This window comes from Lysinibacillus sphaericus, from assembly GCF_006864135.1.
Classification (GTDB): Bacteria; Bacillota; Bacilli; order Bacillales_A; family Planococcaceae; genus Lysinibacillus.
The window spans coordinates 230,685-288,355 of sequence record NZ_SADV01000001.1; the positions used below are offsets into that span (position 1 = coordinate 230,685).

A 57,671-nucleotide genomic window follows, 5' to 3' on the forward strand; every position below is an offset into this window, starting at 1 on the left:
ATCATGCTCTTCTACTTCATCTTCAGCAAGGGTTTCCCACTTTGCATGAAGATAAGAAATATGTTGCCTATCCTCCAGACAATTTTCTAAATAGCTAAGGATACTTTCTGAGCTATCTACACAAGTTAGCTGTCGCACATGATTAGCTAGCGGAAACGTATAATTGCCCCAGCCTGGACCAATTTCCAATACAGAGTGCTCCGGTTGAATACTTTTTTTAATTTCTTGAAAAATTTTTGCGGCGTAAGGATCTGTTTGTCCAGTCTTTTTACGTGCGATTGACTGCGCCCAAAACTGCTCCTCTAATTGATCATTGACCATTCTTTCAGGCATTTGACCATGCCAATCTTTCATACCTTCCTGCCATAATGCCTCATAATCAATGGCTAACGGTCCTTTTCTTGTCATACAGGTACCTCTATATTCGTGATTTCGTATACTTTTTTCATATTGAGATTCGCACGCACATGTTTTGCAAGCATATTGTACGCATCCTCTCTACGTTCTGCATCACTTTTCACATCACTTGATAACGCAGCGAGCCCTTTTTTCACGCGAATGTCATTAACAAGCTGTCTTGTAAAGATGCGATTATGGAATAAACCGTGGAAATATGTTCCGATCACTTGTTCATCAGCACTTACTGCACCATCTTCTCGCCCATCTGCAAGCTGTAAAAATGGGGATACTTCATCACGCAAAATTTTTGTACGTCCTAGATGAATTTCATAGCCAGTAAACGTATCCTGGCCTCTTGTTCCTGCCATTTGCACTGTTTTTTTATCACCAACAAAAACCGTTTCCATCGGTAATAATCCTAGACCTTGCGCTGAATCCCCATTACCTTCTACTGCATCTGGGTCCAGTAATGTTTCACCCAGCATTTGGAAGCCACCGCAAATGCCAATAATCTTTGTCCCTCGTGCGCGTAAATTTGCTATCGCATGATCGAAGCCTTGTTCCTTTAGCCACGCTAAATCATCGATTGTACTTTTTGTTCCAGGTAGTATAAGTAAGTCGGGCGTACCAAGCTCATTGACATTGCCAATTAAACGCACACCAACCTCTGGCTCATCAAAAAATGGATCAACATCCGTAAAATTTGAAATGCGCGGCAGCCGAATCATTGCCACATCCACGCCAAACTCCCCTTGCTTTGGCTTTTTAAAGCGCAATGAAGATAATGCGAGCGAGTCTTCAGCCTCAATATTGACATCTACATATGGTATAACTCCAAGGACAGGAATCCCCGTTTCACGTTCTACCCATTCAATGCCATCATCGAGTAATTCTCGCAGCCCTCTGAATTTATTTATAATCAGCCCTTTTACACGTGCACGTTCTGCATCGTCAAGTAATGCGAGTGTGCCAATTATCGATGCAAATACTCCACCCCGATCGATATCAGCCACTAGCACAACCGCTGCATCTGCTAGATGAGCCATGCGCATATTTGCTATATCACGGTCTTTCAAATTAATTTCTGCAGGGCTACCCGCACCTTCAAGGACAATGACATCATATGTATTTTGTAAAGTTCGTACTGATTTTTCAACGATCGGCATCGCTTCTTGTACGAATTGATTGCGATAGCTTTTGGCGTCCATATTTAAAAAATGCTTGCCATGAACAATTACTTCTGATAGCATATCCTGCTTTGGTTTTAGCAATATAGGATTCATATCCGTAGTTGCGACAACTCGTGCTGCCTCTGCTTGTACACCCTGTGCCCGGCCAATTTCTCCGCCGTCTTGAGTTACGAACGAATTAAGGGCCATATTTTGTGATTTAAACGGTACTACCTTTAGCCCATCATCAGAGAAAATACGGCACAGCGCAGTACAAATCATACTTTTCCCTACATCAGATGCCGTTCCTTGAACCATGATAGATTTTGCTGGCATAGTCTTTTCCCTCCTTTTTTATAGTTGAAGCGGGGGTGCAAGTCCAGGTCCTTGTGCGGGTGTTCTTCTTGCTTTCGCGTATATTCCCTCCAAAGCGGGAATATTCTGATACGTTCCGCGAGTATTTTCACAAACATGCGAAGTTCACCTTGATACACGAGGTTCAGCTTGCTTCCGGTATTCTCCCCCGTTCCGTGGGTATTTCCTCCGAAGCGCGAGTATTGCCACGTTCCACAGGTATTCTCACAAAAGTGAGAATCTCGAATTAGAATTCTAGACCTTTTACCGCTGGAATGCCTTCATCATAATAATGCTTTGTCGCATCGATTGTTGATACTAAATCGGCCATTGCAATTAGCGCTGGATTCGCGCTACGTCCTGTTACGACTAAATGCATTGTAGATGGACGCTGCTGAATGGCTTCAATGACTTCGGCTAATGGGAGCACATCATCGATTGGAAATTTTGTAATAGCCAGCGCATTGTTGAGCTCGTCTAATACGAGTACATCAATACTGTCGTCTTGCAAGGCAGCCTTTGTTTTTTCCCATGCTTTTGCTAATGCAGCACGATGCTCGTCTGGTGTTTTTGTCCAAGTGAAGCCAATTCCCATTTGCTCCATTTCTACGCCAAGCTTACGAAGAGCAATTTGCTCTCCGTATGTACGCTCTGGTGATTTAATAAATTGCATATAGCGTACATTCAGGCCTCGACCAACTGCTCGCAATGTGACACCAAGAGAAGCAGTTGTTTTGCCTTTCCCTTCACCCGTGTACACTAAAAATAAGCCTTTTCTAGCCATTCTTCATGCCTCCCTTAAAGCCATGTTGTTTTTTCTTCAAATGAGGTACGTTTCTTGTCTTTAAGCTCCTGTTCCTCTGGGTAGCCAATAAAGATCGTTCCTACTACCTTTTGTGATTCACTTGCGCCAATGAATGCATGCATACGTGGATCATGAACAAGCCCTACACCACGTGTACGCCATACAAAACCAAGCCCAAGCTCTTCTGCAGCAAGCCACATAGACATAATAGCACTACATACGGCAAAAACATTATCTGCTGTCGCATCAGCATCGTCTTCTACACTATCTGCTGTCACAACAATGGCCACAGGCGTTGTTTGAACAACTTTTAACGAGCTTTCCACTAAATTTGGTTTTGTTGGGAATCGCTCTTGCAAATAGGCATTCGCCATTTCCTCGTAGCGTTTCATCGCATCGTCCTGAATAACATAAAAATGCCAAGGCTCACGCATACGGTCATTTGGAGCATAAGTTGCGGCTTGTAAAATTTGCTCAATCTTCTCTTTTTCAACAGGCTGTGTCGTGTAATTACGAATCGCTCGACGATTTTTTAAAGCCTCGATTACTGTCATGATGTGTTTCCTCCTTATGCTCAAGTAAGTTTTTTATGAGAAAGCAAGCCCTTGCTCCTCAAACCATTGAATTTTCTCGCGTACATTGACGACTTCGCCAACGACAATCATGGAAGGATTATGATAGCCTTCTCGTTCAATAATGCTAGCAATTTCATCAAGCTGACCTGTGATGGTACGTTGTTGCTCTGTTGTTCCCCATTCAATAACGGCAACTGGAGTAGATGCCTTGCGACCATTTTCGATGAGCTTTCTAGAAATATAAGCAATATTACCAACACTCATATAAAAGGCAACTGTATCGATGCCTGTTGCAAGTGCGGGCCAATTTAAAAAGTCCTGTCCTTTTTCCTCACGACCATGACCTGTTACAAGCGCAAAACTTGTCGCAAAATCTCGGTGTGTTACAGGGATGCCCGCATATGCTGGGGCAGCAATTCCAGCTGTAATACCTGGTACGATTTCATAAGCAATACCATGATCTTTTAAAATTTCCGCTTCTTCTGCACCACGACCAAAAACAAATGGATCGCCACCTTTTAAACGTGTGACAATCTTGCCTTCATGCGCTTTTTCAACAAGTAATGTATGAATCTCATCTTGAATGAAGTGATGCTTCCCAGGTAATTTACCACAGTACACAAGCTCTGCATCTTTTTTGGCAAACTCTAGTAATTTCGGGTTCACAAGACGGTCATATGCAATGACATCAGCCTTTTGAATACACTCGAGCCCGTACACTGTAATGAGCTTTGGATCTCCTGGTCCAGCTCCAACTAAATACACTATTCCGTCTTTCATTGCGCTTCTCCCATCAGTATTTGTTGTAAAAATGCTTCACGTCTCTCAATCTCTCCATTACGTGTCCATTCTAGTAGGCTCGGTTCAAGTAATGCTTGTAAGGCGTTGCGCCTTTGTGGGCCCTTGTCAAACTGAGCCGCAATCATTAAACGTGCCTGCTGTAAGAAGCATACATAGTCGTCATAAACCTCATCAAATTGCTCTTCGAGGTCAGCTTTTATTTTACGCGCTAATGCAGGACTGGCACCTGACGTTGAAACTGTTAACACTAAAGGACCCCGGCGCACTGTTGCTGGCGTTATAAAGTCGCTTTCAGCCTGTGCATCTGTGCGGTTGATGAGCTGCCAATGTTGTGCTGCTTCTTGTACAGCCTCATTTACTGACGTATCATTTGTAGCCGCAATGATGAGTGATGCATCATCTAAATCACGCGCTTCAAATTCTTTTTCACGCCACGTAATTTGTCCTAACTCGGCAAGAGGCAGTAATGATTCATCTAGAGTTGGACTAACAACGACAATATTAGCTTTAGCTGGAAGCAGTGAAGCTATCTTCTGTGTTGCTACGTGTCCCCCTCCAACAATTACTACAGTTTTATATTCAATATTGATGTGAATAGGAAAATAATTAGTCACGATTTTTCACCTTCTTACAAGCTGTTAACCAATTGTCAACAAGCTTTGGGTTCGATACGAAATGAAAATGCGTATAGCCAGCTACTAAATTTTCAGCTTGGTAGCCCTCTTGTTTGTTACCAAAACGCCCCTTCGTTTCATAGGCCGGCGTATTATGCGAGCCGCTATATTTTGAATAGTGGAATTCATGCCCCTTTGCTTCTTCATCCGTACCAATTAAAAAATTATTTGGTGTGCCAAAAATTTCACGGTAGCCGAGAGCCGCTAGCTTCGCTTGCATCGCTACTTCTCCTGGAATAACACCAACCATGTCATAACGGTCACCATTGCTATTCGTAATAGCCTCCGTCAAATACATAAAGCCACCACACTCAGCTAATGTTGGTAGACCTTTGGCAACTGCTTCACGAATAGACTTTTTGGCAACCGAATTGTCCGCCAAAATATTTGCAAATTCCTCTGGGAAGCCCCCACCAATATACAATCCGTCTGCTTCAGCTGGAACAGGCTCATTTGCAAGTGGTGAGAAAAATTGCAGCTCAGCTCCTTTTGCACGTAGCAGATCCAAATTCTCTTTATAATAGAAGTTAAAAGCTGCATCCTTTGCTACGGCAATGCAAATATTTTGCGATGGTTGTTCATCAAAAAGTTGCCCTGATTCTTGTAGAACAGGAGCCTTTGTTAATGCAAGCAATTGATCTAAATCAATGGTCTCTGCCATTAGAGCGCCTAGCTTATCAAAAAATGTATCTAGTTCCCCTCGTTCGATGGCAGGGACTAGTCCTAAATGACGACTAGGAATAGCAATCCCTTCCTCACGCTTTAAATAGCCGATGACAGGAATACCACATTCCTGCTCAATAGCAGCCTTCGCTATTTCATAATGACCGACACTTCCGACTTGGTTAGCAATGACACCAACGATATTCGGTTGATCAGACAACAATTGAAATCCTTTCACAACTGCCGCTACACTTCGTGCCATACTTGCACAATTGACAATTAAAATAACGGGGCTCTCTGTGACAACACTAATGTCTGCTGCAGAGCCAGCATTCGATAGCGGACTTTTGCCATCATAAAAGCCCATAACTCCTTCAATAATGGAAACATCAGCATCTTTACTTGCGCGTGCGACAATATCTCGCACTGCTTCATGTGAAAACATCCAACTATCGATATTACGTGATACACGTCCTGTAACAGCGGTATGATAAGTAGGGTCAATATAATCGGGACCACATTTAAAGCCTTGCACAATTTTGCCCTTTTCTTGTAACGCTTTCATTAGTCCAATGGTAAAGGTTGTTTTACCAACTCCACTACCAGTACCAGCAAGTACAAAGCGATTCGTTTGCATAGGCTTCCTCCTTAAAATGTTAATCTAGCAACAGAGATTGTAGCATTGCCCGATTTTTTCTTTTCTAGTACAAGTGACTCCACCTGCGCATAACGCATTGCTGCAGGCTCACTCACCCCGTATGCTCCTGTATAGTTAAAAACGGTTTCCGAAGGTGAAGGGAAATTAATTTCATTTAATTCCGCCGGTGAATATGTTACAAATTCCCAATCGTATTTCTTTGTTATTTCTAAGAAACATTGCTCGTCCTTCTTTAAATCAATCGTGCATAGCGCTTTCACACTTTTTTTCGAAAGCTTCAGCTCTGCAAGGGTTTCATCAATGACTTGCTCAATTTCTTCCACAGCTGTCCCACGATTACAGCCCATGCCAAGCACAACCGATTTTGGTCGATAAATAACACCATTTTCTAGAAGCACTTCTTCTTTTGGGTCAATGATGCGGTCTGTAATGAGTAATGTCGCATGTGGTTTCGCTTCAATCGCATCATATGTTGACGGATAAATTTTAATTTGCTCTGGCATCGTTGTGTCACGCATCCACCAGTCACGTTCCCCCGTTTCCTGAACGATTGCAACGTGCTCCTCATTGACAACAGAGGCACTGACAGGTGTTAGTTTATCGGCACTATCCCATACCCAGCCAAAACGGGCACCAAATAAATCAACCGGAATGGTCTTTTGCACATCTGAGGCTGTTGTAATAATAGGATTTGCTCCAAGTGCTGCAGCTACTTCATGTGTCAGCTCATTGGCGCCACCTAAATGCCCCGATAACACGCTAATCACGTTTTCACCACGGTCGTCAATGACTACAACACCTGGATCAGTCTTTTTATCCTTTAAAATCGGTGCTATCATGCGTACAACTGCACCGAGTGAAATGATTAAAATTAAGCCTTTATATCGCTTAAAAAGAGTTGGCAGCAGTAAACGCACAGTACCTGTAAACATCTGAATATGCTTTTTTGCTTCATCACCTTGCTCGAATTTACTCATGTAATATAAGTCGCTTGCTGCAAAGGTTTGCTGCAAGCGACGTCCGATTTGAACACCGTGCTTTGTAATGGCTACAACTGCATAAGGATTTCGTTGGTCAACTTCTGGCAATACGCCCTCTTGTAACTCAATCACTTGTTTTCACACCTTTTCTAAAGCCATGTGTAAAGGAAGCATCATATAATTTGGAACGATATTGATCTTTATCATGAATATTCGGGTCTAAAGCCCAGCCAGCTAAAATCATCGCATGTTTACGAATCCCATTGACACGCATTGCTTCATCCAGTTCAATTAATGTTGTACGTACGATTTTTTGATCTGGCCAAGAAGCTCGTTGAATAACAGCTACTGGTGTATCATCGGCCCATCCAGCATTTTGTAATTCTTTTACTATTTTCTTTGTTAGCGTTGCGCTCAGGAATAAGGCAATTGTACAGTGGTGACTCGCTAAATCACGTAGCTTCTCAAATTCTGGAACAGGTGTACGTCCTTCGGCACGCGTTAAAATAAGTGTTTGTGTTAAATCAGGAATTGTTAATTCTGCCCCTATTGCCGCTGCTGAAGCGAAGACAGAGCTAACACCAGGAATAACCTCGTAGCCAATGCCTTCTTTTTTTAATAGAGCTACTTGTTCCATGATTGCTCCGTACATCGCAGGGTCTCCTGTATGCATACGAGCTACTACTTTACCTGCCTTGACGCGATCTACCATGACCGCTACCATTTCCTCTAAATGCATACCTGCTGTACGAATAACCTCTGCATCTGGTCTTGCCTTTGCAATAAGGTCCTCATTCACTAATGAATCTGTATACATCACAACGTCTGCTGTTTGTAGCATATGTAGACCTTTTACTGTAATTAAATCTGGATCACCAGGACCAGCGCCGACAATATATATTTTCTTCATTATTTACGCACCACCATTAACGTTAAATATTCTAAATCGACACCGTCTAGCTCCCGTACATCCCAAATGATTTCCTCGTCAGATGTTACTTTTGTTACGACCGATGCCTTATCAAGTAAATCTAAATCGCGTAGCACCTCAAGCATTAAATCAATAACTTTCGCTACTTTTATAAACACTACTGCATCGTGACTTTCAATCGCTTCACGCATAGCATCATAGTCATCATGGGCAGGGACAATGGCAACACGGTCATCGCCATCTGCTAGCGCAATCCCAAGTCGGGATGCTGAACCATTGAACGAAGAAATTCCAGGAACCGTTCGGATTTCAACATTAGGGTGCATGTCCTGCATAAGCTTCATCATATGGATGAACGTACTATATAATAATGGGTCACCTTCTGTTACGAATGCGACGTCCTTACCTTCTTTTAATTTCTCATAGACAAGTTCCACTGATTTCGTCCATTCGCGTTCTAATACAGCCTCATCCTTTGTCATTGGAAATACTAGGCCAAGCATATCTTTTTCTTCTGGGTTAATGTAGACATCTACGATACGATGTGCATAGCTTTTACTGCCCTTTAGTTTTTTCGGATAGGCAATAACAGGAGATTCTTGAATAACACGGAATGCCTTAACTGTAATTAACTCTGGATCGCCAGGACCTACGCCCAAGCCATATAAAATACCAAGATTACTCATGATTTTCTTCCTTTCGATATGCAGAAATAATGTAAATAGGATTTAATGGGACAAAACGTGTCATATCTAATATTGGTTTACTGCGCGCAAGCTGTGCCTGCAATATGTCTACAGCAAAGCCACAAGACTTAAACGCTTCGACTGCTTTATATAAATTTTCAATTGTTGCAGCATTCAAGACAATACGACCATTTGGCTTTAAGCGTGTACAACACAATTGTAATAACTCCACCATTTCTCCTCCAGTGCCGCCGATAAAAATCGCATCCGGATCAGGGAAGTTTTCAAGTCCTGCTGGCGCTTTACTATGAATAGCTGTAATATCTACACGGAACTTTTGCTGATTTTGCAGACAATTTTCTAAATCGGGAGCATTTTTCTCCACGGCAAATATTTGACCTTCTGGCGCAAGCTTGCCGGCCTCAATGGCCATCGAACCCGTACATGTGCCAACGTCCCAAATGATGCTATCAAATTGTAGCTGCATTGCTTGTAAACTTAAAACACGAATTTCTTTTTTTGTAATCAGCCCTTTATCTGGCTTACGCTGTGAGAATTCTTCATCAGCGATACCGAGTGCATAGCGTTTTGGTACTGAAGTTTGCTGTAAAATAACAACATTTAACGGAGAAAAATCAGCCCTTTCTAATTCATCAAGTGAATACCAGCCGAATTTTTCATTTGTGCCCTGTAAATTTTCTGCGACAAATGCACGGTATTCTGTCATGCCAAAATGCTTTAAATAACGTGCCAACTCATTCGGATTATTCTCTGCATCTGTTAGCAATGCCACTTTCTTTTTACCATCAATACGTTGTGCTAAGCCTTTCATGGAGCGCCCATGAATACTTGTAACATAAGCATCCTGCCAGCTTTCCCCCATCTTTGAAAAAGCAAGCTGCACAGAGCTCATATATGGATACACGTCAATGTCTAGCTTTTTCGTTAAATAACCACCGATTCCGTAAAATAATGGATCACCTGACGCTAAAATAACTGTAGTTCTAGTTTCTGCAGATAATCTTTCGACAAGCGCTGAAAGACCACCTTTAATTAACATTTTTTCACCCGTGAAATTCGGGAAAAATTCTAGGACACGCTCCCCTCCAACAAGTACCTCACAGTCTTCAATCCACTGTACATATTGCGGTAGTAAGCTTTCTTGTCCGTTATCCCCGATCCCAATCAATTTCATCGATCGATGCAATGTCATCAGCCCTTCCTAATAATTGTCCCTGCATCGAATAGATCGATGTGGAAAGCGTTAAACCGCCCCTAATGTGATGTATTGATGAATAGCAGCACGCCTCACATAAATGGTTGAAGAATGCATCATAACCTTTTTCCGCCATAATTTCACCGACTTGTGATGCAGTGTTTGCCTGTCGTACATCGGCTACGGTTTCTTCATCTGCACCAGTATTCATTGCTAATTGTGCTAAAAAGTTAAAATCAATAGGAGCACTTTTCGAGTGCACCATCATGACACCTTGTGCCACCTTTGAAAATTTCCCCATCATCCCAACAAGTGATACTTGCTCCATACCAAGTCGTTTACAATGCTTTAATGTAAAGCCTACAAAATCGCCCATCTCTATGAACGCTTCCTCTGGTAAATGAGGGTACTGTGCCATCGCGTACTTTTCACTACGACCACCTGTAGTGACAACTAAATGCTTACAACCAGCCTCTTTTGCAACACTAATTGCTTGGACGATACTGGCCATATAGGCGGAACTCGAAAAAGGCACGACGGTTCCCCTTGTGCCTAAAATGGAGATGCCTCCTATAATACCAAGGCGCCCATTTAACGTTTTTTTAGCAATTTCCTCACCCTCAGGGACTGAAATAACAACGTTAACACCTCGTTTAATTTGAAATTCATCTAGCACACCTTGAACAGTACTATGAATCATCTTCCGTGGTACAGGATTGATAGCTGCTTCTCCGACAGGTACTGGTAAGCCGGGCTTTGTTACGCGCCCGACACCAACTCCACCGTCCAGATGAATACCTGGAGTATCCGCCCAACTTACCGTGCCAACAATAAGTGCTTTATGTGTTGCATCCGGGTCATCACCAGCATCTTTAATCGTTTCACAGCTTACAGCATCATGCTGAAATGTACATTTTTCTATCGTAAAGGTTGCATCTCGCCCAATTGGCAAATGAATCGTACTTGTTTCTTGCTCTTCATTTGTAATTAAGGCAAGTAATGCAGCCTTTGTAACTGCAGTCGCACAGGATCCCGTTGTATAACCGTGACGCATGTCTTTTGGATCCTTTTTAGGCTTCCGCTCCATTATTTTTTCGCCTGTTCATCCGCTAAAAGTGAGACAGCATTCAATGCGGCAACCGTCACTGTACTACCGCCTTTACGACCAACGTTTGTAATGTACGGAATGCCTTCTAGTTTTAATAGCTCTTCCTTCGATTCAGCCGCTGATACGAAGCCAACTGGCATACCGATAATTAAATCTGGTTTCGCTATGCCTTCTTTAATTAAACGAATTAATTCAAGCAATGCTGTCGGTGCATTCCCAATTGCATAAATGCCACCTTCGTGTAATCTAGTAGCCTTTTGCATAGAGATAATCGCACGTGTTGTGTTTTGTTTTTTTGCTTCAACTGAAACATCTTCATCTGCAATATAGCAGTGTAAATCGCCACCATGTTTTTGGAAGCGTTTTTTCCCTGAACCACTTTCAATCATTTGCACATCTGCAATGACATGGCGACCAGCAAGGATTGATTTAATACCGGCCTCAAGTGCTCCCGGTGTAATAATAACACTACGCCCTAATTCAAAGTCAGCAGAAGCGTGAATGATACGACGTACAACTTTCCACTCATCCTCTGAGAAATTATGCACGCCCATTTCCTCTGCAATAATAGAGAAACTGTAATCATAAATTTTATCTGGGTCTACTGTTAATGGTTTGAAATCTGTTTTAAAGTCCATTGGATAGCCTCCTAAAGTGTGTTTTGTACAGCTTGAAGTACATCTTCAAATGTAGAATATTGCTGTCCATATTTTATATTTGGTCTGGCAATTAAAATCGTTTCGATGCCACATGCAAGGGCAGCCTCTAGCTTTTCATCCACCGAGCCGACCTTGCCGCTTTCTTTCGTAATCATCAATGTCACATCATATTGACGAAAAAGTGCTTCATTTAATTCCTTTGAAAAAGGGCCCTGTATGGCAACAATATCTCTTTGTGCCACACCAAGTGCTTCGCATTTTTCCATATTATCGAGTCGAGGAAGCATACGCGCAATTACTCGTGTATTTTCTAAACCATGTAATACCTTTGTAAAGGTTGCTAGCGTTTTACTGCCCGTCGTTAGCATAATGACACCACGTTTTTCTGCTGCTAAATGGGCAGCCTCGTCGTAATCTTTCACAATCGTAATTAGTGGATCTGCATAATGCTCATGAGCACGTTCATAGCGAATATATGGAACATTTGCTTGCTCAGCTGCCACCATAGCATTTTTTGAAGCTTCTTCAGCAAATGGATGAGAGGCATCTACAACTAAACGATACCCTCGCTCTGTAATAATCGTCGCCATTTCAGCCGCAGTTAAACGACCAATTAAATGAGGAAGACCGACTTCAGCAAGGCTAGAAGCAGCTGATTCAGTAACGACTGTTGCTGTCACAGCATAACCCGCTGACTGGATTTCAAGTGCTAGATTTCTAGCATCGCTCGTCCCTGCTAACATGAAAATCATTTCACTGGCTCCTCTTCATGGTGGTGATGATGGTCATGGTCGTGATCGTGATGATCATGTCCATGATCGTGGTCATGGTGGTGATGATGATGCGCATGTCCATGTACTGCCGCATAAGCACGATAATTTTCTAAATCTTGCATACCTGTTGATGTCCCATTTACAGCTTGCTCAATACGCTCTAATAGCACATTTTGCAAACGCTCATGATAGCCAAAATAATTGGCAATTTGAATATCACAGCCAGCATATTTTTCGTTAAATTGCTTACACATATCGTTCATACGTTCCATTAAGATACCAGTGAATAAAAAGTACGGTAGCATAATGATTTTTTTAGCACCGAGCTTCACACAGCGCTCAATTCCTTCTTCAACACGCGGATCTGTGACACCCATAAAGGCGCTTTCGACATACTGAACCGGGAGTTTTTCCCATAGCAAACGTGTAATTTTATAAAAATCACCATTTGCAGCAGGATCACTGCCACCACGTGCAATTAATAAAATGGCAGTATCTTCATGTTCTTCTTCAGCATTAAAGCCGATTTCAACTAAACGGTCTTCTAAAATAGCGAATATTTCTTCATGGATACCGATTGTTTGACCATATGTGAACGTTATATTTGGATAATGCTCGCGTGCATGTTCGATTTCTGCTGGAATATGTAGTTTTGAATGTCCAGCATGAAGCAAGATAATCGGAATAACATGCACCTCTGTAGCACCCTTCTTCACACAGTTCGTAATACCTTCTTCAATGTTTGGCGAGGCAAACTCTAAAAAACATGTTTCTACTAAAAAACTTTCATCAATGCGAGGTGTCATTTGCTTGATAAACGTGCGTACCTCTTCATTTCCTGCTTCTAAACGGCTCCCGTGGCCGACAAATAAAATTGCTTTCATCTCATTACTCCTCACTAGTCGCCGCATGGAGCGGGCTCTACTTTTATTTTTGAAGACATATCCTGATACGTAAAATGTAGGATCTTTTTCACACGCTTGAAGTATTTAAACAAACGTTCATTTGGATGTGCATTTGCTTTATATTCTTCGATAATGTCGGTGATAAGTGGTATAAGTTGTTCAGGCTCTAATCCCTCAACAACAGGCTGGGCCGCATGTGCTGTACGACCAACAGGTTTAGCACCAATAAAAACATCAAATTTACTTTTACGATAAACGATGCCAATATCATCAAATACTGCTCGATAACACGCCATACCGCAGCCGTTAAAGCCAATATTTAATGTTTTCGGTAACGCCATACCCCCAAGCTTTTCTTGAATCTCTTCTGCATATGGAATCGAATCGACCTTTTCTCCGTAACAGAAGTCACAAGCCTTTAACGAAAGTACGTCACCAAGTGGTGCAAGTAAAAAGCCAACTTCACGGAGCTTTGCTGTAATTTCTTCAGGCTCAGACGTTGGAATTTTCAAATGAATTTGATGGTCTGGTGTATACTCCATCGTTCCTTCTTCTCCAACTACTTCAGCTAATGTCATCATTTGTTGAGGCGTAAAGAACTTATTGGCTACCCCAGGACTAACCGCTAATTCAAAAACAGATTCGATTTTTTGTTGAACGAGCTTGGGAGTTACTTTCATAGCGCTCGTACCCTTCACCAAAGCAAGAGCTGCTGTTGCCATTTCAAGTGACGATTTTTTAGGCTTTGGTTGTGGTTTAATGGCTAAACTGGGCTTAATACGATTTGCATTAGGATCTGTCGCAAAATCATTACGCGCTGCTCCTGTTTCTTGATTCATCGCCCATGGTTCGTTTTCTTCCTTGAGTCGTTGATGTGGTCGTAACGGTTGTTTTTCATCACCAAGTGTATATTTACGCTGATAACCACGTGGCGTAATCATCTTATTGTCGTAGAAGAATGTTGTTGAATTCCCAATAATAACTGTCGTTAACATGCCGATATCATGTTCAAGCATTTCTGCTAAAGTCGTCATCGTAATTTCTTGACGGTCACGATATGCGCTTTTCACAAGTCCAACCGGTGTATCTGGCGATCGATATTCCAATAAAATTCGTTGCGCCTCTACGATTTGTCTCGTACGACGTCCACTTTTTGGGTTATAAAGAGCAATAACAAAATCCGCCATTGCTGCCGCTTCTACTCTTTTTGCAATTAAATTCCAAGGTGTTAAGTGGTCACTTAAACTAATGGTACAGGCGTCATGCATAATTGGAGCACCTAGTAAACTTGCACACGAATTAATAGCTGAAATACCTGGAACAATTTCTACCTCGATGCCAGTTGCCTCTGTCCAGCCTAGCTCGATTAATACCTCATACACTAATCCTGCCATTCCATAAACCCCGGCATCTCCACTAGAAATGACCGAGACGATACTTCCAGCCTCTGCTTGACGTACCGCTTCCTGTGCACGTGAAACTTCCTCCGTCATACCAGTACTAATAATCGACTTTGCACTAACTAAATCCTGAATAAGCTCAACATACGTTTTATAGCCTATAACCATATCACTTTGTTGTAGTGCCTCCACAGCACGAGTCGTAATATGTTTAAAGTCTCCAGGACCAAAGCCAACTACGAAAATCTTACCTTTTTGTGCCATGTCGTTACCCCTCTTTCACCTTTTCAATGCCTTTAATGGCTGTTGTTTGTGCTGTACGCTGTAACGAACCTTCCCGCAATGTAAAGACATGCTCATTATGTAACGACTCATGATTTAAATCTTGTACGAGTGCTCTCGCATGCTCCGTTGTTGGCACACGGTACCAATTTCCCTGAGGATATGCAATGACAACACAAGCATCTTTACATCTGCCATTACAACGAGTTCTCGTCGTATGTATTTCCTTATCAAGCGCCAGCAACTGTATTTCATCACGGATCGCCTGTGTAATGTCCTCAGCATCTTTTTTCATACAGCTACTACCATTACAAATAAAAAGATGTGTTTTCATTCCCTCTAAATTCCAAGTTGTCATAGTCGTTCTCCCCTCATTTGCTTTTAGGAAAAAGAAAAACCTTTACTCTAGACGAAGAGTAAAGGTTTAGTAGAAGCCAAATAAAAACGAATATATACAGGTACTCGCTCTTGCTTCAACTTCTCCCTCCGAAAAGTTTGCATGCATCATCCCATAAGCAGGTTTCCTGACTTAAGCTTCCTTTTACTTTCGCGCCTTCCTAATTTTCACTAGTGGCATCCACGATTTCATCAGCTATTACAGTAGCGGGGGCTGTATCGGATTTTCACCGAATTCCCTATTATCTTGAAAATATTCAAGCACTTATGGATGTTTTATATGAATTTTTAAGTTTTTTGTAATAGAAAACTGTTTCTATCATAGCTTATTTTTTTAAAATTTCAATATTTCTTTCTTAAATTGTGACATTTTTATTAATTTTTTTTAGAAGAATACGACATTTATTTTAGATTTATCCGAATTTTCGACATAGAGACTCAATTAAAAATTTTTTCACAAAAAGGATGGCGTATTTATGGAAAATCATGTTACACTTTGTCGTGAAATCTCACAACTTCATCTTTTTTCGGTGCGAATTGTTCTGCATTTCGCTTAAAAGGGAAGCCGGTTCAAGACCGGCGCGGTCCCGCCACTGTACTAGGGAGTTTTATAGAGAATGTCACTATCCAAAGGATGGGAAGGCCTATAAAACGTTGAACTAAAGCCAGGAGACCTGCCGAAAAATATGTGATCGTTTCAACCTACGAGGATGGGTGTGCGGCTTAGCAGATTAGAATTTTATTTGCTTTTTTAGCTATGCACTTTTCCATTATCGGAGAAGTGCTTTTTTTCATTCAGCAGAGACTCCATCTCAAGGTGGTAGATGCGTACAGAAATGGTTCCAACCAGGCCAAAACACCTACTGAATGAAGAAAAAGCCTCTGGCGGACTTTGAAAGGAATGCACAATTCAAAATCCGGACAAATTGTTTATCTGTAGCGAAAGCGAAGCGACAGCTACAATTACGCCATGGCACATTGGATCGATTGCATACTAATTCGAAAAATTTTAAAGCTAGGAGGAGAGATTCTTGAAATTTTCAGGTTGGAAGCTTAGTTATTTCTTATTGGCATTTTTATTCGTGCCAAATCGCGCATTTGCGATGCATATTATGGAGGGCTTTTTGCCAATCGAATGGGCAATTTTTTGGTGGGTCTTATCGATTCCATTTATTATTTTAGGATTACGTTCTATTCGAAAAACCATTGAAGAAAATCCTGAAACAAAAATGATATTAGGGCTATCGGGTGCCTTTGCCTTTGTACTATCTGCCTTAAAAATCCCTTCTGTAACAGGGAGTTGTTCGCATCCAACTGGAGTTGGGCTTGGGACAGTTCTTTTTGGACCATTAGCAATGAGTGTTATCGGAACAATCGTATTATTATTCCAATCTTTACTGTTAGCACACGGTGGGCTTACAACATTAGGGGCAAATACCTTTTCCATGGCAATTATGGGCCCTATTATCGCTTACTATGTATTTAAGGGCTCACAAAAAATGGGATTATCATTTTCAGTAGCCGTCTTTTTAGCAGCAATGCTTGGTGATTTAGGTACATATGTTGTCACTTCAGTGCAACTAGCTCTTGCCTTCCCTTCTGAAGTCGGAGGCTTTATGGCTTCATTCACAAAATTTGCTGGTATTTTTGCATTAACGCAAATTCCTCTTGCTGTTAGTGAAGGAATTTTAACAGTAATTGTTATGAACTTCCTGAAAAAATACAATGTGAGTGAATTAAAAGCTCTACGTGTGTTCTCTGCAAAGGAGGTACACTAAAATGAAAAAAAACTTACTGCTCTTAGCCATTGTTGTGTTATTAGCAATCGTTCCTCTATTTATTCAAAAAGGTGCAGAATTCGAGGGGGCTGATGGCGAAGCGGAGGCAGCTATTAGTGAAATAGATGCTAGCTACGAGCCATGGTTTGAAAGCTTATGGGAGCCACCAAGTGGTGAAATTGAAAGCTTATTATTCGCACTACAAGCTGCTATTGGCGCTGGATTTATCGGCTATTTCATTGGCTTAATGCGTGGCAAACATAAAGAGGGTTAAGCGATGTTACTCATTGATAAGTATGCATATTTGAATAAATTAGCGTCTGTTCATCCGCTAGAAAAAATGACGTTATCCCTTGGACTACTTATATTGTCGCTTATCATGAGAGATGAACGAATGTCACTCATTACATTTATTGTGATGAGTGCTTTTATCATTTTAGGCGCAAAAATCCCTGCTAAATATTATGCTAAATTACTATTGCTACCTGGATTTTTTTTACTATCAAGTTTAGTGTCAATTTTAATTTCTATAGCGCCAACAACTAGCACGTTACCAACGCATATTTGGTCATTTTCATTTAATAGTTGGACGATTTTTATCGGCAGAGCGAGCCTCGTGACAGCGCAACAGCTTTTTTTCATCGTCCTTGGCAGCATTAGCTGTTTGTATTTTTTAATTCTCACAACATCAGTCCAATCTATTTGTTACGTGCTAAGACAATGGCGACTCCCAACTCTATTTGTAGAGCTAGTGGAGCTAACGTATCGTTTTATTTTTATCTTTTTAGATAGTATGCAAAAAATTCATCTTGCCCAGCAGGCTCGTCTAGGATACAGCTCCCCTATGCAGTGGCTTCGTTCGGTATCAATGTTAATTGCAGCTTTATTTATCGAGATGTTCCAACGAAGTCGTGAGCTAAACAATGCGATGGAAGCGCGTGGTGGCGAAACTGTTTATTGGCAAGACGATGTTACCTATAACACGAAAAATTGGGTAGGTATTGCTACTATTTTTATACTCCTCATCATTTATGGAGGTTTTTACTGATGACAGATTTATACTTTGATTTAACACATTTATCCTACGCTTATGCAGATGGGACTCATGCCCTAACAGATATTTCACTTCAAATTCCAAAGGGTAAAAAAATCGCTTTACTCGGTCATAATGGAGCTGGAAAATCAACGTTATTTCAGCATTTAAATGGTATTTTGAAGCCTACCGCTGGAAGTATATCCTTTTGTGGCAATGATCTAAACTATAATAGAAAAGCATTAAAAAAATTACGCCAACAGGTTGGTATTGTTTTTCAGGATGCCGACAATCAGCTTTTTTCTGGCACAGTTAAGCAAGATATTGCATTTGGTCCTTTGAATCTTGGCTGGACAACCGAAAAAATTGAAGAGAAAATTGCGTGGGCTGTCGCTCAAACCGAAGTCGAAGCATTGCTAGATAAACCGATCCATTTCTTAAGTGTTGGACAGAAAAAACGTGTCGCAATGGCAGGAGTACTTGCAATGGAACCTTCCGTTTTATTATTAGATGAACCGACAGCTGGACTAGATAATTATTATAGTGCACAAGTTTTACAGTATTTGGCAACGTTAGAGAACGGTGAACGAACAATTTTACTGTCTACGCATGATATTCCATTAGCCTATGAATGGGCAGATCAAATAATCGTGATGGAAGCTGGGACAATTATTTATAATGGAGATCCAGTTGCAATGTTCTTCCAAGAGGATTTGCTTGAAAGAGCCCATCTTGAACGCCCCTGGGTCTTTGAAATGGCCGTTGCCTTGCAAAAGAAACAGTTATTTAAAAAAAACATTAAAATGCCTCGTTCGAAGGAAGATTTGCACAGACTTCTTGAGCAACTTTAAGATAATTTGTTCATAGTTAATTGAATCTGTGCTCCTACTCCCATCTCACAAATCGAGTAGAATGTTTCGACCACTCTTCTCATATTTTTATAACGGGATAAATATGGTAAAATATAGAATGGTGATTTTGGAAAAATATATACTTATTACGAAACTTTTCTATCAGTCATCCGTATTAGTATAGATGTCACAAATATTTGGCACACTCAAGGAGGGAAAACAGTTGAAAAACTGGAAGAAAAAGTCAGTTGCTTTAGTAGCATCTGCAGCACTAATGGTTCCTGCTACTTCTGCCTTTGCTGAAGCGCCACAAAAAACAGCAAAGAACCAAGAGTTAGTGAAAGTAGCTAGCAATAAGGATCAAACATCTAAGAATCAAAAAGAATGGATTAGTCAGGATACGATTATCGTCAAACATTCCGGTCTTGATAAGAATGTGCACAAAAAAATTGGCGCAAAAGTGATCCGCTCTATTCCTTCATTAGGATACGATGTTATCCAACTGAACAAAGGAACAGATTTAGAAAAAGCAGTTTCATACTATGTGAAACAAAAAGGGGTTAAAAAAGTATCTCCAAGCTACGTGTATCATTCCTTTGGCACAGAAGTGGATCCAAAGAAACAGGATATGTACCATTTGAGTCTACTTCAAATTGATAAAGCACTAGAATTAGCAGGTAACAATGATGTAAAAGTAGCTGTTATCGATGGTGGTGTGGATTTTAAACATCCAGATTTAAAATCTCAAGTACTACCACCATATAATGCAGCAGCACCTGCCAATACATCTTATCCTAATGAGCATGGAACACATGTAGCAGGAATTGTTGGCGCGGCAAAAGATAATGGTATTGGAGGACATGGGATTAATCCAAATGCCAAGCTTCTTCCAATTGATGTATTCAACGGAAAAGATGGCGCTAGTGATTTCGTTATTGCACAAGGAATCCTTTACGCCATTGAGCAAGGCGCAGATGTTATCAATATGAGCCTTGGCGGTTATGGTGATTCTCCATTAGTGGAGGAGGCCGTTCAGAAAGCCATTGATAAAGGAGTTACCGTTGTAGCAGCTGCTGGAAATGAATCGACAGACAATTACTCCTTCCCTGCTTCTTACGAAGGCGTTATTAGTGTAGGCTCTACAAATGATCGAAACAAGCTATCAGGCTATTCAAACTATGGCCCATCGGTTGATCTTGTAGCTCCAGGTGAAGACATTTACAGTACAGTTCATGATGAGAAAAAAGGATCATCCTTTGTAAAATTTAGTGGAACATCGATGGCATCTCCTGTTGTTGCAGGTGTGGCATCCCTACTAAAATCAAAATATCCAGATTTAAAGCCTTATGAAATAGAAGCTATTCTCGAAATGACCGCAAAGGATTTAGGTGACAAGGGCTATGATCTTACATATGGACATGGCCTTGTAGATCCTGTGAAAGCATTACAGTTTAATATTAATAATCTACCAAAACAGTATTCTGAAACTAAAGAAGAGCGCTTGAAAAACGCAAAAGTCCTTAAAAAAGATATAGTAAATACTGAAAAAGGTGAATTTAAGTTACCAGACGAAAAGAAATGGTACAAGGTGGATCTAGACGCAAATGAGTATGCTCAACTGACATTAAAAGGTGCAGACAAATATGATTATGCATTTGATTTATACTTCTACCCTGAAGGTAATAAAAAAGAAGTAGAACCAATTAAAGTCAATGATGTACGTGTAGGCAAGCAAGAAGGATACCTCTATAAAGCAGATCAAAAAGGAACCCTTCTTATTGGCGTTAAAGATCATAATGGCAGCTATAGCTCGAAAGGTGATTCAAACTACGTATTCACGGCCCAAACAACTAAAAAATTACCAATTGATGCATTAGATATGGAACATATGGCGAAGATTGAAAAATTCCCATTCAGTACAGCCGGGAAAAACTATACCCTACTTTCTGAAGATCATCTAGGTGATAAAGATTATTTTACATTTTCAGTGAATGAACCAACGACACTGAAATTTGATTTAGCTGGGATTCCAGGTGTTTCTGCTTCTATGGAGCTTTATCTAAAAGAAGATTTAGTTAATGTTCCATCAGAGGAGGAAGATGCTGAAGGATTAAATGAGGCCTACCCAATCCGAGCATCTTACGGCACGGATAAAGGCGATGGCGTCAACTTAGTTGTCGATGCTGTACCTGAGGAAGAGTATGTAATAAGCGTTTCTAATGAAAACGGTATGAATTTTTCACTTGATATGTTCTTTGGCGGCGGTATTGAAACTGAGCAAACTGTTAGTGAATCCATCATTCCTTACACATTAAAAGGGGAAGTCGTTACCCTTCCTAAGGATGAAGACGGACTTTCATCAAATGGCGGAATGCAAGAAGACAACGTACAAAAGGAAATTTTACCTTTAACGGAGTATAAAGCAAAGAAACGTAATCAACTAAATGATTTTATGAATATATTCATGAATCTAGATGCTATGGGACAACCGGAAAACGTTGACCAAATCATGAACCAAGCAATTCGTTTTGATATTGGTAAAGATCAAAAAGCATACTTCCAAACAGAAGATGATGAAGATTACTTCGCATTTACAGCTAAAGAAGATGCCGTATATGGTTTCCAAATTCAAAAAGGGTTAAACCAATCTCCAGCCGGTAATGTATTCGAATATGATGAGGAAACAAATGAATTAATCCCAGTTTCTTCATTATCGAATGATATGGGGTTACTCAGTCTACTTTTTGGATCAACAAGTGATCCAAACGATGCTAAGGCAATTGCATTGAAAAAGGACAAAACATATGTTGTAAAAGTGATGAATCTTGGTGATCGTTCTGCTGAACCATATACACTTAAAACAAGTAAAATGGCAGCTATTCCAGAAGACGATAATAGAAATAATAACACACCAACTACTGCAAAAACGATTAAATCTGGTATTACTTATAAAGACCATCTCATTTATCAAGATGATACTGATTTCTACTACTATAAACAACAGGGTAAAGATGAAGTCATGAGTCTTCTTATTTCTTCTGTACCATATACTAAAGAACAGCTAGCTCAATTACCTAAAGAACTTCAAAATGACTTGAAATTTTCAGGCTCCATTATAGAAGATACAAATGGTAATATGGAAATCGATCCACAAGAAATGGCGACTGAAATTCCATTTGGACAAGGTGAAGACCTCCTTCAAATACTACTCGGTCTTGGAGGAACAACAGATGTAAATACTTCTTTTAAAGCAAAAAAAGACCACGGTTATTTTATTGTTCTTAACGGAAGCAATGTTGGACAAGTATCAATCCAGCCATATACTTTAACTTTATTTGATCATAAAAAACTAGATGAAGATGCAGATTCTAAGATAGTTAATGGTATACCGACAAAACCAACTGTACTTACGAAAAAAGATGATAAATGGGTAGCTACTCAATATCTAAATGCTGGTGTTCCATTTGGTGATAAGGACTATTTTGAATTTAAAAACGACAGCAAACGCAATGTGTCCTTCTCTCTTCAAACAGAAAAAGCACTAGATGGCGTCATCCGTATTATTGATGCAAAAGGAAAAACAGTAGAAACTTTAGATCTTTACGGAGCTGGAGATGCTGAAGTAGGTACAGTCGAACTGGATAAAGGCACTTACTATATTGAAGTAAGTGAATATTACGGCAAAGCTAGTACTCAACCATATACACTTGAAATAAAATAAGATATACCCTTGGGCTGAAAAACGAACTTTAAAGAACAATAGACTTTTCAGTTGAAGGTAGTGTAATAGCTGCAAGATTTAAGTTTTCAAAAAAATGAAGGTTTATCCCCTAGATGATGAAAAATCTAGGGGATTTTTTTATACATTTATGTTTTATTAAGGATCATCACCAAAACGTGTGGTTGATTTCCGTTCCGACTGGGCGCTTTGTTGCTGACGCTTCGCTTTCGCTACAGAAAACATCCGCTACGCTGCAGGGTCTCGGGCCAACATGATGTTGGTCACGAAGGCGTTATCACAGGATGTGATGCTTTTAGCCTTCGTTCCTCTATCGCTGATCCCTGAGGAGTCGCCCAGTCTCCACTCCAATCAATTATTTACATAGTAGAAGTTTTAATAAAAGTCATCCACAACTTTTGGTGATGAACCTTTATTCACCATAACGAGGATTTTATTTCCATACTCGTTCCCCTACTAGCTCTCTAATCTTCAAAGAGTCGCTTTGTCTTCATGCCAATAATGGCATGTTAGATGATCTACCCTTCCCCTAATTCGATCTAATTTAACTTGGCTTTTCCCCTAAATATTTTGCTACTTTTTGCACAATATGCTTCCAATTTAATTCCGCCCTTGCGAATGCTTGGAGGTGTTCACACGTATCCCCCAATAAAGCTTCCTGTTTCGTTACTTGCTGCAATGTCCGCCCAACACTTTGCCAATCATGTGTCGGATGAATTGTTCCATAGCGTTGATTATGAGTAATATCCATAGCCCCATCTACATCAGTCGAAACAATGTAACAACCATTCTTTGCAGCCTCAGCAAATACATGAGCATAGCATTCTACTAAAGAGGTAAGGCAAAAAATTTTAGCCTTTCTATACTCCTCCTCCAATTGCTCCTTATCATAAATCGGTCCCAAAATAGTGACCTGTGCCGCAAATGGATTTCCATCAAGCACGTTCAATAGCTCCTGTCTAAACGCCTCTGACATTGGACCTACTAACCGAAATTCCCAATCTGAAAGTTGTGCAGCTAAAAATGCTTTGACTGCTAAAAGAATTTGTTTTTCAGGAGCATCTAAACGGCCAACCGTTAGTATTCTATTTTCTTTCTCTTTAAATGAAACCGGCTCTGTTTGAAATAGCTCATAAAAACCATTAGGAATACGTTTAATATCTAAATTTAAAAATTCATGAATAGCGTTTTGAATGGATTCAGATTCAGAGGAAAGTACATCACAAAGCTGGAGTAACTCTGAAAAATAAGGATAGGTTTTTAATCGGTTTAACCAAAAACGATTAACATCTAGTTTCATATAAATTTTTCCGTTCGGATTAAATTTTTTATAGGTTTTTAATATCGACAAATATGAAGGATACGGTCCTATTACAAATGCAATATCGATGTCCTTTGCATGCTCTATTAAATAAGTATTCATATTAGCAACATAGTCATCCTCAAACGGAATATGTTGAAAAGTAACAGCAGGAAAATTTTGTTTCAATAACTCCTCATTCATTTCCGTCGTCAAAATACTAACATCATAACCTAAATATTCACCTAACAAAATCGGGACAAGGCATAAATCTTTGAAAATATGTGCGTCGGAGAGCTTATACGATTCCACACTACATATGAAGGCTATTTTTTTTGACATAACATCCCCCTTTTTAAAGTCTGTACTTTCATTAAAATATGATTTCTCGTTGAATAATGTGAAAAGATAGTATAAGTACCGTGAATACACTAGTAAAATCACCTTACTTTTAAAGTGTTTTCTCTTTTAAATAACTAACGATTGTAAGCAATTGCCTACAGAACAACTCTTGCAACGCATATTGTAGTAAAGAATCCTTTATGTCAATGAAAGTAAACAGTATAGACTTTATAAAACTTCTACTTACGCCTATTGAACATTTCTACTAACAATAAAAGAATCGAGGTGTTACATGAAAATTAGCTTTTTATCACCTGCCTACAATAGTGAAGAGTGGATATTGACATTGTTAGAAAGTATTCCTAAAGAATACGCCTATGAAATTATCGTTTGCGATGATGGCTCTACAGACAATACTGTAGCCCTATTAAAGGACTATCAAAAAAACTGCCCTGCCTTAAAAATAATTAATCATCCAACTAATTTGGGTGCTAGTGTAGCCTATAATCGTTGTATCGCCGAAGCTACAGGTGATTATATAGCTATCATTGATAGTGATGATCATTATTTACCCGCTATTCGAAACGTCTTAGCCCAAGTAGATGGTCAATTTGATATTTACTACTACAACATGCTAACAAAGGCAGGCTATGCATTTATAAAAGATGACTCTAACCGATACACATTACCTGGACAATTTAAAATTATTCGAAGAAGTTTTATAGGTGATGCAACCTTTACTATAAGAAAAGATATTGCTGGGGATTGGGATTTTAATTGTGCCTTAATGGATAAAAACCCGACAAGTAAATATACAAATGAATTGGCTTACTGGTATAACTTCCCACGGGAAAATTCTGAATATGATTTACATCGTAGAGGATTAAAATGAATCATTACTCCGTACATGCAGAGGTGTAACAATGTTTAAAGATAAAGTTCTTCTCATTACTGGCGGCACCGGCTCTTTTGGTAATGCAGTATTAAAGAAATTTTTGAATACCGATATTAAAGAAATACGTATCTTTTCTAGAGATGAGAAAAAGCAAGATGATATGCGTAAACTCTATCAACATCCGAAAATTAAATTTTTCATAGGCGATGTACGTGACATCCAAAGTATTCACAATGCAATGTATGATGTCGATTTTGTTTTTCATGCTGCCGCTCTTAAGCAAGTCCCCTCTTGTGAATTTTTCCCACTGGAAGCAGTTAAGACGAACATCCTTGGCACTGATCATGTTTTAACGGCTGCTATTCAAGCAGGTGTGAAAAAAATTATTTGCCTTTCCACTGATAAGGCCGCTTATCCAGTAAATGCAATGGGAATTTCAAAGGCCATGATGGAAAAAACGTTTATTGCTAAATCAAGAATGGTTCATCCAGATAAAACATTGATTTGCGGGACACGATATGGAAATGTCATGGCTTCAAGGGGCTCAGTAATCCCTTTATTTATTGAACAAATTAAAGCTGGCAAGCCTTTAACGATTACAGATCCAAAAATGACACGCTTTATGATGAGTCTTGATGAGGCAGTTGAATTAGTTTTATACGCCTTCTCACACGCTGATAATGGGGACATAATGGTACAAAAATCACCAGCTGCTTATATTGAGGATTTAGCACTGGCTTTACTAGAAATTTTCCAAGCTCAAAATAAAATACAAGTTATCGGAACACGGCATGGCGAAAAAATTTACGAAGTGTTACTAACAAAGGAAGAAGCTGCAAAGGCCATTGATATGGGGAATTTTTATAGAATCCCTGCGGATAATCGAGATTTAAATTACGGAAAATATCTTGATGAGGGCTCTCCTAAAATTACGTTAACGGATGAATACAACTCTACTAATACGAAAATACTGTCCGTCACTGAAATAAAAGAAAAATTATTAAAGCTTCCTCTCATTCAAGAAGAATTACAAAATTGGACGGGAGGAAAACCTTGAAATTTTTAGTACTTGGGGCCACTGGAATGGCTGGCCACACAATTTCACTCTATTTGTACGCCCAAGGGCATGATGTAACAACTTATTCACGAACATCCTTTTCTTGTGGCAATAATATTACAGGAGATATTACAGATACAAATTTTTTAAGGTCACTTTTATTAGATCACGCCTATGATGTTGTGGTCAATTGTATCGGTGTTTTAAATGACGCCTGTGAAACGGACCGCGAGAAAAGTGTATATCTCAATAGTTATTTGCCTCATGCCATTGAATCTTTATTAAAAAACAGTAATACTAAGCTTATTCATTTAAGTACAGATTGTGTATTCTCAGGAAAAACAGCTCCCTATTATGAAAAAAGCCTTCGCGACGGGGAAACCTTTTACGATCGTACGAAGGGACTAGGCGAAATTGAAAGCACTCAACACCTAACGTTTCGTAACTCTATCATCGGTCCTGATTTGAAGGAAGACGGCATTGGTCTCTTCAATTGGTTTATGAAGCAGCATGATACTATTCGCGGCTATACTGGTGCAATATGGACCGGAGTTACTACCCTAACGTTAGCAAAAGCAATTGAACGTGCAGCAATTGAAGGGACAACAGGCCTCTACCACCTAGTCAACAATAGCAGTATTTCAAAATTTGAGCTACTGCAATTATTCAATATGCACTTCAAGGAAAATAAAGTCACGATCCAGCCATATCCCCTCGTAAACATCGATAAAACACTAGTCAACACACGAAAAGATTTTTCATTTATTGTTCCTAGCTATGAAGACATGATCGTTGAGATGAAACACTGGATATGGCGGCATAAAGATTTGTATCCTCATTATTTTAAATAAGTTTGGAGGTTCAGTATGCTAAAAAGAAAGTTCGGTGACCGTTCAGAATGGCCACGAGTTATCGAAAGAAAGTATAGTCAGTCATACCTTGACATTAGAGAAATCAAAGGTTTTATTACATTATTAAAAACACTCCAGGTTACTGAACCTTTAACCGTGAATTATGGAGAAAAAACTATGTATTGTTGATATCGGCTATATATGGTTGCAACAATTCCCCCTAAAAAAACCATTCTGTAACAACTATGTTTAATGCTACCGGAGAAATAATTCAATGGTATATCGGTATATGCCATAAAAACCTAATAGAAGATAATTTTCCCCGTATAGGATAATACTAAATAAAAAAATACTGTTTTTTTCTGATATTCACGAATATTCTGAAAGCAGATTAATCCAATCTGCTTTTGAAATAGGAATTGTAACAGGAAACAAGGATGGAACATTTAGACCTGATGGAACACTCACATAAGAAGACTTAGCAACGTTTATGTATAGAACTGTAAATAGGTTAAGGTTGGAAACGAATTAAACAATAACCAAAATAGTATCTACAATGATTCTGATATTAAGCATGGTATGTCTTACGATTCTGTGTATAAGATTGTGAAGAACAATGTTACTTAATTATAGATTATATAATTGAGATATAAACATAGAAGATAGAGTAGATTTTGATATGCTCCCTATTAGGTAGACAGATTAAAAAATAAAATCTGTTTATCTAAGGGGAGTATTTTTTAGGGCGAAGCAAACATCCACTCGAGTTAAAACTACATATCCTTCAATTGTTTGAAGAAGGTCAATATTCTATAAGCGAATTGTGAGAAAGGTTTTTAGTGGTTCATATACAATTAACTTTCAATGAAAATATTTTAAATTGGTTATATGGACTTAAGTTGAAAGTCTCTTAGTTTGCAATCATTGAGAACACCACCTGCATTTAGTCTCTCAATTATAAATTAAAAAGGCGAGGTATTCGACGATTGAATCGTCGAATACCTCGTTAAGTGGAACCAATTGAAGTTTTTCAGTGCGCTCTTAGAATTCAGGACTCAAGCCGCTTAGTACAATTTTATTATTTTCACCGTCTACTTGACGGGGTGTAGTTCAAAAAATTGCACGTTTTTCTGTATTTTTAATCCACGCATAATATCCACTTCGACTTACGCCTGTTATTTCGCAAAGATAGCGTGTCATATTTTTTAATTGATATTTACGAATCACTTCATTGATTACCTAATATTTTTCATGCGGTGCTAGAATTTTTTCCTTGCCTGCCTCTCGAGTTCGTCTAGCTTTTTTAGAAGCTCTAATTCCGCCTCTAAATATTTGATACGTGCTTCTTCCTTTTCTAGTTTTTTATTAACTGAAAGAGAGTTAGAAGTGGAACGACCTGTACTCCCTTTCCCCGACGTTCTTCTAAAAAAACTTGTTCTCCATAAATTTTATATGTGTTTTTCCAACGCATTAAAGATGATTTCGCTTTTCCTTTTCCAATCATCTCTAAATCAAAGCCATTTTCCGTAAAAATTTGTGCAGGCCCTTTACCAGCTAAATTTTCTTTGACCGCTTTGATTTTAAATGATGGTTGATATTGAATGGAACGATCTGAAACAGATGCCACATTTGGATTCTCCTCGTTTTCTTTGATGTTCATTAAACCCCGTTCTTAATTCGTAAAGTTTAGTATAACGGGATTTTCAGTTTTAAAAAACACAAAAACCCCGAACAGAGACACTTTTTTTAAAGTGTCCACTATTCAGAGTTCAGTTCAGTACCCACCAGAGCGTCCTTTTTATTTTTGCATAATTTATTATAATAACTCCAATCAAGCGACAGATTCGCAATGCAATGAGTGCCCAGAGTGGACAAATAGAAAAAGATGCAGTGATAATAAATAAATTTTCAGCAGGTTGCTATTGAACGAGAGCCATGCAAATCTCATGATTATCGACTGTTAATTGTCGAATCATAGATCACTCCTAACGTATCAGCAGAATAACATGCTAAAAAGATATCACTTTTCTGAACTAGCACTATTTAGAAATAATTTCTGATGTAGAGGTCAGTGCATTCATAAATGCTTTTTTGTAGCCATATGAATAATGACAAATAGAGCCATTTTTCATTGTAATTTTTCGATAAGTTGAGTCAATCTTATGAATATGCTGCAAATTAACAATATACCCGCGATGACAACGGAAAAAGCGATTATCTAATTGCTGTTCAATATCTGTTAAATTGCTAAAAAATTCATAGACACCACTTTTCTCCTTAAGCTCAATTTTATGTGCAATTGGTGATGTGCAGAAGCAATAAATATCATCAAATGGGATGAATTTAATATGTTCCCCTATTTTCACTTGAAAAGTCATTTCAATTTGTTGGGCATGTATATTTTGATGTTTTTGATAAGCAACATGCAAGGTATCGATTAAATTTTCAGCTAAATCCGGCTCATTTTTAACAATAAAATCCAGTGCTGCTACTTTGTACGTAAAGGTAAGTCTTAGCTTTTCCACATATGTGGTAATAAAGACAATCGTTGCAAAAGGATCTTTACTGCGTATGGTATTTGCCAGTTCTAAGCCATTTATCTCATGCTGAAGCTCAATATCCAATAAAAAACAATCTGCTCGGTGTTCCTGTATATATGCAAGTACCTCAGATGGATTAGAGGCGATCAATGCAATCTCAACATTCTCATATTGAAATAAAGAAGAATGAACAATAGTTGATTGCAAAAATTTCCGTTGTTGTGCATCATCCTCACAAATAACAATTTTCATAGTAGACACCCCTTAGAAAATTTGTAACTCCTGAATAAAATGTTGTTTTTCAATACGCGTGTTTAATGTAACATTAGGATAGGTCTGTAAAATTTCCTTCACATTGGCTAAACCAATCCCTCGGTCTTCTCCTTTAGAAGAGGAGTGATAATCAAAGATAGTTGAAATATTAAAGCTTGCATCCTGTAATGGATTGTCGATGACGATAACAACATGGTCATCTGAGTAGAGAATTGCAATATTCACAACTGAATCGACTTTCGCAATACTCGCCTCAAGTGCATTATCAATCAAAATGCCTAGTACCCTCGTTAAATCAATAAGACTCATATTAACAGAGGATATCGTATATGGAATTTCAATCGCGACCCTCTGTTGTAAACGATTCGCGAGTAACAGCTTAGAGGATAATAAGCCTTTTAGCTCGACGATTTGCAAATTTTCTAATGTACCAATCATTTTACTTTGGAATAAGGTCTGTTGCTCCACCTGCATAATATGCGAATAAAAATATTGCTTTAACCCCTGTACATCCTCATCTTCTATATAGTTTTGCAACGACATTAAAATATTTATATAATCATGGCGGAACTTTTGCATATCTGTATTCACTTGCTCCAATACCTGCATATATTCAAAAAACTGCTGCTGTGTTACTTCCTTTTGCCGAAACGTTTGGATTTTGTTGAGACTTGAAACAAGTAATCTAACAGCAAACACTATCAATAACATATAACTGCCTCTGAAACAATTAGCTTAATACCATATTCAATTTTTAGCTTCTCAGTTTGTGTATGAGATTCAAGTGTAAATAGATTGACTAGTTGATCCTCTATATATTTCATAAACGTCCACCTTTCTTTCTTATTTTACACAAATTATACAATATTGGAATTAATTTTCCTGAAATATTGATTTTTTTTCCTATTTGTTATTATAATAGTATGAGTTAGCGTTAAGGACATATAGATTACTTTATAAGAAGAAACACTCTTTAAAACAAATTTTTCGTGTATTCTTTTACGTAATATGATGCAACTAGCAACATATTTCTAAAAAAACGCGAAGGGAAAGATGTAAAATGAAAAAATTATTATTAGGCTGTGTAGTAGCATCCACTTTGGTTATTCCCAATTTAGCTTTTGCTGCTAATTCAAATGAAGGGATTGAAACGAGTACAGACAATGAAGCTACTATTCCTGGATACATGGCTCCTGGGACAGTAATTAAGTTTAATGAACAGGAAGAATCTGTTATTCTAAGAGAAGGAGATAAAAAACCAAGTTTTATGCAACAATATAGACTTCAAGCAGACGAAACAGATTTGCCAGTTATAAAACCAGGTATGACAGTGGTCTATGATGCTTTAGGTGCACCAATAGTAGTTGTCCCAGAAACTGAAGAATCTATTAATGTTGAAATGAAAGAAATTAATCCGCAACAAGGAATACGTCCTTTAGCCGTAAAAACAGAAACGGGTGAAATTTCTTGGTTTGATATTTGGGCAGAAAGTGGTACAGCATCTGGTTCAAAAGCGAATGATGGTGCGGCTCATAAAACTATAGCTATGAAGACATATGTTAATGTAAAAAGTAACAAGAATTCAAATAAAACAACAGTTTTAATTTTAGATAGAGGACCGTATGCAAAGGGAAGAATTTTAGATATGTCTAAACAATCATTTAGTAAGCTACATACTTTAAGTACGGGAGTATTTGACGGTACGATTAGTTGGGATAGTAAATAATTCTTTCTGATTTTATTTGTTATGGAAAGTCAGTTTACACAATCTTTTTTGGCGTAAACTGACTTTTTCAGTGATTCTGATTGAAATTAGCTCTTCTTAATTAGGGGAAATAGGCTGTATAAATTAAGAAATAACTAAGTTTCTTATCAAAATAATATGTAGTATTTTGATAGTTATTGGAATGTGATAATACAATTTCTAAAAAAACTTCGCAAAGGATGAAGTGCATAATGTATAGATCTGTTTGTAAATACAGGAAAAAAACAATGGGTACTTCTGTTATCATTTTTTTATCGTTAGTATTAGTTTTGTTTGGATGTCAAAAGAAAGAAGATACCAGCCAACCTGTTGGTGATCCACCTGTTAGTGATCAGCATGTTGATGATAATGAAGAACTCATTGTTTCTGTATTTGATAAGGAAGGCAAAAGTAGTGTAGTGGAGATAAATCCTGAAAAAAATGTAGAAAACGAATTAGTTAATAATGAAGAGGTTTGGTTACATGCAGCACTTTCAGACAATAAACAATATCTTGCCTATACAAGTGCAAAAGGTGAAGGACCTTGGGAGATTTATTTATTAGACAGAAACGATAAAAAAACTTATCAAGTTACAAATGATACTTTAGGACAACTTATTCCTAGATTTGGTGATAACAACACCATCTACAGTGAAATACTAGGGGCAACATTCCCTGTATCCAAGATTTCAAAAATAGATGTAAAAAAGAAGAATTCTATTGTATTTGATACAAAACAACCTGACCGTGCTGTAGAAATGTATGATACTTCTAAAGACAAAATTATTGGTGCATTTGTCTCTGAGGAAGAGAATACAGCAAGAAGGAAGGCTGCAAATGATGCTGGTGTACCTTTAGGGCAAATTGTCTATTCAATATATGAAATGAATTTAGATGGCTCTGACATGAATTTGGTAACGAATATAAAAGCCGTCAATATTGATTCGATGGCATATGGACCTAATGGGAATACTGTTATTCTTGGAGGGGCAAATATAAATAAAGATGAAGGAAGCGGCATTTATCAGTTATCTCTTACAGACAAAACATTAACTACCATATTAACAGATCAAATGATTAATAAAAGTAAGAATCCCCTATTATCAGAGATTGGTCAAAGAAGGCTAGCGGTATTGTCAAAAAATGAGCGATTTATTTATTTTTCGGGTATACCTAAAAATGCAGCAGATGTTAGTTTTGACGGTATAATTTCTAAAATACAATGTATCTATAAGTATGACTTGGATAATAAAGAAATAACGAAAGTATATGAGTATAAAAAACCAGCTTTTATTACGGATATGACGGTTACATATTAAAGTATGCAGTTGTTCAGTCAAAACAAAATCCATTAATAAAAGCTACTAGATGTATTATAGATGTATGGACATACCTCGGTTAAAACAATAGCGTTGAGAGTAGGAAATTGCTTGTCTAACCATGTGATAAAGAAAAACACCTTTCATTGAATAACGGGTATTGAAACCTGAAATAATCAATGAGAAGGTGTTTTTCTATGGGAGCTTGTCCCCTACGATTTTTGAAGAAAGCGAAAGAAGAAGCGATATTAAAGTTCGCTAGCTATATTGAAACGTAGAACGGCGGGAGTCAAAACCAAATCCATAGAATGGATCCCCCATATAAATCTTGCTTCTCTTTGTCAATTTTCACTATAAAAACACGTTTTTCTTATGCCACTAAAGATACTTCTTATTTCTTCGTAACGATTCAACCACATTTTAGGATTAATACCATAATTTACATAATCTAATTCATCAATTCGTTCAGAGATATGTATCTTGCCTGTACCATCAAATGCAATAAGCCTTTGTCATATAATGCATCGTGATTACAACATAGCAACAAAGCATTAAAAGCATCTAATCTTTCTTCATTTGTGCTATCCTTCCACGGCTTGAAATGACTTACTCTAAGCATTGCAGGTAAATCAATTCCACAACCACAAAATGTACATTGATGATTCCATAATGGAGGCTAACGCCTCTTTATATTTTTGCTGAACTTTACGAATTTTCACTTTTGCTTCCGCGTCTGTCTCAACTAATATTGGTACAAGTTTATTGCTTTCTCTACTTACAACAGAGCCAATTGCAAACTCTAATTGCTCCTGATTTTCTTCATAGATATTCAAATCACTAATCAATTCTAATAACTTATAAATAACCTTGATTGCCATTTCCGTTTCCCGATAGTCCCTAATACCCTTTTCTTGAATGTGCTATTTTCACGCATCATCATGGTCAAAAAGGAAGAAACGCACATCAGGCAATCGAACTCGCCGAACAATACTATCAAGAAGGATATCGAACAGTGGTGGACTGTGATTTAAAAAGCTATTTTGACACAATCAATCACCAACGACTAAGAGCGTATCTAGAAGAATTCATTACAGAGATGAGATTTTAGTTCGTGAACTGTTATTCCGTCCACATCCGGAGCTCCTCCATTTTCTTTTACCTTTTTAAAAGCTCTCCATAAGTTGCCGTTGGTAACGATTCTATCGATTAAATTGATACCATCTTGTTTCTTCATTTCCATGATTACATCCCTACACGCTCTTATATACTCTTTCGCTTCCAGCTTATCCCTCTATAAGTAGCCATCTTTTGGTCTTTACCTCGATGTTTTCTGTGCTTTGATGGGATGTCTTCACCTCCTTGTTCCTTCAAGATTTAAGATTGTTCGGTCCTTTACTTTTGTTAGAAAGCTACTATGACCTCTGCTGACTTCTCTTGATTCATCCGATTATCACTAATCCGATTGTTAATCCAATAACCCTCAAGAGACCTCCCCGGGTAAGCGCAACCACTTTCCTCTCATGTAACTGCCAGATTTACTGTATGGGATTCGGGCAATATTGGACTTTGTTTTGTGCTGCAAACTCGTCCGTCCCAATTCAGCCTTATATCTGATTTCTGTTCGTCAGTTCGAGATTTTGCGTCCGACTTCCTTCAGATTCCACGTCACCATGGACACCCTTGTCTTTCGCTAACAGTTCCTACTGCCAAGCCTGTAGTGGACTTTCACCACCAAGTTGTTGCGCATGCCGGGCGCACAATAAAAAAAGACACCTGCTACGGTGTCTTTTGAGCATGAGACTAGTATTGGATTTTGAGAGTATCCCCATCAACATAAACTGCCTCAGAACGGGATATCGGTAGCTTTTGTTCTGCTGAAAAGCCGATTGTTTCTCCATCCCTTAAAGTGACATTCTCTTCTACTATATATCCGGAAATCGTAATCAAAAAATCGCGCAGCTCGGCAGGAGTTGCTTGACTGTCCAGAATTTCAATTTCATCCTTGCCAAAGGCTTTTAACCCATAAGTATATCCATCTACCCCTTTTTCCGTTCCGACAAGGCCGAAATAAACTAGATTCAGTAAAGGAAACATGTCGTCATTTTTCATTACTTCAGCCATATCCTGGAAAAGTTCAGGTTGGAATACGGTGCCAGATGTATAGATCCCTATTGCGTTAGGAAGCTTTAAACAACTGGCCGCCAGCTTAGTGTAGAGTCTGCCACTGTCCAGCGGGGAGCTGGAGCGGGTAAATGCAGCCAGGATGATTTGAGCAACATGCGTTTGAGTAACCTCCACGGCTTCCTTCCACATGTAATTTCCCTGTGCATAATACTCAGCCTCACAATCTGGTACTGGAGCATCGACAAAACTAACCGCTAACATGCAGTCGTCCACTTCAAAGACCAAGGTTCCTTTCTCTGTTTCTTCGGCGTTTTCCTCATCTTCTACTGACGAGCAAGAGATGTTCCAATCATTCAAAAGGTTAGCCTTTATCTGATCAATATCACATTCTGCAGAGTTAAGCAGAACGAACCCGTTAAAAATACCAGAACCATTATCTTGCGTTTCCGTCTCGTCCTCCATGGATTGAGCAGCTTCATATGCTGCAGCCTGCTGCATCCAGTATTCTCGGATTAATTCTACCATCTTAACAGCTTCTTGCTCTGCAGTCGCAGGGTCATAAGGTTGCATCTCGCTGAATACATGGCCGCAATGCTCAGTGTCAGACGGATCCTCATAACCTCCACATACGCCAAGGAGCCATTTTCCTAACAATGATTTTTTATACTTGAATATATAGTAGTGCATATCATATAAATCAAATTCTGAAGCGTTAAATGTTTCTCCTCTTTGTTTACTTAAAGTAAACCGTTTGATTAATCAACCTTAAACAAGATTTAATTAGAGCCAAATCCGTTTTGATTGCTTCTTTATGTATAATGTCTATTTCATCCACTAATATACACCCCTAAAAACATAATACAATATTAGTAATCATTCTCCAATATGATCAATTGGATTATTATATTCCTGGGCATTGTACCCACGATTAATAAGTTAAAACGTATCATCAATTTTCATTGGCAACTAGTCCACTTTATGAAGCAGGAGTTCAAATCATGACTGTTGTAACAAAATTACAAAATAATAAATAAAGATTGAAGTATCGAGTGGATGGCTAAAATAGATAGTAGTGGCTGGTTCATGACAAGCAAACTTATATTAATATATAATCTTTTAGCTTGCATAAAACTGCTAAAAGGTTAAAGCATGTTTAATAGAACTTTATGAGGTGTGTATATATGGATTGGAAACCTGATAGAAAAGCGAAAAAAGCAGTTGGTATGGTATGACAACAGGATTGATTATTACGCTAGTGATTGGATCTATTCTTAAATTGTTAATGAGCCCTCCCAGTATAACCAATGCATTGATTGAATTACTGATTGCTTCTGTATCATTATTTAATGTCGCCTGAATCGTTCCCCTGTTCATGCTTTCAAAGTCTTCATACGGTGTTTTTAATATTTTTTGGATGATCTCGATTCTTTTTTTAAAAATGATTTCGTTGCTTACTTCAATTACTTTTGAGCGGACTAGTTGCTGCGTATAGATATATAAAGTAATTCCTAAAAAGAAGAAGGGAATCAACGATGCTTTTTCGTTGGCTCCTATCGCTGTATTGATGACCAATATTACAAAAGCATTCCCCAATCCGCTGATGATACTCAAAATAAGCAGCGGAGATAATTCAATATTTTTTTTCGGGAACTGCAACAGCATAGACAGATAGACAAACAACAGCAGTATCAACAGCAAACTTCCGAAATAGACTGCTTTAATAGTATATGGCAGCCAAACAAAGAGAAACGACCAGTTAAGCCCACCTAAAAAAACGTAGGGAACTTGATGGAAGCAATACACCAGTAAGCCGATAATCATCAAAGAAAGAGTCGATTTACCGATTATTTGAGGCCAAGATATAATTTCTTTTAATGTCCGTTGCCCTTTTTTAATCTCTCTTGCTATCATAATTACTTTAATCAGAAGGAAACTGTTGAGCAGCACCAGTACCCAAAAAATAATTGTGGCATAAAAATCAATCAATTGATTTTCATCACTTCCGCCTTGGAAAGTCGTATCCCCAGTAAGGAGATCACTAATTCGAAAGCCGATATTATCTGTACCCAATGTGTTCAGGTTGGTTAAGACGCCGATTCCAATTCCTTCTTCTGGATAAAACTGAACAAAGGCTGAAAAATTAGGATTATTCCCGCCATGATAGATTCGTTGCCCTTGATCATACACAAACCATCCGGCAGCATAGTTGAAGCCATCTTTATCTGAACCATTTATCTGATGGGAACTCGCTATAATTGAGCTGTCCAAATAATCTGTATTGCTGAGACCAAGTTGAAATGTCAACCATTTAGCCAAATCATTACCAGAAGAAATAATATATCCAGCCGGATTATTTCCTGCAAAGACAGGAGATGAAAATTCTTTTGCTTGACCAAACGCCAATTTATAGCCTTTCGATTTGTCAGCAGTCTGACCATTAGTGACACCAATAAACGTTTCGTTGAGTGATAAAGGCTCGAAAATATTGGTTCTTACATACTCTTCATAAGATACCCCTGTAACCTTTTGAATTACTAATCCTAGCACATCATAATTAATCGTTGCATACTCATATTTCTCCCCCGGTGGATGAGCAAGTGCTATGTTATTTAGGTTCTCCACTGTTTGGATTAACGCATTCTCGGAATCAGTCTCAGGAATAGTAGCAATAGTATTAAAGGGCAATCCGCTTCTATGCGACAAAAAATCAGCAATCGTCACAATTGCTGACTCCCCATTATATATGAAGGATATATTTGGAAGGTAGGTGCTTACAGGTTCTGTTAGTCTGACCTTTTCTTCTGCTTCCAGCTTCAACAATGCGAGCCCAGTAAATGACTTACTTACTGAGCCCAATTCAAATAATGTCTTCTCGTCTACTCTTGAATGCTGGCTTTTATCCGAATAGCCAAAGCCGTTTTGGTAGATCACTCCATCTTCGGAGACCACCGTAACAAATACGCCGGGAATATTGCTTCTTTTCATTTCATCATTCACAATGTCCGCGATTTCGTCTGAAAGCTCGCTGGCAAAAGCCGATTCGCTTTGCCCAAAAATCTGACTATTTTGAAAATTAAACAGTGACAAGCCAAACATGAACAGCATTATTTTTTTCACATAATTCCTCTTTCTACAGAAATAGTATCAAATGAAAAGAGACTCGATATCTTTCTGCTTTTTTTTAGATTAAAATTTGAAGGTGTATAATACTGCTACTGTCTAACTTTTAATATATTTCGCAATGGCTATGTTGTTTGGGTTATATAAATAGCAATGAATCTTTCTCATTCCTTCTATTGAACGATAACCCTGCTCTATCAATACTCTTATTCCCAGATTATTAAATTAATAATAATATATAAATTAAAATCACATTTATGACCGATGTAAATAAAAAATAGTTTACTTAGATAAATCTAAATCAAAAGGTTGTCTAGCCAATTAAATAATAATACATTGCATACACTTACTTAACATTGAACGTAAAAAATAAGAATGCATTCGGAATCTTTCAACATAACTCGAGGATAAATCAATATTTTACATTTTTAAAAATTCCACCCTTTTGTTTTTATATATCGGAAAATGATTCCTGTTTCCGTTCCCGAAAATGAAAGATCACAAAGGAATCTACATTTACTAATTGATTGATTAATTAAAAGAACATTTTAACATCTAAGTATGTCCTTCAAATAAATTGAGAGCATGCTTTTTAATTTTCTTCCATTGTATTTTTTATTAATCATTAACAACCATACATTAAAGCCTGATATTGGTGTTGATCAATCTCTTAATACATCATTTCTTCTATACTAATTCTCTCTATGTTATCTGGAAAATCATGAATCATAGAACAAACAGATAGTTTATACCCCTCAATGAAGTATTGCTTAAAAGATGGTGTTATTTTCCTAATATTGTCGAAGCAAGAGATACCAGCATCCGTTATTTTGAAGTAAAAAGAATCTAAAGGAATTGATATCCCGTATCCCAACCATTTCATATAACTTTCTTTAAGAGTCCATAACGAATAAAAATAGTCTAGTCGATCGGTTGTTCTCTGAACCAATAGATCTTCATATTCACATTGACAGAAAAAACGTTTTGCAATTTCTAGATCAATCTCTTCTATCTGTTCAATATCAATTCCAATCTCTTGTTCACTAAACGCACAAACAACGAAATCACCCGCATGTGATATATTAAAACGAATGGGGAAATCTTTAATATAAGGCTTTCCTGCATCACTTTTTAATATCCCAATATTTTTATTTTTAAGCGAAAAGTGTTTACTTAAAAAATGACGAACAATTAACTCTCCATATAACGTTCGCAATGCATCTTCTTTGAACTTAAAGCGTTGGCATTTCTCTCTATTTTCTTTTGAAATTATTTGGAGTAAATCATTAAATATCTGCTGACTTAATGCTGGATTGATTTTAGATAAATAAATAAAGTTTTTAATCTTTTTCTCCTCCAAAGTTTAAATTGTACCTATAAATCATGAAACTATCATCTTGATTATCCCTTACTAGTACAACTATACAAATAAACTATCTAAATCATCTTGTGAAATATCCGAAGCAGAAAAGTCTGATGGGGTGAAATTCTTATGGGTTTTTGAGCTACTCAGCTCTATTATTTCCTTAATTCTATTAATATACATATTTAGTAAATTTCCTATTGTCTCTTCTAAGAATTTATTTCTACTAAATACAACTGCTATAATTAATTTCCCATCAATAATCATAGCATTTATATCTAAAATCGCTGTTAACGTGTTTTTTGTGTCAGTATCAAATTTATAGCCCCCATGAGCTAACTGAAATGATTTTCTCTTCTTACTACTTTCATCATTTCCAAGATAGTTGAATCTGACATAGCTAGCACTATCGACATTAAATTCATTTTTTAAATATTTAAGAACACCGAAGTCAAGACCTTTATTAGGAATTTTTCTAATTTGTTCTTTCAATGATTTAAGATTAAAATCAAGATTTTTATCCTGTATTTTTAAGCTTAACGGATACAGACTTGTAAACCAGCCAATCGTTCGGGATATGTTGATTCCGCTATCCATTTCTTCTCTGCCATGACCTTCAAGCTCAATCACAACATCATTCTGTCCTGTTAAATCTTTAATAATTGTCGCTAATGCGATGGTCAGTGTTTCTTGCACCCCAATGCCATAAACATCATTTACCTTTGTTAATAATTGGTTAGTTTTTTCAATTTCTAGTTCCATGCTCAACGTCGCGGATTTGCTTACAGTATCCAATCCTGTGTTAAAATCATAAGGATAGTCAAAATGATGTGCCAGCGTATTTAACCAATACTTTTTTTCATAATCAAAACTATTTTCACTGTATTTTTTAAGCCAATTAGACCACTCCATAAACGAATGTGTTTTCAGAGGCAGTTTCATTTCTTGGTCATTCGTTGCGCTTAAGAGATTATCAAAGTCTTCAAGAATGATTCTCCACGAAACACCATCAACAACGAGATGATGAGCCGTCAGGAACAGTAAATGTCCTCGCACGCCTAAGTTAAAAGCACCAGCTTTAAGAAGAAGATCCTTCTCAATATCTAAATCAGACGTTAGTTTAAATCCCTGTTCTTCTATCAATAGGTCCTGTTCTTCACTTGAATATACAGATAGATCAAAATAATCTACTGTTATGTCTGAGACTTGATTATTGTAATACAATCTTTCACCAAGTCTGTCATAGTTTAATCTCAAGGCATCGTGATGCTCAATTAACATTACTAAAGCCTTTTTGATTTTATTTATATCAAAATGCTCCACTTTTAAGACAATCGACTGATTGTAATGATTTTCATTGGCAAAATTCTGTTCAAAAAACCATTTCATAATCGGCGTTAACTCAAAGCTACCAGATGCCATCCCTTGATCTATCAATCCATTATCTGCGATTTGTACTGCAGCAGCTATTTCTTTTATTGTCTCAAAACTCAAAATGTCTTTTGCTTTTATAACATAACCGATATTCATTAACCTTGAGGATATTTGAATAGCATTTATTGAATCTCCACCTAGATGATAAAAGTTATCATTCATGTCGATATCATCTACACCTAAAACTTCAGATATCATACTCACCAATTCTTTTTCGATTAGGGTTACAGCAGTTTCAAATTCTGTTCTTTTTACCTCAGGCTCTGGTAACAAGGAAATATCTATCTTACCATTTAGTGTTAAAGGTAGCTGATCAATAAAAACAAAATTCGTCGGCATCATGTAGCGTGGTAACATTTCGGCAAGTTTTTCCTTAAGCTCGTACTCCGAAATATCCTCTGCAACGATATAAGCATTTAATGACTGTTTTAGCACTATAACTGCATTTTTAACACCTGGAATCACAGTTAAGCACCTTTCGATTTCACCTAGCTCAATTCGATGCCCTCTTATTTTAACTTGTTTATCTGATCTTCCAATATATTCGATTAATCCACTTTCTAAATACCTAGCCATGTCCCCAGTTTTGTACATTTTTTGACCTGATACAAATGGGTTATCTACAAATTTCCTCTGCGTTAATTCTGAGTTGTTTAAATACCCCTTCGCAACGCCATCCCCTGATATGTAAAGTTCTCCTGGTAAGCCTACTGGCATCACATTCAAATCAGCATTTAGGATATATATGTGAGTATTGTCTATAGGACATCCAATAGGAACTGAAAGAGATGTGTCATTTTCTTCTTTATATTTGTGTATCATACAACCAACGACAGTTTCCGTTGGCCCATATTCATTGTATATTTCAACGTCACCAAATCCATCATTAATTTCTTTCGCTAAACTAACTTTTAAATCTTCCCCACCAACGATCAATTTTTTGACTTTTGAGTTTGTATAATCAATTCCTTTTAACAAAACAAGATGTGCAGGCGTTAGCTTAATTACTGTGACCTTATTTTCTCGCAATATTTTATACAATATAAATTCATTCTCATCGTTGTCGTAAATTACAATTTTTTGCCCCGAAATCAGGGGCATAAAGACAGATGTTACAGTCAAATCAAAAGCAATTGAAGAGTATAGTGCCATTGCTTCGTTTTCATTTGTTAAATATGTTTTATTTGCCCAACAGATATAATTGGTAAGTCCTTGATGCTTAATCACCACGCCTTTAGGCATTCCTGTTGTACCTGATGTATAAATAATGTATGCTAAATCATCTATACTATTTTTGTTAGAAGGGTTTTTTGAACTATATAAATTCAGATCTAAATTGTTTATGTTAATGATTTCACCATTGAAGTCCAAACCATTAATTCCAATATTAGTAATCAAAAACTTACTCCCTGAATCCTTCAGCAGATAATTTATTCTATTAATAGGATAATCGGGATCAATCGGTAAATACGTCCCACCAGCTTTCAAAATCCCTAAAATACTGATTACAAGCTCGAGTGAATGGGTTTGTAAAACAGATACAATTGTTTTTTTGCCCACGCCTTGTTCTAATAAATAATCTGCCAATCTATTGACCTTTTCGTTAAGTTTTTCATAGGTTAATACATCGCCTTTAAATTCAAGAGCAATCTTATGCGGGTACTTTGCTACTTGCTCTTCAAACAATTCTGATACTGTTTTGCACGGGTAATGGTTCTTATTCGCATTGAAATGATATAGTCGGTCATGGATTTCATTATCGCAAACAAGCTGCATGTCTTTAATTAACAGTTTCTCATCTATTAGCTGCTCAGCAATATAGATGATAGCCTTTTGCATGGTTTTAATTTCAGTCTCTGTATATTCTTTTGTTTTATAATCAAAGTCCAGCCTGATATTTTTTTCTGCCCACTCTTTGACACTCAGCTGCATAGAATAGCTTTGATTTCCATTGTAATACTCGTCAACCGTGGCATCAAAACCTCCAATTTTACTTTCCATTTCCACATTATAGTAATTCATAGTCATTCTAAATAAGCTGTCATATCCTGATTTACTTAATTCTAGGTCCTGGATGATGAGGTCATATGGATATTTTTGATTGAAAAAACAAGATATAATCTCATCATTAATCTGAGTTATCAAATCCCCTGTGCTTAATTCGCTATTCATTAAGAAACGCAAAGGCATAGTACTTGTAAACATCCCTACTGCATTTCTTTGAACTCTATTTGTTCGATTAAATACACTGGTTCCCATGATTAAGTCTTTTTCATTCGTGACTTTATAGATGTAGATCATCATCACAGCTGTAAAAAACGTATTCAAGGAGCATTTTTTGTTATGGACAAAATCCTGGATTTGTCTAGATAAGCCAGTATCAATCTTAATACTACTTCTCGCACCTTCTAAGCTCGCCGCACCGTTATACAAAAATTCGTTTGGTGGATTTTTAAGTTTTCCAACCCAAAAGTCTTTATTTTTGATGAACCTTTTTGAACTATTATATTTTTCTTCACTTTTAATAAAGTTTATATATGAGCAATTTTCATCAAAGACACTCCCTTGATCATGGATTAGCTGATTATAAAATTCACAAATTTGCTTTTGAATTAGAGCAATTGACCAACCATCAGAAATAATATGATGAACATTAAGCAAAACTCCATATTTCTTCTCACTTATTTTGTATATGGCAAGATAAAATAACGGTCCACCAGATAAATCAAAATTTCGTTTAAACACAATTTCTACCCATTTTCGATATTCTTCTTCGGGCACAGAGTAGTTGCTAAAATCAAGAAAATTAATCTCATGCTCTTTGAATTCCATTACATATTGCATAGGTTTGTCGTCTACTTCCGTGAACTGGAGTCTTAAACCTTCATTATTTTTAATAACAAGATTAATGGTCTTTTTCATTATTTCAATATTTATGGGACCATTTATATTTAAACTACCACCAATATTGTGAAGAGTTGATCCTGAATTAATTTTATCAATATACCAAATTCTTTTCTGCGGATGTGTTAATTCATAATATTCAACCTCTTCGTATAACATATTGATCCTCCTTATTTATGTGTTTATTAAGTTCAAAATTTATTATTTCCGTTATACTTCCAATATTGTTATTAATAAAAAAATGATTCCCTTCCATCATATGTATCCTAAAATCTTGGGAGCAATGGCTTTTCCACTTTAATATCCCTTTTAAAGGTATGTCTTCTTTCCCGCTAAAAACAGTCGTATCACATTCTATTTTTTCTTTTCTTTCCTTATAAACGTAATTTTCATTAATTTTTATGTCACTCCTTAAAGTTGGGAGTACAAACTGAAGCAATTCTTCATTTTCTAATAATTCTTTAGGTGTGCCTCCAAGCTTAATAATTTCTTTCATAAATTCAACATCTGAAAGTTTGTGGAGTTCTTTTTTTTCCTTCATGACACTTGGCGCATTATTACCTGAAAAAAATATATGTTTAGGTTTTGCAAGATTTTTATCGCATATTTTATAATACAATTCATAAGCTAGTCGACTTCCCAAGCTATGGCCAAAAATAGCATACTCATGATGAGTTATCTTATCTTTTATGTTTAGAAAGATATCATCCACAGCTTCATCAAAACATGTATAAAAACCCTCGTTATATCTATTACCTCTTCCTTTAAGTTCAATCGGCTCAAGTTTAATAGAAGCATCTAAATAATTTTTCCATTTATAGTATATTGTTTCAGGGCCGCCCGCATAGGGTATGCAAAATAATATCATTCTCTTTTAACCTCTTCTCTTATGAAGCAGTTTTTGTCAAGAATAGAAACGCAAAAACCACTTTTTTGTTTTTTCTGAACTTTCAACTTAATCCGAACACTTTTTTGAATAAAGGTAAACCCCCCATAATATGGAGGGTTTTATGTGCTTCTCTAGCAGTAGAGGGCGGTAGATGGGTGTCTATAATCAATGGAAAAATCACACTTGATTAAGAAGCCCCTCCCTTATCAAGCCATTGTTTGTAACCTAATATTTACCCCTCAGTCTACTATTGATACAATGCGTTATACGTTGAAAGCTTACATTTTTTCCAAGAGACCCTATTCTACTAAGGATTCTGTTATTTTCCCATCTAGATTTTTAATCGCATGCACCGAATTATCCTGAATGATGCCTGTTTCTACAAAACCAAATGAAGCGTATAATTCTTTAGCTACGACATTATTTTTATGATAAAAGAGGCCTACATATTGTGCTTCCCCATATGGCATATTTTCAATATCCGCCAACACTTTTTCAAAGGCAAGCCTGCCATATCCTTTCCCCTGATAACTCTTATCAATCATAATATGCCAAATAAAATAGGTCTTCTTTCCGTAATAAACTTCATTTTGAAATGATTCATGATCCGTCGTATCATAAATATACATCACAAATCCAATCATCGTATTATTCGCATAAATAGCTAATGGAGCAGCTGGTATACCATCTGTATTCAACATATGACCGTCTGCGAAGCATCTAAGGTTAGTAGTTTCTAATATAAAGTCCTTCTGGTTTTCTTCAACATCAAGCGCTATTACCTCATCTATGTTATCCCCGTCTATTTTTCGTAATTCAATCATCTTTTTATCTCCTCTCTAAGTCGAGCCACTTTCACACATGGCATAAGACATTCCAACTATCAATTTTATTATTCTCAAAATAGGGTACACAAAATATTCACCAAAGCTAAACTTTTCTAACTTTTTCATGGTAATTCAACTTTATCTGGAGAAACAGTCACAAAGCACGGATATAAATTTATCCATGAGCAATCAGGTACAATTAGAGACTCTTTATTTTTTAATGCACTTAAATGGATTCATTTATTTTTTACTGGCATTTTAGTAGTTAGCAAACAAATATTTATTGATATCATTTCTACCATGACTAAAGAGCTTGTTTTCCCATTTCAGCTACATTATTAGCCTTTTCCTGCTCAAATACTGTGACTTCACTTTTGACTCCAATTGAGTTGCCTATCACATTGATTTTATTCAAAATTTCCATAAGTATCCAATTCAATTTTATCTACTTTGCCATTAGGCGTCATTGGAAATTTATCGATTATCATTATACGTTGTGGAATCATGTATACAGGTAGTTTTTTCTTCAATTCCTTTTTTAAGGTTTCTTCATTTAAATGAGATACATTTTCTTTTCTAGTTACAAAAGAAATTAAATACTTAAAGTTATGTGTTAAATTCTCTTTCAATAAAACAACACTATTATCAATTCCATTTATCTGGCAAATTGCATTCTCAATTTCCCCCAACTCTATTCTATATCCTCTTAACTTAATTTGACTATCATCTCTTCCAATAAATAAGAGATTATTATCTTCTAATATTTGCACTATATCTCCTGTTTTATAAAGTATTTGATCGAGTGCTTCAAAATATTTAAATGATTGCTCAGTTTTATCAGGGTTTTGATAGTACCCTCTTGCAACACCTGGGCCGCCAATATATAACTCACCTTTACAGCCTGGTAAAACAGGTGCTAGATCATTATTTAAAACATAGTAATCCGTATTAGCAGTTGGTAACCCAATAGGTATGGTTGGATACTTTTGCCCATGATCCTCGCTATATAATAATATTGAACTGGAAATTGTAGCCTCTGTCGGTCCGTATTCATTATAAATTTCACAATCTGAAGGCAAAACTTTAATGGCATCGTTCACAAGTGATGAAGGCAAAGCTTCTCCACCAAAGATTAAAAACTTTAATGATGAAAAAGCATCTAAATTAATTATATTGAGATAATCTAACATTTGCCTAAATTGTGTTGGTGTAACATTTAATACTGTAATTTTATTAATTGATAAATATTGTAAAAAGCTATACATATCAATTGAAATTAAATCATCTACTACATGTAACACACCACCGGATAATAAAGCTTCAAAAATCTCCCATACTGAAAAATCAAAGCTCAAATTATGATACTGAATAATACGATCTTGATTAGTAAAATTAAAGTATTCTAAATTCCACTCCATAAAAGGCGAAATATTTTCATTATTAATAGTTATCGCCTTAGGATATCCTGTGGAACCTGATGTGTACATAAGATATATGTTATCATACTTATTTCTACCATTTATGTCGCTTAACGCTTCACAAATTTTTTCTAGTTCTTGATAGTGTAAGGTTTTTAAAGGGATCTGTATGTTTAGTTTATCTAATATTTCAACACCAAAATCATCACAAATAACTTCATTAACATTACTTTTCTCTAACATATAATTTATTCTTTCATGATTCTGTAAAAATAAATGCCGGTCCATTTTCCGTCTTTACTGGTGAAGTAGGGTGTAGAAAATGCTTTTGGTCTAACACTTTAAGTTCTTCAACAGAATAATTTTTTCCATAAAAATACATCCTCTCTTTTAAATGTTTTTAAACAATACGTTTGCCAACTACTAAAATGTGATTTACTTACATCTCGGACATAAATTAATTTAATTTCCAAATAATTACAGATACAGGAATTGCTTCGTCGATCTAATTGTTAAGAGAGATTTGTTTTCTCAAATAATTTTCCATACTCATAATTTCCCGATTAAAAGTTTTATTAGTGTACAAATAATTCTCACTTGGAGTCTTCTGCCGAATAAAGATAAATAGTCATGCGATTCAAAAGACGACATTTATAGGGTTGCAAAGATTGTTGCATTTCTTGTGTCATTTTTAATGCTAGGTTTTGTTCTAAATCCCAATTGCATTAAGCCTACTCCCTTTTTCCATAACACCCCAATCATTCAGCTACCAAAGGATATTCCCAAAAGTTAACTCTCGCTCCACTTAATAATATAATTTGCCAAAACATTAGTTACTTCTACTACACTATCTAAATGAACACATTCATCTGGTCCATGCATATTTTCTCCAATTGGCCCAAAGCACAATCCTTGTTTTCCGTAATACTGCGTAAATCGTGCATCATTTCCCCCAGCTCTTCCAACCATTATTACTTTATGTCCCATAACATCTTCTGCATTTTCCATGAATAATTTTACAAAAGGGTTCTCAGGATCTTGGTACCATGGCTCCGTTGACCATCCAAACCACTCTATAACAGGTGGATTTTTAGCCATCCACTCATCGCCTAAGACAGCTTTCATAATCGTATCTTCTACTAGTTGCTTAATTTCTTCGCGAGTTTCCCCTGGGATAAAACCAATTCTTCCTTCGAGAATCGCTTCCCCTGGAACTGTCGATACCCAGTCCCCAGCTTTTAGTACACCTAAGTTTAAGTGAACGGACTGTCCAGACCCCTTTTCAAATAAATCAAACTTAACATTTTTAGCACGCCATTCGCTTAATTCATCCAGCGCACTAAGGATCTTCATCATTTTTGAAATAGCATTTATGCCTTCATGCGCTAAACCAGCATGCGCTGTTCTTCCCTTTACATACACTCGGAAATACATAATCCCCCCATGACTTATTGTCATATTCAAATTATGTGGCTCTGTCGAAATATACCCATCTGTTACGAAGCCTTCCTCCAAACATGCTAAAGCTCCGCCTCCACCACCAGCTTCTTCTTCTATTACTGAATGTAGCTGAACATCTCCAGCAATTGGATAACCTAAATCAATTAATGTTTTCAATGCGAACCAATTTGAAATAAGTCCTGCTTTCATATCGGCAGAGCCTCGACCGTATAACTTGTTTCCAATAATATCTCCACTCCATGGGTCCATCGTCCAGTTTGAATATGGTTCTGGAGAAACAACATCTACATGCCCATGAATCGTTAATGACTTACCATTGGAGACACCTTTATGTATTCCAATAATATTTTTTCGGTCTTCAAACGGAATACCTGAATCAATAAACGCTTCATGAGCTGAAACCTTCTCATATTGTGGTTCAATCTCATGCAAAATCAAGTTAAGTTCTTCATATTTTTTTTTCATGTATACTTGCATCTCTTGTTCGTTACCAACAACGCTTTTTATACGTACGACATCTTGAATTGTTTTAAATAATTCTTCTTTATTTTCTTCTATATACAGTCGAATTTTTTCTTTCAAAGCATTCACTCCTTTATTTACTTCTTGTGTCATTAAAAAGAGGAAGATTATCTAAGAGATTCTCATCTTCTAAATAGTTAATTCAAGACTTTAATCTTATTCTCATTAAAGATCTCTTTATCTAATGACTCCAAGTCATCAATAGAGTCCATGCTTCCAAGTTCTTTTTTAAAGAAGCTTGTTATAAACAGCATGTAAATGATTCCGATTATAAGCCAAACGATTCCACCTATAAATGCATCAGCGTGTAAATGATACCAAAGAACTCCAGTAGCTAATGCTCCGAAAGAAGGCATAATTAAGTACTTAAAGGTTTCACTGCCTGATCTCCTTTTCTGACGAATATAGAAATGAACAATAACAGAAAGGTTAACGAATGTGAATGCAATTAATGCCCCAAAGTTAATGACTGAAGCAATTAATTCTAAATTTGGCCCTATTGCAAATAATGATACGATTCCCGTCAAAACAATCGTAAAAACAGGCGTTCTAAATTTAGGGTGTAAGTATCCGAAAGTTTTTTTAGGAAGTACACCATTTCTGCCCATAACAAACAGCAAACGAGATGCACTTGCATGAGATGCAAGTCCTGAAGCTACAGTAGCAGCGAATGCTCCTGCAATGAAGAGCAGTTGGAATAACTTCCCTCCTACATACAAACCAATTTCCGGCAATGTATCATCTACATTTTCGAACACAGAAACATCCGGGAATAATGCTTGAGTAAAATAAGAAGCAATAAAGAAAATGCCCCCACCGATTAAAACAGTTAGAAGGATTGCTCTAGGAACTGTTGATGTATCCTTTGCTTCTTCCGTATACATTGTTATTGCGTCGAAACCGATAAACGAGAAAGCTACTACTGTTGCCCCAGTTAAAACGGCTATTAATTTCACATTTTCATGTGATAGTGGATGAATCGTGAATAAAGTACCATTCCCCATACCGTGATAAAGTTGTACAGAAGCAAGTATGATGAAAATACCTATTAAACAAATCGTGAAAACAACGAGTATAAAGTTTAAGCTGGATGTTGATTCCATACTATAAGCATTAATTGCAGTAACTACAATGACATAAGCAAAAACCCAAATCCAAACAGGTACATTCGGAAACAGAGATTCCATATATATTCGAATAATTAATGCATTAACTAAAGGTAATAATAAATAATCTAATAACGATGCCCATCCTACGAGGAATCCTAGGTGAGACCCAATTGTTTCCCGGGTGTATGTATATGCTGAACCAGCAGCCGGGAATACCTGTACCATCTTTCCATAACTAATCGCTGTCAATACCATTACTAACAAGGCGACAAAATACGCCATTGGTACTACACCATTTGTTAATTTTGATACAATTCCAAACGTATCAAAGACCACTGTAGGCGTCATATATCCTAATCCCAGTGCAACAATTGACCAAACACCTAATGACCTTTTAAGCGTAGTGTTATCTGTCATTCATCCATCCCCTTTACATATTTTTAGCTGCTTCATTAAATGTTTTAAACTGCGACTAATCAATCTGTACTGTATTGAGCACTGGAGGTTTTTGCTTAAGACCTTTTGTCATAAATAATAAATAAATAACACCAATTCCTAACCAAACACTACCAAGAGTAATCGAATAAACATCTAGATTGAAAAGCAAACAAGTTGTAAGTACTGCTCCGATTAATGGAAAAATCAAATAGAAGATAGTCCCCTTTAAGGAGCGTTCTTTTCGTTTACCGTAATATAAAAAAACAACGGATAGATTCACAGCAGTAAATGCAAGTAAGGCGCCAAAGTTAATGAAAGACGCGACAAAGGTTAGACTTAAAAACATTGCAGATAATGATAAAAGACCAATTAATAAAATGTTGTTTACCGGGGTTCTCGTTCTTTTATTTAGTTTTCCAAAAAAATTTTTAGGTAATTGTCCATCTCTTCCCATTGCGTATAATACACGTGCAGCACTTGCTTGAGAAGCGGACGCGGAACCAAATACAACCACTGCAGTTTTTGCTAGGAATGCTGCTTGTAAGGCATTCCCGCCTACTAGGAAAGCAATTTCATAGGAAGCAGAATCAGCATCTTTAAAACTCGTATAATCTGGCCAAACATTATGGGCAAAATATGATACGACTACAAAACATAATCCACCAATTATTGTTACTAAAGATATTGCACGCGGTATGTTTTTCTCCGGATTTTTTACTTCTTCTGAAAAAGTAGAAACTGCATCAAAACCGAGGAAAGAGAAACATAATAGTGCAGCACCAGCAACTATATACTTAAATGATTCCTCGGTATTAAAAAAGGGATCAAGGTTAAATAAAATGCCAGTCCCGGTTCCAGTTACTATTGATTTAACTGATAAGATGCAAAAGACAATTAGAAATAATACCGATAAGCCTATTACAATCATGTTGACATTTGCGCTTAACTTTACACCTTTAACATTTACAAACGTCACAAGAACTACTAATGTAAGTATCCAAACATACTGTGGAACTTCAGGTATTGCAGCTGAGAAGAAAATACCAAATAGTAAAAAGTTAACCATTGGGATCAAGAGATAATCCATTAAAATTGCCCATCCCACTAAGAAACCAACATGAGGATTAATCGCTTTTTGTGCATAGGTATAGGCAGATCCCGCAATAGGGTACGCTTTTGCCATTTGACCATAACTATGAGCCGTAAACATCATCACAATTAATGCAAGTACATACGATCCAGCGACCATACCATGAGATATTTGAGAGGCTATGCCGTATGTGCTAAACACTGTAGTTAAAGCCATAAAGGCCAACCCAGTAACAACAACAGACGTTAAAGAAAGCGATCTAGACAAATTAACTGAATGTTTCATTTTTTTCACTCCCCGAATAGTAATAAAAAATGTTCCCGGTAAAATGATCAATTAACTAAAATAGTAGGATAGTAGACTGATTCACTATAAACAACTTCACCATCCATAATTGTTAACAAAACTTTCGTTTGAAGAATTTCTTTATGTTCTACTTCAAAGAGGTTTTTATCTAGTACAATAATATCTGCTAATTTTCCAACTTCTAATGTACCTAAATCTTTTTCTCTGAATGTGCTGTATGCTGAACCTTTTGTATACGCTTTCAACGCTTCTGCGAGTGTTATCTGCTCTTGACTATTCCACTCATAATCACCAGTAAAATCTAGTCTCGTAATCGCATGAAAAATTTCTTTAAAAGGATCTAATGTTGCTATTGGATAGTCTGTACCAAGAGCAATATACTCGACTGCGTCGTATAACGTTTTACATAAATACGTATAAGGGTCTTTCTCTTTACCGACACGCAAAGTATGACTTTCTTTTGGCATCAATGCTAGATGAGAAGGCTGTACAGATGGAACAACCCCCAATTCTTTAAATCTCTGAATATCTGTCGGATGAATCACTTCAATATGCTCTAGCGCATGTCGTGAATCTCTCACACCATTCTCCATCCTTGCTGCTTCAAATATATCTAGAGCAAGCCTAACTGCGCCATCACCTATTGTATGGAAGCGAATTTGAAATCCTTCTTTGTCCGCTTTTGTCACCCAATTTTTGATCGTTTCTACAGGAAAAGTAGTACTCCCTCGTGTTGTAGGTTTGTCTAAGTAAGGATCTAACATGTATGCGGTATGTCCAGTTACAACGCCATCAATAAACTGCTTAAGTCCTGCAAGCTGTAATTTTTCGGAATTGTACTTTTCACGCAAGCTTATCGCTCTATCTATATCATCATTTAACTCAGGGTAAAGATGAATGCGAGTCGTAAGTTTTCCAGCTTCATCATATGCCTTATACATAGCGAAACTATTTAACTTATCAAAACTACTTGCAAACAAATCATTTACTGATGTAATACCTAATTGAGCTGATTTTTTTAAGAACTCTTCAAACAATTCTTCTTTCCGTTTATCTGGAAATGCGAGAGCAATATCCACAACTAAATTCATTGCTGTTTCAAGAAGAATACCTGTGATTTCATTATTTTCATCTTTTTGAATCGTACCATTAGGAGGGTCTTCAGTTTCATTTGTAACCCTTGCATTTTCAAGTGCCAAACTATTAACCCATGAATAATGACCTTCTGCGTGAAAAAGAATAATTGGGCGATTAGGAACTACTTTGTCTAAAGAAAAACGTGTCGGCAAGCATTTCTCTGCCCAATTTGTATGATCCCATCCATAGCCTATAATCCACTCATCCGCATGCACGTTTTCCGAAAATTGTTTTACTAAACTAGCAACCTCTTCTTCCGAATGAGCATCCGATAAATTGATACTTGCATGCGAGAAAAGACTACCAAACATGAGATGAAGGTGCGCATCATGAAATCCTGGCATAATGAGTTGGTTGCCATAATGATATTCCTTCGTGTCTAAACCTATAAATGGTGTTATTTCCTCCATCGAACCTACCGCAATGATTTTATTACCTTTAATCGCAATAGCAGCTGGCTTTGCTTCATTTTCTAAACCTGTAAATACTACTTCACTCGAAATAACTTTATCAGCGATAACCACTATAACTCCTCCCTTTACCTAAGATTTACTTCTAATGGAACTCTTATAACAATCGATTGAAAGCGCTTACATAACTAAAGAAGTTAAATAATCGCAATTAACAATGGGCATCCACTGTTCGCCTATTAAAATAGGCGAACATAACGGACAAAAGACTCATACTAATTTAAGCTTGTAAACTGGATTTTTCCATTCCAAAAGTGTTGCATATTCTAATGACTCAACATCCCCAGGTAAATAGCCTGGCATTACTTTATTTAATACATATCCGTTTTTCAATTGGAATGTTAAAACAGGATCATATATTTTCCCTTTCATTACCTCTAGTACATACTCATCTGCACTCATCTGCTCAGCATATTTATAGTAATAAGGTATACGACCTCCTACTAAAATACTTTCTAAGTTAAGTTTCTCACATATTCTTTTTCGGCCATCATACAAATGACGTCCCAATTGTAACCCTCTAAAATCTTCGTGTACGCCAATTTCAATACCATATAGGTTTCTACCATTCGGGTTATGGTTTCGAATAAATCCTAAATCACAGATTTGAAAATATGAGTGACTATCTCCGTAATCTTCAAAATTTACAATTAGACTTAAAGCGGTTCCTACAATTTTACCGTTATATTCTAGACAGATTTGGCCTTCTGGAAACAACTCAATCTGACTTTCAAAATGCTCATATTTTAATGCCATATCAGGTCCAAAACACTTCATAGAAAGTGCGGCAACTTCAGCAAGATCCTCTTTTAAAATATTGCGGACAACTATTTCTTGTCCATTATTTTTTAAATTTACTTGAGACATAATAAATTCACCCTCTTATTTTATTGGAATTAAATTTAAATTAAAGTTTATTTTGTGTAAACTGTCTCCCAAACATTCTTTAGAAACTATGTATGGGAGACATGGAGAATGTAGATATATATTTGTTACCTAGATTAATAACATTATTTATTATTTTAAATAAATCGATACAAACTTCTTCTCCAAGTACTCCTCTAGTCCGTACCAACCACCTTCTTTTCCCATTCCACTTTCCTTCATCCCACCAAACGGAGCTTGTACAACCACTGGAGCTGGATCATTAATACCAACAATTCCGAACTCTAAAGCACGCATCATTCGTAAGCCTCGACCAATGTCTCGCGTATAACAATAAGCTGCAAGGCCATATTCAGGATGGTTTGCTCTTTCAACTACCTCTTCTTCCGTCTTAAATGTATAAATTGGTGCAACTGGTCCAAATGTTTCTTCTGTTGTAATCTTCATATTATCGCTTGCATATTGAATAACTGTGGGCTCAAAGAAGTAACCGCTACCATTATTTAATGTACATACATTACCACCCGCAATTACTTTACCACCATGTTTCACAGCGTCTTCTACTTGACTTTTCACTTTTTCAAGAGCCACTTTATTAATTACTGGACCGACATTTACGCCATCTTTTAATCCATTTCCTACAACTAATTTAGATACCTTTTCAGCTAACTTTCCTGAGAATTCATCTACTACAGTTTCTGCAACGTAAATCCGGTTGGTGCTGATGCAAGTTTGACCTGAGTTAATAAACTTAGACACTAAGATACCATTAACTGCTGCGTCAATATCAGCATCCTCAAACACAATATACGGTGCGTGTCCACCAAGCTCCATTGATATTTTCTTCACTGTATCAGACGAATCACGGATAAGTTTTTTCCCCACACGCGTCGAGCCAGTAAATGTGATTTTACGAACGTCTGGGTTACTCGTCATCTCGTTTCCAATTTCTTCAGCTGGGCCAATTACCAGGTTTGCAACTCCAGCCGGTAGTCCAACCTCATGAAAGTATTCGAATACTTTTATCGCCGAAAGAGGCGTTAAGTCAGCTGGTTTTAAAACAATCGTACAACCTGCAGCAAGTGCAGGTGCAATTTTTCTTGTAATCATCGATAACGGGAAATTCCATGGTGTAATAGCTGCACATACCCCAACAGGTTCGCGAATTACCATTAAGTGTTTATCAGCTGCAGATGCAGGAATTGTTTCCCCATAAATTCTCTTAGCCTCCTCTGCATACCATTCTAGATAGCCGATCGCACCTGCTACTTCACGAGTAGCATCTGGTAAAGGCTTACCATTTTCAAGTGTAATCGTTTCAGCTAATTCTGTTGTTTTTTCTTTCATCAATTGAACCACTTGAAACAGGTAGTTGCTGCGCTCATTTCCAGTTGTCTTACCCCAGAGTTCAAATGCTCTCTTCGCACTTTCGATTGCTTCTTTAGTTTCAGTTTTACTACCTGTAGCAACAGTGCTAATTATTTCTCCTGTCGCAGGATTTGTTACATCTAATTTATTTCCTGTATCCCGCCATTCACCATTTATATAAAGCACTAGAGAACCTCCCCTTTTTTAACTATAACCACCACTACTCAACTTACTTTATAGGAATAGTTTAGTTGCGTGTATTTTTAAAAGCAGTAATCGCATCGTCTATAATTTGAATCATTTTTCCAATTTCTTCCTTGTTAATAATAAGCGGTGGCGCAATTGCTACAATTTGGTTATATGCTCCAAGCGCTCTTACTATTAATTGACGATCGAAACATGCGTCAACTACCGCATTTGCTGGGAAAACAGTTGGATCAAACAATTTCCCACTTGTTGGATCTTCATAAAGTTCAAATGCAGCCAACAGACCAATTACTCTGCAATTTGTTACAATACTATGCTTTTCAGCTAAGTAATCTAAACCTTTTTTAAGTTCTTTCTCCATTTCGTTTACGTGGTCAATAATATTATCACGCTCTAGTATTTCAATGTTTTTCAGTCCAATCGCACAAGCAGTCGGATGGCCACTATATGTGAAACCATGTGGGATAACAGCATCGAAGTTAGCAATTGTTTCTCTAATTTCATCATTCATCATGACCCCGCCAAGTTGCGAATAACCACTCGTAATTCCTTTTGCAATTGACATCATATCAGGGACAACATTCCAGTTGTTTACACCAAACATTTTCCCCGTACGACCAAATCCACAAATAACCTCATCCGCTATGAAAAGGATATTGTGCTCGTCACAAATTTTACGAACTGCTTCTAAGTAACCTTCTGGTGGAATATTAACTCCGCCCGCACCTTGCACAGGTTCAATAATAATTCCGGCAATCGCCTCAGCACCTTCTCTTTCAATTGTTCCACGGATAGAATCTGCATAGTTCGGGTCACTTTTATCACCTAACTCGCTGTTTAATAGGTGGGCTGTTGCACGAACAACTCCGTCTATATTTGATGATGCGAACTTGTGGTATGCTGCAAGACCAGTAGCTGTTTGCGCTCCTATTGTTACACCGTGATAAGCATTCGTTAGCGCAATAATCTTTCTTTTTTCTGATTTTCCTTTAAGCTCCCAGTAGAAACGAGCTAATTTAATTGCTGTATCATTTGATTCTGACCCACCAGAAGTGTAGAATACACTATTTAAATCTCCTGGTGCTAATTCAGCTAATTTTTTAGCAAGTAGAATGGATGGCTCATTTGAGAATCCTTTAAATGATGATGCATACGCGAGGGTAGATAATTGACTATTACCAGCATCTGCAAGTTCTTGATTCCCATGCCCTAAGTTCACGTTCCAAAGCATTGACATCCCGTCGATGTATTCCACATCATCCGTACTTGTAACTGTAACGCCTGTACCTTTAACAAAAATAATAGGCGGTCCATTGTCAATTAAAGCCTTCGGATTTGTAGCTGGATGTAGCAAGTGCTTTTTGTCCAGTTTAGCTAACTCTACAGTTTTTGATTGTTGAGTAATTTTAGTTGTCATTGATAAAACCTCCATTTATAAATTAA

The 57,671-nt window shown here is 37.2% G+C and carries 48 protein-coding genes, 2 pseudogenes and 2 riboswitches (1 of these 52 only partly in view); of the genes and pseudogenes, 11 read left to right on the top strand and 39 right to left on the bottom strand.

What is annotated here, in order from left to right:
* The 17 genes from C7Y47_RS01090 to C7Y47_RS01170 all read right to left on the bottom strand — a co-directional run.
* On the bottom strand, nt 1-408 hold the start of the coding sequence (locus C7Y47_RS01090) for a class I SAM-dependent methyltransferase (RefSeq protein WP_142507078.1). Its footprint begins 429 nt before the window's first position; the window shows 408 of its 837 coding nt (coding positions 1-408); the start codon lies at nt 406-408; its stop codon lies off the left edge, out of view.
* On the bottom strand, nt 405-1,904 hold the full coding sequence (locus C7Y47_RS01095) for a cobyric acid synthase (protein WP_142507079.1): 1,500 nt from the start codon (nt 1,902-1,904) through the stop codon (nt 405-407). The genes C7Y47_RS01090 and C7Y47_RS01095 overlap by 4 nt, the downstream gene beginning before the upstream one ends.
* Before the next feature lie 265 nt (nt 1,905-2,169).
* The gene (locus C7Y47_RS01100; RefSeq protein ID WP_142507080.1) at nt 2,170-2,706 is read right to left on the bottom strand and encodes a cob(I)yrinic acid a,c-diamide adenosyltransferase; all 537 of its coding nucleotides are present in this window, start codon (nt 2,704-2,706) and stop codon (nt 2,170-2,172) included.
* Between the two features lie 14 nt (nt 2,707-2,720).
* Nucleotides 2,721-3,281: a nitroreductase family protein gene (locus C7Y47_RS01105; protein ID WP_142507081.1), complete on the bottom strand. Its 561-nt coding sequence runs from the start codon at nt 3,279-3,281 to the stop codon at nt 2,721-2,723.
* 33 nt (nt 3,282-3,314) lie between these two features.
* Nucleotides 3,315-4,082, bottom strand: a complete 768-nt coding sequence (cobA, locus tag C7Y47_RS01110; protein ID WP_142507082.1) for a uroporphyrinogen-III C-methyltransferase — start codon at nt 4,080-4,082, stop codon at nt 3,315-3,317.
* Complete coding sequence (locus tag C7Y47_RS01115) at nt 4,079-4,717, bottom strand: precorrin-2 dehydrogenase/sirohydrochlorin ferrochelatase family protein (RefSeq protein ID WP_142507083.1); 639 nt, start codon at nt 4,715-4,717, stop codon at nt 4,079-4,081. The genes cobA and C7Y47_RS01115 overlap by 4 nt, the downstream gene beginning before the upstream one ends.
* On the bottom strand, nt 4,710-6,077 hold the full coding sequence (locus tag C7Y47_RS01120; protein ID WP_142507084.1) for a cobyrinate a,c-diamide synthase: 1,368 nt from the start codon (nt 6,075-6,077) through the stop codon (nt 4,710-4,712). The genes C7Y47_RS01115 and C7Y47_RS01120 overlap by 8 nt, the downstream gene beginning before the upstream one ends.
* Nucleotides 6,078-6,088: 11 nt before the next feature.
* Entirely contained in the window at nt 6,089-7,210 is a 1,122-nt protein-coding gene (locus tag C7Y47_RS01125; protein WP_142507085.1) for a cobalt-precorrin 5A hydrolase, read from the bottom strand.
* Nucleotides 7,203-7,988 (bottom strand): precorrin-4 C(11)-methyltransferase, encoded by a 786-nt coding sequence (gene cobM, locus C7Y47_RS01130; RefSeq protein WP_142507086.1) that lies wholly within the window; start codon nt 7,986-7,988, stop codon nt 7,203-7,205. Before cobM ends, C7Y47_RS01125 begins: the two co-directional genes overlap by 8 nt.
* On the bottom strand, nt 7,988-8,695 hold the full coding sequence (gene cobI, locus C7Y47_RS01135) for a precorrin-2 C(20)-methyltransferase (protein WP_142507087.1): 708 nt from the start codon (nt 8,693-8,695) through the stop codon (nt 7,988-7,990). The genes cobM and cobI overlap by 1 nt, the downstream gene beginning before the upstream one ends.
* A complete protein-coding gene (cbiE, locus tag C7Y47_RS01140) occupies nt 8,688-9,908 on the bottom strand; it encodes a precorrin-6y C5,15-methyltransferase (decarboxylating) subunit CbiE (protein ID WP_142507088.1) in 1,221 nt (406 codons plus the stop codon). The genes cobI and cbiE overlap by 8 nt, the downstream gene beginning before the upstream one ends.
* Nucleotides 9,865-10,998: a cobalt-precorrin-5B (C(1))-methyltransferase gene (locus C7Y47_RS01145; RefSeq protein ID WP_142507089.1), complete on the bottom strand. Its 1,134-nt coding sequence runs from the start codon at nt 10,996-10,998 to the stop codon at nt 9,865-9,867. The genes cbiE and C7Y47_RS01145 overlap by 44 nt, the downstream gene beginning before the upstream one ends.
* Nucleotides 10,998-11,657, bottom strand: coding sequence for a precorrin-8X methylmutase (locus C7Y47_RS01150; protein WP_142507090.1), 660 nt, complete (start codon nt 11,655-11,657; stop codon nt 10,998-11,000). The genes C7Y47_RS01145 and C7Y47_RS01150 overlap by 1 nt, the downstream gene beginning before the upstream one ends.
* Nucleotides 11,658-11,668: 11 nt before the next feature.
* Nucleotides 11,669-12,430, bottom strand: a complete 762-nt coding sequence (gene cobK / locus C7Y47_RS01155; RefSeq protein WP_142507091.1) for a precorrin-6A reductase — start codon at nt 12,428-12,430, stop codon at nt 11,669-11,671.
* A complete protein-coding gene (locus tag C7Y47_RS01160) occupies nt 12,427-13,335 on the bottom strand; it encodes a sirohydrochlorin chelatase (protein ID WP_142507092.1) in 909 nt (302 codons plus the stop codon). The genes cobK and C7Y47_RS01160 overlap by 4 nt, the downstream gene beginning before the upstream one ends.
* A gap of 14 nt (nt 13,336-13,349) precedes the next feature.
* On the bottom strand, nt 13,350-15,020 hold the full coding sequence (cobJ, locus tag C7Y47_RS01165) for a precorrin-3B C(17)-methyltransferase (RefSeq protein WP_142507093.1): 1,671 nt from the start codon (nt 15,018-15,020) through the stop codon (nt 13,350-13,352).
* A gap of 4 nt (nt 15,021-15,024) precedes the next feature.
* Nucleotides 15,025-15,396 carry a (2Fe-2S) ferredoxin domain-containing protein gene (locus C7Y47_RS01170; protein WP_142507094.1) on the bottom strand — a complete coding sequence of 124 codons (372 nt, stop codon included), beginning with the start codon at nt 15,394-15,396 and terminating at the stop codon, nt 15,025-15,027.
* A 138-nt stretch (nt 15,397-15,534) separates the two neighbouring features.
* Nucleotides 15,535-15,718: riboswitch (cobalamin riboswitch) on the bottom strand.
* Nucleotides 15,719-15,945: 227 nt separating this feature from the next.
* A riboswitch (cobalamin riboswitch) is annotated at nt 15,946-16,130 on the top strand.
* A gap of 335 nt (nt 16,131-16,465) precedes the next feature.
* Between C7Y47_RS01170 and C7Y47_RS01175 the strand changes: the two genes are divergently transcribed.
* From C7Y47_RS01175 to C7Y47_RS01195, 5 genes are all read left to right on the top strand, one after another.
* The gene (locus C7Y47_RS01175; RefSeq protein ID WP_142507095.1) at nt 16,466-17,212 is read left to right on the top strand and encodes an energy-coupling factor ABC transporter permease; all 747 of its coding nucleotides are present in this window, start codon (nt 16,466-16,468) and stop codon (nt 17,210-17,212) included.
* A gap of 1 nt (nt 17,213) precedes the next feature.
* The gene (locus C7Y47_RS01180) at nt 17,214-17,486 is read left to right on the top strand and encodes an energy-coupling factor ABC transporter substrate-binding protein (protein WP_142507096.1); all 273 of its coding nucleotides are present in this window, start codon (nt 17,214-17,216) and stop codon (nt 17,484-17,486) included.
* Between the two features lie 3 nt (nt 17,487-17,489).
* A complete protein-coding gene (cbiQ, locus tag C7Y47_RS01185; protein ID WP_142507097.1) occupies nt 17,490-18,260 on the top strand; it encodes a cobalt ECF transporter T component CbiQ in 771 nt (256 codons plus the stop codon).
* Nucleotides 18,260-19,096: an energy-coupling factor ABC transporter ATP-binding protein gene (locus C7Y47_RS01190; protein WP_142507098.1), complete on the top strand. Its 837-nt coding sequence runs from the start codon at nt 18,260-18,262 to the stop codon at nt 19,094-19,096. Before cbiQ ends, C7Y47_RS01190 begins: the two co-directional genes overlap by 1 nt.
* Nucleotides 19,097-19,319: 223 nt before the next feature.
* The gene (locus tag C7Y47_RS01195) at nt 19,320-22,817 is read left to right on the top strand and encodes a S8 family peptidase (protein ID WP_142507099.1); all 3,498 of its coding nucleotides are present in this window, start codon (nt 19,320-19,322) and stop codon (nt 22,815-22,817) included.
* Nucleotides 22,818-23,379: 562 nt separating this feature from the next.
* Here C7Y47_RS01195 and C7Y47_RS01200 read toward each other — a convergent pair.
* The gene (locus C7Y47_RS01200) at nt 23,380-24,477 is read right to left on the bottom strand and encodes a glycosyltransferase (RefSeq protein ID WP_142507100.1); all 1,098 of its coding nucleotides are present in this window, start codon (nt 24,475-24,477) and stop codon (nt 23,380-23,382) included.
* A gap of 292 nt (nt 24,478-24,769) precedes the next feature.
* On the opposite strand from C7Y47_RS01200, the gene C7Y47_RS01205 reads away from it, so the two are divergent.
* From C7Y47_RS01205 to C7Y47_RS26030, 4 genes are all read left to right on the top strand, one after another.
* Complete coding sequence (locus C7Y47_RS01205; RefSeq protein ID WP_142507101.1) at nt 24,770-25,369, top strand: glycosyltransferase family 2 protein; 600 nt, start codon at nt 24,770-24,772, stop codon at nt 25,367-25,369.
* 31 nt (nt 25,370-25,400) lie between these two features.
* Nucleotides 25,401-26,429, top strand: a complete 1,029-nt coding sequence (locus C7Y47_RS01210; protein WP_142507102.1) for a polysaccharide biosynthesis protein — start codon at nt 25,401-25,403, stop codon at nt 26,427-26,429.
* Nucleotides 26,426-27,280 (top strand): SDR family oxidoreductase, encoded by an 855-nt coding sequence (locus C7Y47_RS01215; RefSeq protein WP_142507103.1) that lies wholly within the window; start codon nt 26,426-26,428, stop codon nt 27,278-27,280. The genes C7Y47_RS01210 and C7Y47_RS01215 overlap by 4 nt, the downstream gene beginning before the upstream one ends.
* Before the next feature lie 367 nt (nt 27,281-27,647).
* Entirely contained in the window at nt 27,648-27,752 is a 105-nt protein-coding gene (locus tag C7Y47_RS26030) for an S-layer homology domain-containing protein (protein ID WP_366151247.1), read from the top strand.
* Between the two features lie 644 nt (nt 27,753-28,396).
* Here the strand turns inward: C7Y47_RS26030 and C7Y47_RS25365 are convergent.
* The 4 genes and pseudogenes from C7Y47_RS25365 to C7Y47_RS25370 form a co-directional block, all read right to left on the bottom strand.
* A pseudogene (locus tag C7Y47_RS25365) lies at nt 28,397-28,940 on the bottom strand (IS3-like element ISBsp3 family transposase); the annotation flags it as partial.
* A 379-nt stretch (nt 28,941-29,319) separates the two neighbouring features.
* Nucleotides 29,320-30,072 (bottom strand): LytR/AlgR family response regulator transcription factor, encoded by a 753-nt coding sequence (locus tag C7Y47_RS01230; RefSeq protein WP_142507105.1) that lies wholly within the window; start codon nt 30,070-30,072, stop codon nt 29,320-29,322.
* A gap of 12 nt (nt 30,073-30,084) precedes the next feature.
* Nucleotides 30,085-30,804 carry a GHKL domain-containing protein gene (locus C7Y47_RS01235; protein WP_142507106.1) on the bottom strand — a complete coding sequence of 240 codons (720 nt, stop codon included), beginning with the start codon at nt 30,802-30,804 and terminating at the stop codon, nt 30,085-30,087.
* On the bottom strand, nt 30,795-30,917 hold the full coding sequence (locus tag C7Y47_RS25370) for a hypothetical protein (RefSeq protein WP_255504959.1): 123 nt from the start codon (nt 30,915-30,917) through the stop codon (nt 30,795-30,797). Before C7Y47_RS25370 ends, C7Y47_RS01235 begins: the two co-directional genes overlap by 10 nt.
* 236 nt (nt 30,918-31,153) lie before the next feature.
* On the opposite strand from C7Y47_RS25370, the gene C7Y47_RS01240 reads away from it, so the two are divergent.
* A complete protein-coding gene (locus C7Y47_RS01240; RefSeq protein ID WP_142507107.1) occupies nt 31,154-31,819 on the top strand; it encodes a septal ring lytic transglycosylase RlpA family protein in 666 nt (221 codons plus the stop codon).
* Nucleotides 31,820-32,049: 230 nt separating this feature from the next.
* Nucleotides 32,050-33,156, top strand: a complete 1,107-nt coding sequence (locus C7Y47_RS01245) for a hypothetical protein (protein WP_142507108.1) — start codon at nt 32,050-32,052, stop codon at nt 33,154-33,156.
* A 448-nt stretch (nt 33,157-33,604) separates the two neighbouring features.
* Here the strand turns inward: C7Y47_RS01245 and C7Y47_RS25375 are convergent, their stop codons facing one another.
* The 17 genes and pseudogenes from C7Y47_RS25375 to C7Y47_RS01330 form a co-directional block, all read right to left on the bottom strand.
* Nucleotides 33,605-33,775, bottom strand: coding sequence for an HNH endonuclease (locus tag C7Y47_RS25375; RefSeq protein ID WP_255504960.1), 171 nt, complete (start codon nt 33,773-33,775; stop codon nt 33,605-33,607).
* Between the two features lie 10 nt (nt 33,776-33,785).
* Nucleotides 33,786-34,034 (bottom strand): hypothetical protein, encoded by a 249-nt coding sequence (locus C7Y47_RS25380; RefSeq protein WP_255504961.1) that lies wholly within the window; start codon nt 34,032-34,034, stop codon nt 33,786-33,788.
* 197 nt (nt 34,035-34,231) lie between these two features.
* Nucleotides 34,232-34,390 (bottom strand): hypothetical protein, encoded by a 159-nt coding sequence (locus tag C7Y47_RS24790; protein WP_221887657.1) that lies wholly within the window; start codon nt 34,388-34,390, stop codon nt 34,232-34,234.
* A 566-nt stretch (nt 34,391-34,956) separates the two neighbouring features.
* Nucleotides 34,957-35,991 (bottom strand): annotated as a pseudogene (locus C7Y47_RS01260) (DUF4261 domain-containing protein); the annotation flags it as partial.
* A 453-nt stretch (nt 35,992-36,444) separates the two neighbouring features.
* Entirely contained in the window at nt 36,445-38,397 is a 1,953-nt protein-coding gene (locus tag C7Y47_RS01270) for a serine hydrolase domain-containing protein (RefSeq protein ID WP_142507109.1), read from the bottom strand.
* Between the two features lie 673 nt (nt 38,398-39,070).
* Nucleotides 39,071-39,760 carry a 4'-phosphopantetheinyl transferase family protein gene (locus C7Y47_RS01275; protein ID WP_142507110.1) on the bottom strand — a complete coding sequence of 230 codons (690 nt, stop codon included), beginning with the start codon at nt 39,758-39,760 and terminating at the stop codon, nt 39,071-39,073.
* A 60-nt stretch (nt 39,761-39,820) separates the two neighbouring features.
* Nucleotides 39,821-44,260: a non-ribosomal peptide synthetase gene (locus C7Y47_RS01280; protein ID WP_142507111.1), complete on the bottom strand. Its 4,440-nt coding sequence runs from the start codon at nt 44,258-44,260 to the stop codon at nt 39,821-39,823.
* The gene (locus C7Y47_RS01285; RefSeq protein ID WP_142507112.1) at nt 44,241-44,969 is read right to left on the bottom strand and encodes a thioesterase II family protein; all 729 of its coding nucleotides are present in this window, start codon (nt 44,967-44,969) and stop codon (nt 44,241-44,243) included. The genes C7Y47_RS01280 and C7Y47_RS01285 overlap by 20 nt, the downstream gene beginning before the upstream one ends.
* Nucleotides 44,970-45,289: 320 nt before the next feature.
* A complete protein-coding gene (locus C7Y47_RS01290) occupies nt 45,290-45,814 on the bottom strand; it encodes a GNAT family N-acetyltransferase (protein ID WP_142507113.1) in 525 nt (174 codons plus the stop codon).
* A gap of 410 nt (nt 45,815-46,224) precedes the next feature.
* Nucleotides 46,225-47,523: an amino acid adenylation domain-containing protein gene (locus tag C7Y47_RS01295; RefSeq protein WP_142507114.1), complete on the bottom strand. Its 1,299-nt coding sequence runs from the start codon at nt 47,521-47,523 to the stop codon at nt 46,225-46,227.
* A gap of 501 nt (nt 47,524-48,024) precedes the next feature.
* A complete protein-coding gene (locus tag C7Y47_RS01300) occupies nt 48,025-49,278 on the bottom strand; it encodes an ArgE/DapE family deacylase (RefSeq protein WP_185903364.1) in 1,254 nt (417 codons plus the stop codon).
* Between the two features lie 77 nt (nt 49,279-49,355).
* Nucleotides 49,356-50,744, bottom strand: coding sequence for an APC family permease (locus C7Y47_RS01305; RefSeq protein ID WP_142507116.1), 1,389 nt, complete (start codon nt 50,742-50,744; stop codon nt 49,356-49,358).
* A gap of 55 nt (nt 50,745-50,799) precedes the next feature.
* The gene (locus C7Y47_RS01310; RefSeq protein WP_142507117.1) at nt 50,800-52,140 is read right to left on the bottom strand and encodes an APC family permease; all 1,341 of its coding nucleotides are present in this window, start codon (nt 52,138-52,140) and stop codon (nt 50,800-50,802) included.
* A gap of 47 nt (nt 52,141-52,187) precedes the next feature.
* Nucleotides 52,188-53,822: an amidohydrolase gene (locus C7Y47_RS01315; protein WP_255504962.1), complete on the bottom strand. Its 1,635-nt coding sequence runs from the start codon at nt 53,820-53,822 to the stop codon at nt 52,188-52,190.
* A 156-nt stretch (nt 53,823-53,978) separates the two neighbouring features.
* Nucleotides 53,979-54,635, bottom strand: a complete 657-nt coding sequence (locus C7Y47_RS01320; protein WP_142507119.1) for a GNAT family N-acetyltransferase — start codon at nt 54,633-54,635, stop codon at nt 53,979-53,981.
* A 150-nt stretch (nt 54,636-54,785) separates the two neighbouring features.
* Complete coding sequence (locus C7Y47_RS01325) at nt 54,786-56,207, bottom strand: NAD-dependent succinate-semialdehyde dehydrogenase (protein ID WP_142507120.1); 1,422 nt, start codon at nt 56,205-56,207, stop codon at nt 54,786-54,788.
* Between the two features lie 61 nt (nt 56,208-56,268).
* Nucleotides 56,269-57,645 carry an aminotransferase family protein gene (locus C7Y47_RS01330; RefSeq protein WP_142507121.1) on the bottom strand — a complete coding sequence of 459 codons (1,377 nt, stop codon included), beginning with the start codon at nt 57,643-57,645 and terminating at the stop codon, nt 56,269-56,271.
* Between the last annotated feature and the right edge of the window lie 26 nt (nt 57,646-57,671).

Coding starts and splice junctions, on each gene's coding strand:
- C7Y47_RS01320 (WP_142507119.1), bottom strand. CDS start 54,635: ATGTCTCAAGTAAATTTAAAAAATAATGGACAAGAAATAGTTGTCCGC.
- C7Y47_RS01230 (WP_142507105.1), bottom strand. CDS start 30,072: ATGAAAATTGTTATTTGTGAGGATGATGCACAACAACGGAAATTTTTG.
- C7Y47_RS01245 (WP_142507108.1), top strand. CDS start 32,050: ATGTATAGATCTGTTTGTAAATACAGGAAAAAAACAATGGGTACTTCT.
- cobI (WP_142507087.1), bottom strand. CDS start 8,695: ATGAGTAATCTTGGTATTTTATATGGCTTGGGCGTAGGTCCTGGCGAT.
- C7Y47_RS01280 (WP_142507111.1), bottom strand. CDS start 44,260: ATGTTATACGAAGAGGTTGAATATTATGAATTAACACATCCGCAGAAA.
- cobA (WP_142507082.1), bottom strand. CDS start 4,082: ATGAAAGACGGAATAGTGTATTTAGTTGGAGCTGGACCAGGAGATCCA.
- C7Y47_RS01295 (WP_142507114.1), bottom strand. CDS start 47,523: ATGGACCGGCATTTATTTTTACAGAATCATGAAAGAATAAATTATATG.
- C7Y47_RS01310 (WP_142507117.1), bottom strand. CDS start 52,140: ATGAAACATTCAGTTAATTTGTCTAGATCGCTTTCTTTAACGTCTGTT.
- C7Y47_RS01180 (WP_142507096.1), top strand. CDS start 17,214: ATGAAAAAAAACTTACTGCTCTTAGCCATTGTTGTGTTATTAGCAATC.
- C7Y47_RS01205 (WP_142507101.1), top strand. CDS start 24,770: ATGAAAATTAGCTTTTTATCACCTGCCTACAATAGTGAAGAGTGGATA.
- C7Y47_RS25375 (WP_255504960.1), bottom strand. CDS start 33,775: ATGCTTAGAGTAAGTCATTTCAAGCCGTGGAAGGATAGCACAAATGAA.
- C7Y47_RS01120 (WP_142507084.1), bottom strand. CDS start 6,077: ATGCAAACGAATCGCTTTGTACTTGCTGGTACTGGTAGTGGAGTTGGT.
- C7Y47_RS01200 (WP_142507100.1), bottom strand. CDS start 24,477: ATGTCAAAAAAAATAGCCTTCATATGTAGTGTGGAATCGTATAAGCTC.
- C7Y47_RS01190 (WP_142507098.1), top strand. CDS start 18,260: ATGACAGATTTATACTTTGATTTAACACATTTATCCTACGCTTATGCA.
- cobK (WP_142507091.1), bottom strand. CDS start 12,430: ATGATTTTCATGTTAGCAGGGACGAGCGATGCTAGAAATCTAGCACTT.
- C7Y47_RS25380 (WP_255504961.1), bottom strand. CDS start 34,034: ATGGCAATCAAGGTTATTTATAAGTTATTAGAATTGATTAGTGATTTG.
- C7Y47_RS01305 (WP_142507116.1), bottom strand. CDS start 50,744: ATGACAGATAACACTACGCTTAAAAGGTCATTAGGTGTTTGGTCAATT.
- C7Y47_RS01150 (WP_142507090.1), bottom strand. CDS start 11,657: ATGGACTTTAAAACAGATTTCAAACCATTAACAGTAGACCCAGATAAA.
- C7Y47_RS24790 (WP_221887657.1), bottom strand. CDS start 34,390: ATGAAGAAACAAGATGGTATCAATTTAATCGATAGAATCGTTACCAAC.
- C7Y47_RS01145 (WP_142507089.1), bottom strand. CDS start 10,998: ATGGAGCGGAAGCCTAAAAAGGATCCAAAAGACATGCGTCACGGTTAT.
- C7Y47_RS01210 (WP_142507102.1), top strand. CDS start 25,401: ATGTTTAAAGATAAAGTTCTTCTCATTACTGGCGGCACCGGCTCTTTT.
- cobM (WP_142507086.1), bottom strand. CDS start 7,988: ATGAAGAAAATATATATTGTCGGCGCTGGTCCTGGTGATCCAGATTTA.
- C7Y47_RS01330 (WP_142507121.1), bottom strand. CDS start 57,645: ATGACAACTAAAATTACTCAACAATCAAAAACTGTAGAGTTAGCTAAA.
- C7Y47_RS01235 (WP_142507106.1), bottom strand. CDS start 30,804: ATGTTATTGATAGTGTTTGCTGTTAGATTACTTGTTTCAAGTCTCAAC.
- cbiQ (WP_142507097.1), top strand. CDS start 17,490: ATGTTACTCATTGATAAGTATGCATATTTGAATAAATTAGCGTCTGTT.
- C7Y47_RS01105 (WP_142507081.1), bottom strand. CDS start 3,281: ATGACAGTAATCGAGGCTTTAAAAAATCGTCGAGCGATTCGTAATTAC.
- C7Y47_RS01170 (WP_142507094.1), bottom strand. CDS start 15,396: ATGACAACTTGGAATTTAGAGGGAATGAAAACACATCTTTTTATTTGT.
- C7Y47_RS01240 (WP_142507107.1), top strand. CDS start 31,154: ATGAAAAAATTATTATTAGGCTGTGTAGTAGCATCCACTTTGGTTATT.
- C7Y47_RS01290 (WP_142507113.1), bottom strand. CDS start 45,814: ATGATTGAATTACGAAAAATAGACGGGGATAACATAGATGAGGTAATA.
- cobJ (WP_142507093.1), bottom strand. CDS start 15,020: ATGGCACAAAAAGGTAAGATTTTCGTAGTTGGCTTTGGTCCTGGAGAC.
- C7Y47_RS01160 (WP_142507092.1), bottom strand. CDS start 13,335: ATGAAAGCAATTTTATTTGTCGGCCACGGGAGCCGTTTAGAAGCAGGA.
- C7Y47_RS01285 (WP_142507112.1), bottom strand. CDS start 44,969: ATGATATTATTTTGCATACCCTATGCGGGCGGCCCTGAAACAATATAC.
- C7Y47_RS01100 (WP_142507080.1), bottom strand. CDS start 2,706: ATGGCTAGAAAAGGCTTATTTTTAGTGTACACGGGTGAAGGGAAAGGC.
- C7Y47_RS01095 (WP_142507079.1), bottom strand. CDS start 1,904: ATGCCAGCAAAATCTATCATGGTTCAAGGAACGGCATCTGATGTAGGG.
- cbiE (WP_142507088.1), bottom strand. CDS start 9,908: ATGACATTGCATCGATCGATGAAATTGATTGGGATCGGGGATAACGGA.
- C7Y47_RS25370 (WP_255504959.1), bottom strand. CDS start 30,917: ATGAAATATATAGAGGATCAACTAGTCAATCTATTTACACTTGAATCT.